The organism is Pantoea sp. EEL5 (assembly GCF_049892805.1).
In the GTDB taxonomy this organism is placed as follows: Bacteria; Pseudomonadota; Gammaproteobacteria; order Enterobacterales; family Enterobacteriaceae; genus Pantoea; species Pantoea ananatis.
In genome coordinates this window covers 2,396,825-2,454,234 of sequence record NZ_JBNDNJ010000001.1, presented here as the reverse complement: position 1 = coordinate 2,454,234, position 57,410 = coordinate 2,396,825, and the positions used below count along the sequence as shown (strand labels likewise).

General features: G+C 54.9%; 50 protein-coding genes, 1 other RNA gene and 1 pseudogene (1 of these 52 cut by a window edge). 36 read left to right on the top strand and 16 right to left on the bottom strand.

From position 1 onward, the window contains the following. Positions 1–426: integrase core domain-containing protein (locus ACPXSQ_RS11510; RefSeq protein WP_426143749.1), on the top strand; the 426-nt coding region annotated here is incomplete at its 5' end. A gap of 30 nt (positions 427–456) precedes the next feature. On the opposite strand, the pseudogene ACPXSQ_RS11505 reads toward ACPXSQ_RS11510, so the two are convergent. The 3 genes and pseudogenes from ACPXSQ_RS11505 to smpB all read right to left on the bottom strand — a co-directional run. Then, positions 457–1,359: pseudogene (locus tag ACPXSQ_RS11505) on the bottom strand (integrase domain-containing protein); the annotation flags it as partial. A 203-nt stretch (positions 1,360–1,562) separates the two neighbouring features. Then, positions 1,563–1,925, bottom strand: a transfer-messenger RNA (tmRNA) gene (gene ssrA / locus ACPXSQ_RS11500). Positions 1,926–1,968: 43 nt separating this feature from the next. Then, positions 1,969–2,451, bottom strand: coding sequence for an SsrA-binding protein SmpB (gene smpB / locus ACPXSQ_RS11495; protein ID WP_013026784.1), 483 nt, complete (start codon positions 2,449–2,451; stop codon positions 1,969–1,971). 158 nt (positions 2,452–2,609) lie between these two features. Between smpB and ACPXSQ_RS11490 the strand changes: the two genes are divergently transcribed. Continuing rightward, on the top strand, positions 2,610–3,044 hold the full coding sequence (locus tag ACPXSQ_RS11490; RefSeq protein ID WP_013026783.1) for a type II toxin-antitoxin system RatA family toxin: 435 nt from the start codon (positions 2,610–2,612) through the stop codon (positions 3,042–3,044). Next, complete coding sequence (locus ACPXSQ_RS11485; protein WP_013026782.1) at positions 3,037–3,330, top strand: RnfH family protein; 294 nt, start codon at positions 3,037–3,039, stop codon at positions 3,328–3,330. Before ACPXSQ_RS11490 ends, ACPXSQ_RS11485 begins: the two co-directional genes overlap by 8 nt. 130 nt (positions 3,331–3,460) lie before the next feature. Here the strand turns inward: ACPXSQ_RS11485 and bamE are convergent, their stop codons facing one another. The 3 genes from bamE to nadK form a co-directional block, all read right to left on the bottom strand. After that, entirely contained in the window at positions 3,461–3,811 is a 351-nt protein-coding gene (bamE, locus tag ACPXSQ_RS11480; RefSeq protein ID WP_014605250.1) for an outer membrane protein assembly factor BamE, read from the bottom strand. Between the two features lie 186 nt (positions 3,812–3,997). Beyond that, complete coding sequence (gene recN / locus ACPXSQ_RS11475) at positions 3,998–5,659, bottom strand: DNA repair protein RecN (protein WP_014605251.1); 1,662 nt, start codon at positions 5,657–5,659, stop codon at positions 3,998–4,000. A gap of 84 nt (positions 5,660–5,743) precedes the next feature. Continuing rightward, the gene (gene nadK / locus ACPXSQ_RS11470) at positions 5,744–6,622 is read right to left on the bottom strand and encodes an NAD(+) kinase (protein WP_014605252.1); all 879 of its coding nucleotides are present in this window, start codon (positions 6,620–6,622) and stop codon (positions 5,744–5,746) included. Positions 6,623–6,744: 122 nt separating this feature from the next. On the opposite strand from nadK, the gene grpE reads away from it, so the two are divergent. Beyond that, entirely contained in the window at positions 6,745–7,326 is a 582-nt protein-coding gene (gene grpE / locus ACPXSQ_RS11465; RefSeq protein WP_015699722.1) for a nucleotide exchange factor GrpE, read from the top strand. Between the two features lie 58 nt (positions 7,327–7,384). Here the strand turns inward: grpE and ung are convergent, their stop codons facing one another. Continuing rightward, entirely contained in the window at positions 7,385–8,065 is a 681-nt protein-coding gene (gene ung / locus ACPXSQ_RS11460) for a uracil-DNA glycosylase (RefSeq protein WP_014594344.1), read from the bottom strand. A gap of 256 nt (positions 8,066–8,321) precedes the next feature. On the opposite strand from ung, the gene grcA reads away from it, so the two are divergent. Beyond that, the gene (gene grcA, locus ACPXSQ_RS11455; protein WP_014605253.1) at positions 8,322–8,705 is read left to right on the top strand and encodes an autonomous glycyl radical cofactor GrcA; all 384 of its coding nucleotides are present in this window, start codon (positions 8,322–8,324) and stop codon (positions 8,703–8,705) included. Positions 8,706–8,913: 208 nt separating this feature from the next. On the opposite strand, the gene srmB is transcribed toward grcA, so the two are convergent. Next, complete coding sequence (srmB, locus tag ACPXSQ_RS11450) at positions 8,914–10,242, bottom strand: ATP-dependent RNA helicase SrmB (RefSeq protein WP_014594342.1); 1,329 nt, start codon at positions 10,240–10,242, stop codon at positions 8,914–8,916. Between the two features lie 167 nt (positions 10,243–10,409). Here srmB and trmN point away from each other — a divergent pair, with 167 nt between their 5' ends. After that, on the top strand, positions 10,410–11,162 hold the full coding sequence (trmN, locus tag ACPXSQ_RS11445; RefSeq protein ID WP_014605254.1) for a tRNA(1)(Val) (adenine(37)-N(6))-methyltransferase TrmN: 753 nt from the start codon (positions 10,410–10,412) through the stop codon (positions 11,160–11,162). On the opposite strand, the gene nadB is transcribed toward trmN, so the two are convergent. Beyond that, a complete protein-coding gene (gene nadB, locus ACPXSQ_RS11440; protein ID WP_426143743.1) occupies positions 11,144–12,805 on the bottom strand; it encodes an L-aspartate oxidase in 1,662 nt (553 codons plus the stop codon). The genes trmN and nadB overlap by 19 nt on opposite strands. A 371-nt stretch (positions 12,806–13,176) precedes the next feature. On the opposite strand from nadB, the gene rpoE reads away from it, so the two are divergent. From rpoE to acpS, 11 genes are all read left to right on the top strand, one after another. Then, positions 13,177–13,755 (top strand): RNA polymerase sigma factor RpoE, encoded by a 579-nt coding sequence (rpoE, locus tag ACPXSQ_RS11435; RefSeq protein WP_006120509.1) that lies wholly within the window; start codon positions 13,177–13,179, stop codon positions 13,753–13,755. Between the two features lie 26 nt (positions 13,756–13,781). Next, the gene (rseA, locus tag ACPXSQ_RS11430) at positions 13,782–14,435 is read left to right on the top strand and encodes an anti-sigma-E factor RseA (protein ID WP_014594339.1); all 654 of its coding nucleotides are present in this window, start codon (positions 13,782–13,784) and stop codon (positions 14,433–14,435) included. Beyond that, positions 14,435–15,391 (top strand): sigma-E factor regulatory protein RseB, encoded by a 957-nt coding sequence (rseB, locus tag ACPXSQ_RS11425; RefSeq protein WP_426143741.1) that lies wholly within the window; start codon positions 14,435–14,437, stop codon positions 15,389–15,391. Before rseA ends, rseB begins: the two co-directional genes overlap by 1 nt. After that, entirely contained in the window at positions 15,388–15,852 is a 465-nt protein-coding gene (rseC, locus tag ACPXSQ_RS11420; RefSeq protein ID WP_013026770.1) for a SoxR-reducing system protein RseC, read from the top strand. The genes rseB and rseC overlap by 4 nt, the downstream gene beginning before the upstream one ends. A gap of 219 nt (positions 15,853–16,071) precedes the next feature. Next, on the top strand, positions 16,072–17,871 hold the full coding sequence (gene lepA / locus ACPXSQ_RS11415; protein WP_013026769.1) for a translation elongation factor 4: 1,800 nt from the start codon (positions 16,072–16,074) through the stop codon (positions 17,869–17,871). A gap of 9 nt (positions 17,872–17,880) precedes the next feature. Then, the gene (lepB, locus tag ACPXSQ_RS11410) at positions 17,881–18,855 is read left to right on the top strand and encodes a signal peptidase I (RefSeq protein ID WP_014594337.1); all 975 of its coding nucleotides are present in this window, start codon (positions 17,881–17,883) and stop codon (positions 18,853–18,855) included. 131 nt (positions 18,856–18,986) lie between these two features. Beyond that, a complete protein-coding gene (gene rnc / locus ACPXSQ_RS11405; RefSeq protein ID WP_426143737.1) occupies positions 18,987–19,667 on the top strand; it encodes a ribonuclease III in 681 nt (226 codons plus the stop codon). A 44-nt stretch (positions 19,668–19,711) separates the two neighbouring features. Beyond that, entirely contained in the window at positions 19,712–20,617 is a 906-nt protein-coding gene (gene era, locus ACPXSQ_RS11400; RefSeq protein ID WP_013026766.1) for a GTPase Era, read from the top strand. A gap of 4 nt (positions 20,618–20,621) precedes the next feature. Then, a complete protein-coding gene (gene recO / locus ACPXSQ_RS11395; protein ID WP_013026765.1) occupies positions 20,622–21,359 on the top strand; it encodes a DNA repair protein RecO in 738 nt (245 codons plus the stop codon). A gap of 66 nt (positions 21,360–21,425) precedes the next feature. Further along, positions 21,426–22,157: a pyridoxine 5'-phosphate synthase gene (gene pdxJ / locus ACPXSQ_RS11390; RefSeq protein ID WP_014605257.1), complete on the top strand. Its 732-nt coding sequence runs from the start codon at positions 21,426–21,428 to the stop codon at positions 22,155–22,157. Beyond that, positions 22,157–22,537, top strand: a complete 381-nt coding sequence (gene acpS / locus ACPXSQ_RS11385; RefSeq protein ID WP_006120525.1) for a holo-ACP synthase — start codon at positions 22,157–22,159, stop codon at positions 22,535–22,537. Before pdxJ ends, acpS begins: the two co-directional genes overlap by 1 nt. Here the strand turns inward: acpS and ACPXSQ_RS11380 are convergent. Both ACPXSQ_RS11380 and ACPXSQ_RS11375 read right to left on the bottom strand, forming a co-directional pair. Next, on the bottom strand, positions 22,534–22,782 hold the full coding sequence (locus tag ACPXSQ_RS11380) for a YfhL family 4Fe-4S dicluster ferredoxin (protein WP_014605258.1): 249 nt from the start codon (positions 22,780–22,782) through the stop codon (positions 22,534–22,536). The genes acpS and ACPXSQ_RS11380 overlap by 4 nt on opposite strands. Positions 22,783–23,112: 330 nt before the next feature. Further along, on the bottom strand, positions 23,113–23,952 hold the full coding sequence (locus tag ACPXSQ_RS11375; RefSeq protein WP_072138963.1) for a MurR/RpiR family transcriptional regulator: 840 nt from the start codon (positions 23,950–23,952) through the stop codon (positions 23,113–23,115). Positions 23,953–24,107: 155 nt separating this feature from the next. On the opposite strand from ACPXSQ_RS11375, the gene yfhb reads away from it, so the two are divergent. Both yfhb and tadA read left to right on the top strand, forming a co-directional pair. Continuing rightward, complete coding sequence (yfhb, locus tag ACPXSQ_RS11370) at positions 24,108–24,746, top strand: phosphatidylglycerophosphatase C (protein WP_013026761.1); 639 nt, start codon at positions 24,108–24,110, stop codon at positions 24,744–24,746. Between the two features lie 73 nt (positions 24,747–24,819). Then, positions 24,820–25,314 carry a tRNA adenosine(34) deaminase TadA gene (gene tadA / locus ACPXSQ_RS11365; protein ID WP_014605260.1) on the top strand — a complete coding sequence of 165 codons (495 nt, stop codon included), beginning with the start codon at positions 24,820–24,822 and terminating at the stop codon, positions 25,312–25,314. Here the strand turns inward: tadA and mltF are convergent. Next, a complete protein-coding gene (gene mltF, locus ACPXSQ_RS11360) occupies positions 25,311–26,768 on the bottom strand; it encodes a membrane-bound lytic murein transglycosylase MltF (protein ID WP_022623512.1) in 1,458 nt (485 codons plus the stop codon). The genes tadA and mltF overlap by 4 nt on opposite strands. Positions 26,769–27,035: 267 nt before the next feature. On the opposite strand from mltF, the gene purL reads away from it, so the two are divergent. The 5 genes from purL (at position 27,036) to glnB (ending at position 35,359) form a co-directional block, all read left to right on the top strand. After that, positions 27,036–30,926, top strand: coding sequence for a phosphoribosylformylglycinamidine synthase (gene purL, locus ACPXSQ_RS11355; RefSeq protein WP_014605262.1), 3,891 nt, complete (start codon positions 27,036–27,038; stop codon positions 30,924–30,926). 568 nt (positions 30,927–31,494) lie between these two features. Beyond that, on the top strand, positions 31,495–32,922 hold the full coding sequence (locus ACPXSQ_RS11350; RefSeq protein WP_110286946.1) for a sensor histidine kinase: 1,428 nt from the start codon (positions 31,495–31,497) through the stop codon (positions 32,920–32,922). 3 nt (positions 32,923–32,925) lie between these two features. After that, entirely contained in the window at positions 32,926–33,597 is a 672-nt protein-coding gene (gene qseG, locus ACPXSQ_RS11345; protein WP_426143730.1) for a two-component system QseEF-associated lipoprotein QseG, read from the top strand. Continuing rightward, complete coding sequence (gene glrR, locus ACPXSQ_RS11340; RefSeq protein ID WP_014594327.1) at positions 33,597–34,931, top strand: two-component system response regulator GlrR; 1,335 nt, start codon at positions 33,597–33,599, stop codon at positions 34,929–34,931. Before qseG ends, glrR begins: the two co-directional genes overlap by 1 nt. A gap of 89 nt (positions 34,932–35,020) precedes the next feature. Next, complete coding sequence (gene glnB, locus ACPXSQ_RS11335; RefSeq protein ID WP_003848647.1) at positions 35,021–35,359, top strand: nitrogen regulatory protein P-II; 339 nt, start codon at positions 35,021–35,023, stop codon at positions 35,357–35,359. Between the two features lie 206 nt (positions 35,360–35,565). Here the strand turns inward: glnB and hmpA are convergent, their stop codons facing one another. Next, the gene (gene hmpA / locus ACPXSQ_RS11330) at positions 35,566–36,750 is read right to left on the bottom strand and encodes an NO-inducible flavohemoprotein (RefSeq protein WP_426143727.1); all 1,185 of its coding nucleotides are present in this window, start codon (positions 36,748–36,750) and stop codon (positions 35,566–35,568) included. 325 nt (positions 36,751–37,075) lie between these two features. On the opposite strand from hmpA, the gene glyA reads away from it, so the two are divergent. Beyond that, positions 37,076–38,329, top strand: coding sequence for a serine hydroxymethyltransferase (gene glyA / locus ACPXSQ_RS11325; RefSeq protein ID WP_015699732.1), 1,254 nt, complete (start codon positions 37,076–37,078; stop codon positions 38,327–38,329). A 130-nt stretch (positions 38,330–38,459) separates the two neighbouring features. Next, the gene (locus ACPXSQ_RS11320) at positions 38,460–39,608 is read left to right on the top strand and encodes a 3-phenylpropionate MFS transporter (RefSeq protein WP_019106084.1); all 1,149 of its coding nucleotides are present in this window, start codon (positions 38,460–38,462) and stop codon (positions 39,606–39,608) included. On the opposite strand, the gene csiE is transcribed toward ACPXSQ_RS11320, so the two are convergent. After that, positions 39,590–40,858: a stationary phase inducible protein CsiE gene (gene csiE, locus ACPXSQ_RS11315; protein ID WP_014605267.1), complete on the bottom strand. Its 1,269-nt coding sequence runs from the start codon at positions 40,856–40,858 to the stop codon at positions 39,590–39,592. The genes ACPXSQ_RS11320 and csiE overlap by 19 nt on opposite strands. A gap of 155 nt (positions 40,859–41,013) precedes the next feature. Here csiE and ACPXSQ_RS11310 point away from each other — a divergent pair, with 155 nt between their 5' ends. The 3 genes from ACPXSQ_RS11310 (at position 41,014) to ACPXSQ_RS11300 (ending at position 43,820) form a co-directional block, all read left to right on the top strand. Continuing rightward, positions 41,014–41,640, top strand: a complete 627-nt coding sequence (locus ACPXSQ_RS11310) for a DUF1007 family protein (protein ID WP_426143724.1) — start codon at positions 41,014–41,016, stop codon at positions 41,638–41,640. Next, positions 41,631–42,611 carry a nickel/cobalt transporter gene (locus ACPXSQ_RS11305; RefSeq protein ID WP_013026748.1) on the top strand — a complete coding sequence of 327 codons (981 nt, stop codon included), beginning with the start codon at positions 41,631–41,633 and terminating at the stop codon, positions 42,609–42,611. Before ACPXSQ_RS11310 ends, ACPXSQ_RS11305 begins: the two co-directional genes overlap by 10 nt. A 195-nt stretch (positions 42,612–42,806) precedes the next feature. Then, positions 42,807–43,820 carry a YrzE family protein gene (locus ACPXSQ_RS11300; RefSeq protein ID WP_014605268.1) on the top strand — a complete coding sequence of 338 codons (1,014 nt, stop codon included), beginning with the start codon at positions 42,807–42,809 and terminating at the stop codon, positions 43,818–43,820. A gap of 47 nt (positions 43,821–43,867) precedes the next feature. On the opposite strand, the gene suhB is transcribed toward ACPXSQ_RS11300, so the two are convergent. Beyond that, the gene (suhB, locus tag ACPXSQ_RS11295) at positions 43,868–44,671 is read right to left on the bottom strand and encodes an inositol-1-monophosphatase (RefSeq protein WP_013026746.1); all 804 of its coding nucleotides are present in this window, start codon (positions 44,669–44,671) and stop codon (positions 43,868–43,870) included. A 122-nt stretch (positions 44,672–44,793) separates the two neighbouring features. Here suhB and trmJ point away from each other — a divergent pair, with 122 nt between their 5' ends. The 5 genes from trmJ to sseB all read left to right on the top strand — a co-directional run bounded on the left by trmJ (position 44,794) and on the right by sseB (position 49,654). Then, complete coding sequence (gene trmJ / locus ACPXSQ_RS11290; protein WP_013026745.1) at positions 44,794–45,540, top strand: tRNA (cytosine(32)/uridine(32)-2'-O)-methyltransferase TrmJ; 747 nt, start codon at positions 44,794–44,796, stop codon at positions 45,538–45,540. 136 nt (positions 45,541–45,676) lie between these two features. Further along, a complete protein-coding gene (iscR, locus tag ACPXSQ_RS11285) occupies positions 45,677–46,174 on the top strand; it encodes a Fe-S cluster assembly transcriptional regulator IscR (protein WP_014594322.1) in 498 nt (165 codons plus the stop codon). A gap of 89 nt (positions 46,175–46,263) precedes the next feature. After that, entirely contained in the window at positions 46,264–47,424 is a 1,161-nt protein-coding gene (locus tag ACPXSQ_RS11280; RefSeq protein ID WP_014594321.1) for an IscS subfamily cysteine desulfurase, read from the top strand. A 127-nt stretch (positions 47,425–47,551) separates the two neighbouring features. Beyond that, a complete protein-coding gene (gene pepB, locus ACPXSQ_RS11275; RefSeq protein ID WP_013026742.1) occupies positions 47,552–48,838 on the top strand; it encodes an aminopeptidase PepB in 1,287 nt (428 codons plus the stop codon). Positions 48,839–48,889: 51 nt separating this feature from the next. Continuing rightward, positions 48,890–49,654 carry an enhanced serine sensitivity protein SseB gene (sseB, locus tag ACPXSQ_RS11270; RefSeq protein ID WP_013026741.1) on the top strand — a complete coding sequence of 255 codons (765 nt, stop codon included), beginning with the start codon at positions 48,890–48,892 and terminating at the stop codon, positions 49,652–49,654. 33 nt (positions 49,655–49,687) lie between these two features. Here sseB and sseA read toward each other — a convergent pair whose 3' ends face one another. After that, the gene (gene sseA, locus ACPXSQ_RS11265; RefSeq protein WP_013026740.1) at positions 49,688–50,530 is read right to left on the bottom strand and encodes a 3-mercaptopyruvate sulfurtransferase; all 843 of its coding nucleotides are present in this window, start codon (positions 50,528–50,530) and stop codon (positions 49,688–49,690) included. A gap of 143 nt (positions 50,531–50,673) precedes the next feature. Between sseA and ACPXSQ_RS11260 the strand changes: the two genes are divergently transcribed. Continuing rightward, positions 50,674–55,572 carry an alpha-2-macroglobulin family protein gene (locus ACPXSQ_RS11260; RefSeq protein WP_426143719.1) on the top strand — a complete coding sequence of 1,633 codons (4,899 nt, stop codon included), beginning with the start codon at positions 50,674–50,676 and terminating at the stop codon, positions 55,570–55,572. Positions 55,573–55,584: 12 nt separating this feature from the next. Further along, on the top strand, positions 55,585–57,410 hold the 5' portion of the coding sequence (gene pbpC, locus ACPXSQ_RS11255; RefSeq protein ID WP_426143717.1) for a peptidoglycan glycosyltransferase PbpC. It continues 502 nt past the right edge of the window; the window shows 1,826 of its 2,328 coding nt (coding positions 1–1,826); it begins with the start codon at positions 55,585–55,587; its stop codon lies beyond the right edge, outside the window.

Here is a 57,410-nt window from a genome sequence, read left to right as displayed (position 1 = left end):
AAGGAGTGCCTGACGATCACCACGGCATTCGGGATTACAGGCGTTCAGGTGACACGTATTCTGGACAGCATTGCGCAGTTTCGTGGCTATCCTGCAACGATAAGAACCGATCAGGGCCCGGAATTTACCTGCCGCGCGCTCGATCAATGGGCCTTTGAACATGGCGTTGAGCTGCGCTTAATCCAGCCGGGCAAGCCAACGCAGAACGGATTTATTGAGAGTTTCAACGGTCGCTTTCGGGATGAATGCCTGAATGAACACTGGTTCAGCGATATTCTTCATGCCCGGAAAATCATTAATGACTGGCGGCAGGACTATAACGAGTCCAGACCTCATTCATCGCTGAATTACCAGACGCCGTGTGAATTTGCAGCATGCTGGCGAAACGGGAAACATGAAGAAAAACCAACCGGCATTACTAACTGAAGGTTGTATCAAATACTGGGGGCAGGTCAGGCCACCACTGAGTGACTTCATCAATTCCAGAATAGTGAGAGCTCCATCAGATAATGGAACTGTATGGTCCCGATTCATCTTCATTCGAGCTGCTGGAATTTTCCATTCGTTAGCATCAAAATCGATCTCATCCCATCGAGCTTCAGCAGCTTCGGCAGGGCGTGTAATGGTGAGAAGCTGCCACATGAACAGGCATCGTGTGGACAGGCTGATACTTGCCGTGCGCATAGTCTGCATTAGTTGTGATAGTTGATCCGGGCGGATACTAGGCATGTTTTTCTTCTGCGGTTTCTCGAACGCTTTCCCTATGTTTACGCTGGGAAGTGCATCAATCAAGCCTGTGTTCTGCGCATAAATCATGACTTCGTTAATACGCTGACAAAGGCGGCGAACAGTCTCTAATGCACCTCTTGCCTGAACCGGCTGAACTGCTTTAACCAGAGTATGAGCCTTAATCTCAGTGACACTGATATCACCGATTGCCGGGAAAACATCTCTCTCAAGCGAGCGCCAGATATCGTCGGCATAGTCCTCTGTTACGCTGGCTTTCTTCACATTCCACCAATGTTCGGCGACTAGCAAGAAAGTGTTGGTTTTGGCCTCTTGTGAATTTCTGACCTGTTCTTTCTGATGCTCCTGCGGATCAATGTCTTTCGCCAATAAAACTTTAGATTCGGCTCTGAGTTTACGTGCATCAGAAAGCGAGACGGCAGGGTAGGCACCGAAGCTCTGTTTGGTTCTCTGCTTGGTTAGAGGCCGATAGTAACGGAATTGCCAGAGCTTACTACCGCTGGACTTGATTAGCAGAGTAAGCACATCACCATCATACAGCTGGTAATCGGTATCTTTAGGTTTGGCGGCTTTAATTTCCGTATCGGTTAACGGCTTGGTTTTTCTTGCCATGGGGAATCTCCATGCGTTTAGGCCCAACGAAAACAGTAGAGCTTTTCGTTGGGCCTATCAATGGGCCTAAAAGGTGCGGATTTAATTAGTTCTCTTCGGACTTCGCGGGACAAATTGAGGGCACAAAAAAGCCCGCAGGGCTTGCGCCGTGCGGGCTCTTAGGACTTCATCGGATGACTCTGGTAATCACCGATGGAGAATTTTGGTGGAGCTGGCGGGAGTTGAACCCGCGTCCGAAATTACTACACCGTCGGCACTACATGCTTAGTACAGTCTTTACATTCGCCGGTCAGCTGCGGACAGACACGCCACTAACAGACTAGCCTGATTCAGTTTAACGCTTCAACCCCAGGCAAGGCATCCACGCGATCTCTTTTGGGTTTGACCTCTCTTGATCCCCGTCCTAAGAGCGGAGGCTAGGGAGAGAGGGCTCTAAGCAGGTTATTAAGCTGCTAGTGCGTAGTTTTCGTCGTTTGCGACTATTTTTTTGCGGCTTTTTACGAGGCCAACCGCCCCTCGGCATGCTCCTAAGGCTTCACAATCCCGTCGAATCCAGAATCAGCCCCAGAACTTCAAATACTAGCAAAAAAGCGTATCGAAATCCAGTGTTTAACGATTGGCGTTCTTCATGATACGCGCTTTATCCATTTGCCATTCGCGATCTTTGATGTCATTGCGCTTGTCGTGCTCTTTCTTACCGCGAGCAACGCCAATCTTTAGCTTACACCAGGCGTTCTTCCAGTAGAGCGACAGCGCCACAACGGTATAGCCTTCGCGGTTCACACGGCCGTAAAGTGAGTCCAGCTCACGCTGCTTCAACAGCAGTTTACGGCTGCGGGTAGGATCGCAGACCACGTGCGATGAGGCCACCGCAAGCGGTTGAAAAGTGGAGCCGAACAGATAAGCTTCACCATCACGCAGCAGAATGTAGCTGTCGCTGATGTTGGCTTTACCTGCACGGAGTGATTTAACTTCCCATCCCTGTAGCGACAGGCCGGCTTCGAACTCTTCTTCAATGAAGTATTCGTGGCGGGCGCGCTTGTTCATGGCAATGGTGGCAGAACCGGGTTTGTGTGCTTTTTTCTTTGTCATAATGCCGCGTATTTTACATCACTTGGTCGGTTATCGCATCCCCAGTCCAGCGGGGCAGCAGGAAACAGGGTATTCTAGCACACCATGGCAATGAGGAATTTTTGTTTAATCGCTGAAAATGCTATTATTTAGCGGTTTTGTGACGAACAGGAACCATTATGGCTCAGATTAGTCGTTCGGCGCTTGTCCCCTTTAGCGCCGGACAAATGTACCAACTTGTAAATGATGTGGATGCGTACCCGCAATTCCTGCCGGGCTGCACCGGAAGCCGCGTACTGGATGCCTCAGAGAATCAAATGACGGCTTCAGTCGATGTGTCGAAAGCGGGCATCAGCAAAACGTTTACCACCCGAAATACGCTGACCGACAACCAGAGCATTCATATGCAACTGGTCGATGGGCCGTTCCGTAAGCTCACCGGCGGCTGGCGCTTTGTCGATCTCGGGGATGATGCCTGTAAGGTCGAGCTGAGTCTGGAGTTTGAGTTCACCAACATGCTGGTCGAAATGGCATTTGGTCGAATCTTCAAAGAGCTGGCCAACAGCATGGTGCAGGCCTTTACCCAGCGCGCCAAAGAGGTTTACAGTGCCTGATATCTCTGTCGAGGTGGTGTACGCCCTGCCTGAAAAACAGTATCAGCATTACGTAAAACTGGAAGAGGGCAGCACGGTTGAGCAGGCTATCCGCAAATCAGGCTTGCTGGAACTGCGGCCTGAAATCGATCTCGCCAGCAACAAGGTGGGGATTTACAGCCATCCGGTAAAACTGAGCGATACCGTGCAGGAAGGCGACCGGGTTGAAATTTATCGTCCGCTGATTGCCGACCCGAAAGAGCTTCGTCGTCAACGAGCAGAGCGCGCGGCAAGCAGTAAAAAATAATCTCTCGGTTCAATTTCTGAGCATGAAAAAGGCGCTGATTAGCGCCTTTTTACGTTCTGTCTTTTACGTTCGCTCTTACTGCGTTCGATGGTGCTAGGTCACTTGTCGGTAACGACCCTGGCGTCCTGGATTAATTATCCTGTGAAGAAGACAGCGCGGGCTTGTTATCGATGTTGGTCAGTACGCCGCTACGGTCAAAGGTCAGGGTCAGCGTTTGCTGTTTCACCTTCTCGTGGCCTGGCTCCTCACGGAAGACGTAGTACCAGACATTGCTGCCAAAGGGATCTTTCATCATTGGCGTACCCAGCGTATAGGCAACCTGCTGCTGAGTCATACCGGTGTGAATCTTGGCAACATCGTTAGCAACCAGATAGTTGCCCTGATTGATATCGGGGCGATAAACAACGCGCTCTAAAGTGGAACATCCGGCGGTCATCATTAACATTACCACTGCCGCGGCAGTCAGCGTTTTACAGCGCATCTATACATTCCTTTTCCGGGGCGAAACGCCTTTTACAGGCTGTTCTTCTGCCATCAAATTCTGAACTCTGCCTGCGGCAGGCTTTATTATTCAGGCGACATTAGCTGTCGATGATAATAAACCTTTTCGCTATTGGAAACCTCTACAGAGCATGCATATGACCACGCTGTGGTAAAAAAGTGCATATCAGGCCGCTAAAAGTTCTTTCGCGTTAGCCAGTGTGTTGCGGGTGACCTCGCTGCCGCCCAGTAACCTCGCCAGTTCCTGCAGGCGTGCGCGCTTATCCAGAGGCTGCATATGCGTTTCTGTCATTTCGCCATCGGTTTCCTTGCTGACAAAGAAATGCTGATGCCCACAGCCCGCAACCTGCGGCAGGTGGGTTACGCACATCACCTGGGTAGATTCGCCCAACTGACGCAACATTTTACCCACTACCGCAGCCGTCGGACCGCTAATCCCCACGTCAACTTCGTCGAAAATCATCGCCGGCGTTTCCATTTTCTTCGCGGTGATAACCTGAATCGCCAGCGCGATACGCGACAGCTCACCACCCGAGGCGACTTTCCCCAGCGGCTGCAACGGCTGTCCGGGGTTGGTTGTTACCTGAAAATCAATGCGGCTGGCGCCGTCGGCGGTGAGTTGCTCCGGGTTAAAAATCAGCTCAATGGCAAAGCGGCCGTGCGGCATCGAAAGCAGATGCATGCTTTGGGTAATCAGCTGCTGTAGCTCGTTGGCATAACGGGTGCGTTGCGCATGCAGTTGCTCCGCGCACGCCAGGGCAGCCTTGTAGTGTTCGGTTACCAACGTCTGCAGGCTTTCCTGATCGCTTTCCTGCTGTGACAGCAGTTCCGCTTCATCGAGTAGTTGCTGGTGCACGGCGGGCAGGCCCTCTGGTGCCACATGGTGCTTGCGGGCCAGGGCGATTTGCCGGGAAATGCGCTGTTCCAGCTCATAGAGGCGGTTCGGATCCAGATCCAGACTGTCGCAGTAGTGACGCAGTTCGTCACTGGCTTCGCTCAGCTGAATGGCGGCTTCTTCCAGCAGGTTATAAACGCCGCTGACCTTGTCATCCATCGCAGTGAGTTCAGAGAGCATCTGACGCGCGCTGTACAGCATGCTGTTCAGATTGGTGTCATCACTGTCGGCTAACAGCTGCAGCGCCTGCTGGCTGGTCGACAGCAACTGGCCGCTGTTGGCCAGGCGTTTGTACTCTTCGTCAATCTGCTCAAATTCCCCCGCTACCGGCGCAAACTCGTTCAGCTCTTTAAGCTGGTACTGCAACAGCTCACGGCGGGATTCCCGCTCCTGCGCCTGTTGCTGATGCTGCGCCAGCGTACGGCAGCTCTGGTGCCATGTCTGATAGGATGCCCGCATCTGAACGAGCAGGTCGTCATGACCGGCGTAGGCATCCAGCAGGTGCTTTTGATGATCGGGTTTGAGCAGCAGCTGATGGGCATGCTGGCCGTGGATTTGGATCAGCAACTGGCCCAGATCGCGTAACTGCGAGAGAGGAACGGCCGTACCATTGATAAAGCCGCGTGAACGACCATCGGCGCTGATGACGCGGCGCAACAGGCACTCGTTGCCGTCGTCGAGATGATTATCGCTCAGCCAGCGCTGGGCAGAAGGCGACGCTTTAATTTGAAAGCGCGCACACAGGTCAGCACGGCTGGCCCCCTGACGCACCATGTCCGCATCGGCGCGACCGCCGAGGCACAACCCAAGCGCATCGATAGCAATAGACTTACCTGCACCGGTCTCACCGGTGATGGCGGTCATACCGCGTTGGAAATCAATGTCGAGCTCACGAACGATAGCGAAATTGCTGATGGTCAGTTGTGCCAGCATAGCGTCACCTGTATGAATAAACACATATGGTTTTTCATACAGTATAAACTGGTTTTTTATCCAGTAAAGAGGGCGCGCTCATTTTCAGAACAATTTTTTTGACCAGCCCAGTTTTGAACTCAGCGTATTGAAATAACTGTAATTTTTAGGATGGATAAGGTTGAGATGATTTTCGCTACGGCGAATCAGCACATCTTCTCCTTCCTGGATAGGCAGCGCAATCTGGCTGTCACAGCTGATCTCAAGGTCGTTACGCCGTGCCGAGAAACGCAGCCGAATCGTACTGCTGCTGTTGATCACCAGCGGGCGCGCCGACAAGGTGTGCGGGAACATGGGCACAATGGTAATGGCGTCGAGCGACGGTGTTAAAATCGGGCCGCCCGCTGAAAGCGAATAGGCGGTGGAACCGGTAGGCGTGGAAATAATCAGGCCATCGGAACGCTGCGAGAAGGCAAAGACTTCGTCGATGTACACTTCAAACTCAATCATGTGCGCGACTTTGCCCGGATGCAGCACCACTTCATTGATGGCGCTGCCAATACGCGGGGAGCAATCCGTCTTGCAGACCTGTGCTTCCAGCAGAAAGCGGCTTTCGACAAAATAGTTGCCGTTCAGCACTTCATCGAGCTGGTGATGGGCGTTATCGGGGTCAAGATCGGTTAAAAACCCTAAATTACCGCGGTTAATGCCAATCACTTTTATGTCATAACGCGCCAGTACTCTGGCGGCACCTAACATATTGCCGTCGCCGCCCACCACGACGGCCAGATCGGCCTGTTGGCCAATCTCAGCCAGCGTACCGGTCTGAACATTCCCCAGCGACAGTTCCTGTGCAATCTGCTGTTCAACGATAACGGGATAGCCTTTGGCAGTCAGCCAGCGACACAGCATCTCATGTGTGGTGAGCGCGGTAGGATGGCGTGGATGGCCCACAATACCAATGCAGTTAAAGTGTTTGTTCATCGAGTGGGTGTTCCTCATAAGCCAAATCGGCACGATGATGTGACGTGTTCCCTTGAATCCGTCAAACCAATCCCCATAATAAGCCAACCAGCGACGTGAATGTGCAAAACGCGGAGAAATTCATGAGTAGTAAAGAACAGAACACCCCAAACGAGCAAGTCTCAGACGAAATTCAACAGGATCAACACCAACCTCAGGACGCGGAGACAGCAGTAGAGGTGGATCCGCGTGATGAGCGCATCGCTCAGCTTGAAGCTGAGTTAGCCCAGTTGCAGACGGGCGTGCGTGATGCGCAGCTGCGTGCGCAGGCAGAAATTGAAAACGTTCGCCGCCGCACCGAGATGGATATTGAAAAAGCGCACAAGTTTGCGCTGGAGAAGTTTGCCAATGAGCTGCTTCCGGTGATCGATAGCCTGGAACGTGCACTGGAACTGGCCAACAAAGAAGACGAGAAGTCTGCCTCTATGGTTGAAGGCATTGAGCTTACGCTGAAATCCCTGCTGGGCGCGGTGCGTAAATTCGGTGTTGAAGTGGTCGGCGAAACCGGTGTGCCCTTTAATCCTGAAGTGCACCAGGCGATGTCGATGATGGAGTCTGAGGATGTCGAGCCTAACCACGTCATGATGGTCATGCAACGCGGTTATACGCTTAACGGCCGCCTGCTGCGTCCGGCCATGGTTGCCGTGGCGAAAGCGAAAGCCTGATTACTGTCTTACCCTGCAAACGGCCGCGCACTGACGCGGCCGTTTGTGTTTATGGCGTTTACTCAGGTAATACCGGCGTCCAGTTAATCGGCGTTTTACCGGCATCGCGTAGCAGCGCATTGGTTTGGGAAAAATGCTGGCAGCCAAAGAAGCCACGATGCGCGGAAAGCGGGGAAGGGTGCGGCGCCTGCAGCACGTGATGGCGCTGGCGATCGATAATGCTGCCTTTCTTCTGGGCGTGCGAGCCCCACAGCAGAAAGATCACGCCTTCACGCTGTTCGTTGATAGCTTTAATCACCGTATCGGTAAAGGTTTCCCATCCCAGTCGGGCGTGAGAGTGCGCTTTACCGGCTTCAACGGTCAGTACGGTGTTCAGTAACATCACGCCCTGTTCCGCCCAGCTTGCCAGATAACCATGGCTGGGCCGCTCAAACCCCGGAATGTCCTGCTGCAGCTCTTTGTACATGTTCTGCAGTGACGGCGGCGTCTGCACGCCCGGTAGCACAGAGAAAGCCAGCCCGTGTGCCTGGTTCGGGCCGTGATAAGGGTCCTGCCCCAGAATCACGACGTTAACGTCACCTAATTCGGTTAAGCGAAACGCGTTAAACACATCTTTCTGAGGCGGATAAACCGTTACGCCTGCGGCCCGCTGATTCGCGACATGCTTCAGGGTTTCGATGAAGTAGGGTTTTTCTTTCTCTTCGGCCAGCACGTCGTGCCAGGTCAGCTTTTCAGCCATGATCAACTCCCTTGTATTTCGAACCCTAAGCTTAGCGGTTCAGTCTTCAGACATGAAGCCCAAAAATTTTTGAAGAATTAAACAAAATTTTCCTAAGGCGGGTTTTTAAAATCAAAAGCTTATCAGGGTGGCGATAAAACGCCCGGCGGTAATTGATGCAGGTCAAAACTATGGCAGACATCGGGTGGTATACCAACAGCTCAAATTGACTGAGTCACGGTGTAGACGAAGGTCGCACCTTGCAGGAGAGATTGAAATGATCACAGGTATTCAGATTACCCAATCGAGTAATCCGGCGTTAATTAACTCTTTCTGGCTGCTGGACGAAGAAAAAGCCGAAGCGCGCTGCCTCTGTGCCGTTGCAGGCTATCAGGAGGATCAGATTGTGAAGATTGGGGAGTTAGGCGACGTGGCTTACCGCGACGTGCCGGTTGAGGTGAAACCTCAGGTTCGCGTAGAGGGCGGTCAGCATCTCAACGTCAATGTATTGCGCCGCGAAACGCTGGAAGATGCCGTGAAACATCCCGAAAAGTATCCCCAACTGACAATCCGTGTTTCGGGCTATGCCGTGCGCTTTAACTCACTGACCGCGGAGCAGCAGCGCGATGTGATTGCCCGTACCTTTACTGAAAGTTTGTAACGGATCGGGCGCTTAAATAAAACGCAGCGCCTGTCTGCAAAATTTATCAATTTTAACAATATGATAAATTTGATTGGGTAAGCGCGCGTTTGGGCTGGCAGGCCAGCGTGGGCTGTTCGATGCTAAAATCACGCTAAACGCGTATTTACAGGCCTTTCAAAAACAAAAATCGCCTCAATGGAGGCGATTTTTTTAAGTCCGTGCTGATTTATTCCGCACTCTCGCTGCCCGGCGTACTGCCGCTCGGCTTGCGACGCTTGCCCACGTTTTTGAGGTCACGGTGACGCTTTTTAACCCGCGGTTTCTCTTCTTCTTTCGCTTTTTTCTCTGCACGCTTGGCAAGCGCCTTTTTCGACGGTTTTCCCGTCGTTTTCGCCGAAGGCGCGCGCGTAACAGGACGCAGCTCGTCAATCACCCGGGCTTTAATCGGTTCATCAACGTAGCGGCTGACTTTACCGAGCAGCAGATGGTCGTGTGCTTCAACCAGCGAAATCGCGATACCTTTACGACCGGCCCGGCCAGTACGGCCAATGCGGTGCAAATAGGTGTCAGCGGTGCGCGGCATATCGAAGTTGATGACGTGGCTGACATCGTCGACGTCAATACCACGTGCGGCAATATCGGTCGCCACCAGCACATTGACGCGCCCCTCGACCAGGCGTTTAATCGCCTCATTGCGCTTAGCCTGCACCATTTCACCTTCAAGGTAGCTGGTGCGGATACCGGCATCATGCAGCCAGCTGACCAGCTCGTGCAGACGTTCACGCTTGCGCACAAACACAATTGAACGGGTCACTTCCGGCTGCTTTAACAGATGAACCAGCAGCTTTGTCTTGTGCTCAAGATCGTCGGCGCGGTGATACCACTGCTGGATCTTCTTACGCTCGCGACGGCTCGGATCGGCTTCCAGTTCAACCGGTTCATTCAGCAGGCGCTCGGCAAAATCCTTGATATGCTCGCCTTCCAGCGTGGCAGAAAACAGCATCGTCTGTTTGCGCCAGCGCGTTTCGCCCGCGATGGTTTCAATATCCTGAGCAAAGCCCATGTCCAGCATGCGGTCGGCTTCATCCAGGATCAGCGTTTCTACGGCGCGGCAGTCAAAGTTTTCTTCTTTAATGTATTGCAGCAGACGACCGGTGGTGGCAACCACGACATCCTGATTTTCGCTAAACACTTCAGCGTGGTTCATGAAGGCCACGCCGCCAGTGATGGTGGCGATATCCAGATGCGTGTGTTTCGCCAGTTCCCGTGCCTGGTCGGCAACCTGCATGGCCAGCTCACGGGTTGGCGTTAAAATTAAAATACGCGGCGGGCCAGACTTCTTGCGCGGAAAATCGAGCAGGTGCTGCAACACCGGTAATAAATACGCGGCGGTTTTCCCGGTCCCGGTAGGTGCCGAACCCAGAACGTCGCGGCCCTCCAGCGCGGGGGGAATGGCAGCAGCCTGAATTGCTGTCGGGCGCGTATAGCCTTTCTCCTGCAGCGCTTCAAGCAGGCTTTCGTCGAGTTCAAGTTCGGAAAATGTGGTTACGGTCATGTTCTACCTCAGTTTGGGGCGCTGATTATAGACAGATCGAACATAATCTTCATCTGTTTATCGGTATTGACTGCGCCAGATTACGTCAACGGCGTGAATTCCCCAACCCACCACGTTACACTTACGCCTTGCCGTACGGCAGGATAAAAGGTGAATGGTCGCTGAGTATGATGCAGGACAAGCCGCAGGCGCGGCCACAATTAAAAAAGAACGGTTTTACCTTCAAGCAGTTTTTTGTTGCACATGACCGCTGTGCGATGAAGGTCGGCACAGATGGTATTTTGCTGGGCGCATGGGCACCGGTCGCCGGGGTGAAGCGGATTCTCGATATCGGCACCGGTTCGGGCCTGATAGCCCTGATGCTGGCCCAGCGTACTCCGTCGAATGTCGACGTGGATGCCGTAGAGTTAGATCCGGACGCCGCACAGCAGGCGCATGAAAACATCCAGCAGTCGCCGTGGGCAGCGCGAATGCAGGTTCATCAACAGGATATCGCCCAGTGGGCTGAAAACTGCGAAGCGCGTTACTCGCTTATCGTCAGTAATCCTCCTTACTTTGATCCCGGTGTGGCCTGCGCAACCCCGGCTAGAGACAGCGCACGTGCCACCGGTTCATTAGATCATCAGACGTTATTGCGCTGTGCGGCCGCGCTGATCGAAGAAGAGGGATTTTTCTGTGTGGTCTTACCCGAAGCGACAGGGCAGCAGGTTATCGCGCTGGCACAGGCTGACGGCTGGCACTTACGCTTTCGTTTTGATGTCGCAGAGTACGCACATCGTCCCCCGCATCGGGTTCTGCTGGGCTTTTCTCCCAGCCCCGGCGAAACCCTGTTTGAGCGGTTGGCTATTCGCGATGCAGACAGACAGTACTCAGACGCCTGGCAAAGCCTGACGCGTGACTTCTATTTGTTTATGTCCTGACCCGGTTGCAGCACGGTAGGCTGGGCCTCAGGGAGCAAATCCGGATAGTCGCGGATAAAATGCAGCCCGCGGCTCTCTTTTCTCTGTAGTGCACAGCGCACCATCAGCTCAGCCACCTGCACCAGGTTACGCAGCTCCAGCAGGTTATTGGACAGGCGGAAATGGTGGTAATACTCGTCTATCTCCTGTTGCAGCAAGGTAATGCGGCGCAGTGCCCGCTCCAGCCGCTTGGTGGTGCGGACAATGCCCACGTAATCCCACATAAACAGCCGCAGCTCATGCCAGTTATGCTGAATCACCACCCGTTCATCGGCATCATCCACCTGGCTGTCGTCCCAGGCCGGCAGGTTATCAACGGCTTCGACCTCCGGTAAAATACGCAGCAGATCCTCTGCTGCCGACCAGCCATATACAAGGCATTCGAGCAGCGAGTTGGAGGCCATGCGATTGGCACCGTGCAGGCCGGTGTAGCTGACTTCACCGATGGCATACAGGCCGTTGATATCCGTACGGCCCTGCGCGTTGACCATGACGCCACCGCAGGTGTAGTGCGCGGCAGGCACCACCGGGATCCTGTCTTTGGTCAGATCGAAACCAAAGGTCAGCAGTTTTTCGTAGATCATCGGGAAGTGTGAACGCACAAAGGCTTCAGGCTGATGGCTGATATCCAGATACATACAGTCAACGCCAAGGCGTTTCATCTCGTGATCGATGGCGCGGGCGACAATATCGCGCGGCGCCAGTTCAGCACGTGCATCGAAGTCGGGCATAAAACGCGAGCCGTCGGGCCGCACCAGCCAGGCTCCTTCGCCGCGCAGCGCTTCAGTGAGCAGAAAGTTTTGTGCCTGGGGATGAAACAGGCAGGTCGGATGAAACTGGTTAAACTCCAGATTAGCCACGCGACATCCTGCCCGCCAGGCCATCGCAATGCCATCACCAGAGGCGATATCGGGGTTGGTCGTGTACTGATACACTTTGGCCGCGCCGCCCGTCGCCAGCACCACGCCACGTGCGCGGCAGGTCTCAACCCGTTCACGATTACGGTTCCAAATCCAGGCGCCGGTCACCCGGCGCGGGCCCGGCAGGCCGAGCTTATCCGAAAGAATCAGATCCACCGCGTTGGTGCGCTCGAGAATGCGGATATTGGGATGATGCAACGCTTTGCCTACCAGCGTGGTTTCCACTTCGCGACCCGTCGCATCCGCGCTGTGCAGGATACGGCGGTGGCTGTGGCCGCCTTCACGCGTCAGGTGATAGCGCATCTCGCCTGCAGCCTGCGGATCGGTATCAAATGCTACGCCGTTATCAATCAGCCATTGCACGCAGTGCCGCGCATTGCTGGCCACAAAGGAGACGGCGGCCCGATCGCATAAACCTGCACCCGCGATCAGCGTGTCTTCCACATGTGAATCAATGCTGTCGGTTTCGTCAAAAACCGCCGCAATCCCGCCTTGCGCATACAGCGTCGAGCCTTCATTGACCTGCGCTTTGCTTAATACGGTGACCTGATAATGCTCTGCCAGACGCAATGCCAGCGACAATCCTGCTGCACCGCTGCCAACGATAAGGACATCACACTGATAATCAGAGGAAGAGAAAGTTGTCATAGTGTTTAATTTACTAAACAAGAATGGACCGAGCATAAGCGTTTGGACATTTTTTGTGAAGTATTTTGAACACAAACGCGGCAATATGCGTGTCTGAAAATTAATTCATTAGTGATATCAAGAGGTTAATGTTTTGCAGGTTTAAATCGGGTTTTTTATACCAAACTTAATCGATTACAAGGATTTAAAGATGAAAAAGCTGTTGTCATAGGTTACTCTGCCTGCGATTTGCGCGCGTTACACTGAACGAAAATGAACAAACTGTGTGATTTTGCCGCAAAGTGGCTTAAAAGAGGCCGAGAGTGAACTTTTTGCCACGCAAAGACTCAAAGCGCATGCTTGCTCAATAGCGGTGTGCTGGCAGTTCCTTAACGCATAAGAAAGTATTTGGGGAGACATTACCTCGGATGAGCGAGCAGTTAGCGGACCAGGTTCTTGTTGAACGGGTTCAGAAGGGGGATCAAAAGGCGTTTAACTTACTGGTAATTCGTTACCAGCATAAAGTGGCGAGCCTGGTCTCACGATATGTCCCTTCAGGCGATGTGCCTGATGTCGTTCAGGAATCATTTATTAAGGCTTATCGTGCGCTGGACTCGTTCCGGGGCGATAGCGCGTTTTACACCTGGCTGTATCGTATAGCAGTGAATACAGCAAAAAATTATTTGGTCGCTCAGGGGCGTCGTCCGCCTTCCAGTGATGTTGATGCAATTGATGCTGAAAACTTCGAAAGTGCGGGCGCATTGAAAGAAATTTCGAACCCTGAGAACTTAATGTTGTCAGATGAACTGAAACAAATCGTCTTTCGTACCATCGAGGCGCTTCCTGAGGACTTGCGAATGGCAATTACCCTCAGGGAACTTGACGGTCTGAGCTATGAAGAGATCGCCGTCATTATGGATTGCCCGGTGGGCACGGTCAGGTCCCGCATCTTCCGTGCACGTGAGGCCATTGATAATAAAGTTCAACCGCTTATCCAACGTCAGTGATAACGGCTACTGGAAGGGTATTAGGCATGCAGAAAGAAAAACTTTCCGCTTTAATGGATGGTGAGGCTTTAGACAGTGAGCTGTTTTCAGCGCTGTCCAAAGACGCAGAATTACAAAAAAGCTGGGAACGCTACCATCTTATCCGCGATACCATGCGCGGTGACGTGGGCGAGCACCTGCATTTTGACATTGCTGCACGCGTCGCTGCTGCGATTGAAAAAGAGCCGCAGCGCAACGTCACAACCTTGATCCCCGAAGCACAGCCCGAACCTTCTCGCTGGGAAAAAATGCCGTTCTGGCATAAAGCTCGCCCGTGGGCGGCACAGATTACCCAGGTTGGTGTCGCCGCCTGTGTTTCCCTGGCTGTTATCGTTGGCGTTCAGCACTATAACCAACCGGGTAGCGGCAGCGTCGAAAGTTCTGATTCGCCGGTCTTCAACACCTTACCTGTCATGGGTAAAGCCTCTCCCGTGAGCCTTGGCGTGCCATCGGATGCCTTTGGCAACGGTAATGCGACTCAGCAGGTGCAGGATCAACGTCGTCGCGTGAATGCCATGCTGCAGGACTATGAACTCCAGCGTCGCCTGCATGCGGATCAGCTGCAGTTCGAAACCAATGCGCCTAAACAAGCGCAGGCCAATGTCCCTGGTAATCAGTCATTAGGAATGCAGCAGCAGTAATGAAGCCGCTATGGTATGCCGTCAGCCTTCTGGCAGGCAGCCTGTTGTGGTCATCTGCCGCCCCAGCGCAGGTTTCTGCGTCTGGGGCGTTATTGCAGCAGATGGAGCAGGCAAGCCAGACCCTCAACTACGAACTCGCCTACATTAACGTTTCCCGCCTTGGCATGGAATCTCTGCGCTATCGTCATGCGGTTATCGACGATCGCGTTTATGCGCAGGTATTGCAGATGGACGGTCCGCGTCGTGAAGTGATTCAACGCGGCAACGACATCAGCTATTTTGAACCTGGCATTGAGCCTTTCTCGCTACCGGGCAACCACATTGTGGATGCGCTACCGTCCATTATTTACGCCGATTTTAGCAAGCTGGATACCGCCTACGATTTTATCACCGTGGGCCGTTCACGCATTGCCGACCAGATGTGCGACGTAGTGCGCATCGTTTCACGCGATGGCACGCGCTACAGCTACGTTGTCTGGCTGGACGTGGATACCAAGCTGCCGCTCCGGGTCGATTTGCTTGACCGGGATGGTGAAACGATGGAGCAGTTTCGCGTTATCAGCTTCGCGGTGGACGATGGCGTTCGCAATCTGATGCAGGGGCTGGAGAAAGCGAATTTGCCGCCGTCGCTGTCGTTAACTAAAACCGATAACGTTTCGTTAGACTGGCAGCCCGCCTGGCTCCCCGCCGGCATGACGCTGGTCTCGCAAAGTCGTCGCACCATTCCCGCGTTAAATAAATCGGTTGAATCACGGCTCTACAGCGATGGCCTGTTTAGCTTTGCGGTCAATGCCACTCCGGCAGATAAAAACAGCACCGCACAGACATTGCGCACGGGACGTCGTACGGTGCAAACCGTAATACGCGATAATAACGAAATTACGGTCGTCGGCGAACTACCGCCCGTGACGGCCAAACGTATCGCAGACAGCGTCGAATTCGGGGCAAAAAAATGATGAGAGAATGGGCCACTGTGGTGGCATGGCAGGATGGCATCGCCACGCTGCACACTGAAGCTAAAACGTCCTGCAACAGCTGTCAGGCACGTAAAGGCTGCGGTAGCCATATGCTGAATAAGCTGGGGCCAAAGAACGCGCACGTGATGCAGATCGCCAGCAGCAAGCCGTTGACGCCGGGCCAGCGTGTTGAACTCGGTATCAAAGAGAGCAGCCTGCTGGGTTCCGCGCTGCTGGTTTATATGACGCCTCTGTTTGGCCTGTTCCTGTTTGCCGGCCTGTTTCAGGCGCTGTTTGGTAGCGATCTCGCTGCGGCCTGCGGCGCGCTGTTAGGCGGCGTGGGGGGCTTCATCGTGGCCAAAGGTATTTCGATGAAATTTGGCGATCGCGAGGCATTCCAGCCCGTTATTTTGAACATCGCTTTGCCGCCGGATGCACTGCGCGTTGAAAGCGAAGCCTGATCCTCACTCAAGCCGCACTTGCTGCGGCTTCTGTCATTATGGCGCCTCGCCAAAAACTGTTTCGCTTCCACAACGTTCCATTCTTTTATGCGCGGCCTTAACAGTGTAATATGCGTCGTCATTAATGAGGCTGACAGGATTGTGGGTTAAGAGCGATCTTCCTGAATGTGTCTGTGCTCAGGTTTCTAACTGATTCTCTACGTGAAGATATTCCTATAAATGAAGCACATAAGAAATTTCTCCATCATCGCCCATATTGACCACGGTAAATCCACGCTCTCTGACCGCTTAATTCAGATTTGCGGGGGATTAACCGATCGCGAGATGGCCGCGCAGGTTCTTGACTCAATGGACCTGGAGCGTGAACGTGGCATTACTATTAAGGCGCAGAGCGTAACGCTCGATTACAAAGCAAAAGACGGCGAAACTTACCAGCTCAATTTCATCGACACGCCGGGACACGTTGACTTCTCGTATGAGGTTTCCCGCTCACTGGCCGCCTGTGAAGGCGCACTGCTGGTGGTTGATGCCGGACAGGGCGTTGAAGCACAAACCCTGGCCAACTGCTACACCGCGATTGAGATGGATCTGGAAGTAGTGCCGGTGCTGAATAAGATCGATTTGCCAGCCGCCGATCCCGATCGTGCCGCGCAGGAAATCGAAGACATCGTAGGCATTGACGCGACCGACGCCGTGCGTTGCTCAGCCAAAACTGGCGTGGGCGTACCTGAAGTGCTGGAGCGTTTAGTTCGCGACATCCCGGCACCAGAGGGCGATCCGGACGCCCCTTTGCAGGCGCTGATTATTGACTCCTGGTTCGATAACTACCTCGGCGTTGTATCGCTGGTGCGCGTGAAAAACGGCACTATGCGCAAAGGCGACAAAATCAAGGTGCTGAGCACCGGGCAGGTCTACAATGCTGACCGTCTGGGTATCTTCACGCCGAAGCAGGTTGACCGTACCGAGCTGAACTGCGGTGAAGTCGGCTGGCTGGTGTGCGCCATTAAAGACATTCTTGGCGCACCCGTGGGCGATACGCTGACCACGGCACGCAACCCTGCGGATAAAGCCTTACCCGGCTTTAAAAAAGTGAAGCCGCAGGTTTATGCCGGTCTGTTCCCCATCAGTTCTGATGATTACGAAGCGTTCCGTGATGCGCTGGGCAAGCTGAGCCTGAACGATGCCTCGCTGTTCTACGAGCCAGAAAGCTCAACGGCGCTGGGCTTTGGTTTCCGCTGTGGCTTCCTTGGGCTGCTGCACATGGAGATCATTCAGGAACGTCTGGAACGCGAATACGATCTGGATCTGATTACGACCGCGCCGACGGTGGTGTACGAAGTGGAAACCACAAGCGGTGAAGTCGTCTACGTGGACAGCCCTTCGAAGCTGCCACCGCTTAATAATATTGAAGAGCTGCGCGAACCGATTGCCGAGTGTCATATGCTGCTGCCGCAGGAATACCTGGGCAACGTCATCACGCTGTGCATCGAGAAACGTGGCGTTCAGACCAACATGGTTTACCACGGCAACCAGGTGGCGCTGACCTATGAGATTCCGATGGCGGAAGTGGTTCTCGACTTCTTTGACCGTCTGAAATCAACGTCTCGGGGTTATGCCTCACTGGACTACAATTTTAAACGTTTTCAGGCCTCTGACATGGTGCGCGTTGACGTTCTGATTAACTCAGAACGTGTTGATGCGCTGGCGCTGATTACCCACCGTGAAAACGCACCTTACCGTGGACGTGATCTGGTTGAGAAAATGAAAGAGCTCATCCCACGTCAGCAGTTTGATATTGCGATTCAGGCGGCAATCGGCAACCACATTATCGCTCGCTCAACCGTTAAACAGCTACGTAAGAACGTACTCGCCAAGTGTTACGGCGGCGACGTCAGTCGTAAGAAAAAGCTGTTGCAGAAGCAGAAAGATGGTAAGAAGCGAATGAAGCAGGTCGGTAACGTTGAGCTGCCGCAGGAAGCATTCCTCGCCATTCTGCATGTCGGAAAAGACAGCAAATAAGGATCTCAAATGGCTAATATGTTCGCCCTGATACTGGCGATAGCGACGTTGATTACCGGCATTCTTTGGGTGATCGATCGTATTAAGTGGGCACCAAAGCGTCGTGCGTTGCAGGCGGCGGCGCAGGCGCAGGCGGGCGGAACACTCGACAGCAAAGCGCTGGCGAAAATGGCCCCTAAACCGGGCTGGATTGAAACCGCCGCATCGGTGTTTCCGGTGCTGGCCGTGGTGTTCTTTGTGCGCTCGTTTGTGTATGAGCCATTCCAGATCCCGTCCGGTTCTATGATGCCAACCCTGCTGATTGGTGACTTTATTCTGGTCGAAAAGTTTGCGTATGGCATTAAAGATCCCATTACGCAAACGACGCTGATCCCTACCGGGCATCCAAAACGGGGCGATATCGCGGTGTTTAAATACCCGAAGGATCCCAGCCTGGATTACATCAAGCGCGTGATCGGTCTGCCGGGCGATCGGGTGACCTACGATCCGTACAGTAAAACGCTGACCATTAATCCGGCCTGCGATAACGGCAAGCCTTGTAGCAAAGCGCTGCCCGTCACCTATAGCAATATTGAACCCAGCAAATTTGTTCAAACGTTTAGCGGGTTTGATGGTAACGAAGCGGGTAACGGTTTCTATCAGCTGCCGCTGAATGACACCATGCGGGGGGGATTACGTCTGGCCACGCGCAAAGAAACCCTGGGCGATGTAACGCATGACATCCTGTTGGTGACAGAAGCACAAAGCCAGGCGAGCATGTACTATCAGCAGCCCGGCCAGCCGCAGGCCAGTTGGGTCGTGCCGCAGGGGCAATATTTCATGATGGGTGATAACCGCGATAACAGCGCCGACAGCCGCTACTGGGGCTTTGTTCCCGAGCGTAACCTGGTGGGTAAAGCGGTCGCCATCTGGATGAGTTTCGAAAAACAAGAAGGTCAGTGGCCAACCGGTGTACGACTCAGTCGTATCGGTGGTATCCACTAACCATAGCCTGACAGTCAGGTGAAAAGGGTGGCCCTCCAGGTGGGGGGCCACTGCACACCAAACAGAATGAGTTGGTTTTCCAGCCCTGTTTGGTATGCAGAGTGACAGACGCAAAACAGAACTGGAATCGCATGAACCCCATCTTGATTAACAAGCTTCAGCGCAAACTGGGCTACACTTTTACACATTCTGAACTTTTACAGCAGGCCCTGACCCATCGAAGCGCCAGCAGTAAACATAACGAACGTCTTGAGTTTTTAGGCGATTCCATTCTCAGCTATGTGATTGCTAACGCGCTCTATCACCGTTTTCCACGCGTGGATGAAGGGGATATGAGCCGTATGCGTGCAACCCTGGTCAGGGGAAATACGCTGGCAGAGATGGCGCGCGAGTTCGATTTGGGAGAATGCCTGCGTTTAGGCCCCGGTGAATTAAAAAGCGGGGGCTTTCGCCGTGAGTCCATTCTGGCGGACACCGTCGAAGCGCTGATTGGCGGCGTTTTCCTCGACAGTGATATTCAGACGGTGGAAAAACTGATCCTCGACTGGTATCAGACGCGCCTGGATGAAATCAGTCCGGGTGACAAACAAAAAGATCCCAAAACGCGCCTGCAGGAGTATCTGCAAGGCCGGCATCTGCCACTACCCAGTTACTTAGTCGTGCAGGTACGTGGCGAAGCCCACGATCAGGAATTCACCATTCACTGTCAGGTGAGTGGCATGGCAGAACCGGTGGTGGGCGTAGGCTCCAGCCGCCGTAAAGCCGAACAAGCAGCCGCCGAACAGGCGCTGATTAAAATTGGTCTGGAATAGTATTATCCCGGCGCTTTAACCGGCGCTAAAACCTCAGGATTCGAATGAGCGAAAACGTTACATACAGCGGCTTTGTCGCGATAGTTGGCCGACCCAACGTCGGTAAATCCACCTTACTGAACCAGCTCCTGGGACAGAAGGTTTCGATTACGTCGCGTAAGCCGCAAACCACTCGTCACCGCATTATGGGTATCCATACGGAAGGCGCCTACCAGGCGATCTATGTGGATACGCCAGGCCTGCACATGGAAGAGAAACGGGCGATTAACCGCCTGATGAACCGTGCTGCCAGCAGTTCTATCGGTGACGTTGAACTCATTATCTTTGTGGTGGACGGCACGCGCTGGACGCCGGATGACGAAATGGTATTAAACAAGCTGCGCGATGGCAAAGTGCCCGTACTGCTGGCGATCAATAAAGTCGACAATATTCAGGACAAAAGTATTCTGCTGCCGCACCTGCAGTTCCTGAGCCAGCAGATGAACTTTATCGATATCGTGCCGATTTCAGCAGAAACCGGCAAAAATGTAGATACCATCGCCGCCATTGCCCGTAAGCATCTGCCGGAATCTGATCATCACTTCCCGGAAGATTACATTACCGACCGTTCGCAGCGCTTTATGGCCTCAGAAATCATCCGTGAAAAGCTGATGCGTTTTCTGGGGGCCGAACTGCCTTACTCGGTCACGGTTGAAATCGAACAGTTCGTGTCGAATGCGCGCGGCGGTTATGACATCAACGGTCTGATTTTGGTCGAGCGTGAAGGGCAGAAGAAAATGGTGATTGGCAACAAAGGCGCCAAAATCAAAACCATCGGTATCGAAGCCCGTAAAGACATGGAAGAGATGTTCGATGCGAAAGTGCATCTCGAACTGTGGGTCAAAGTTAAATCCGGCTGGGCGGACGACGAACGTGCGCTGCGCAGCCTGGGTTACACAGACGATCTCTGATTAAATGGAAGGCTGGCAACGCGCCTTTGTGCTGCATAGTCGTCCTTTCAGCGAGACCAGCCTGCTGCTTGATCTGTTTAGTGAAAGTGAAGGCCGCGTACGTGTTCTGGCAAAAGGGGCACGTTCACGGCGTTCCCAACTGAAAGGCACCTTACAGCCTTTCACGCCTTTACTGGTGCGCTGGAGCGGGCGCGGGGAAGTCAAAACCCTGCGCAACGCTGAAGCGGTCTCCCTGGCATTACCTCTCAGTGGCATCACGCTATACTGCGGCCTGTACGTTAACGAGCTGTTATCTCGGGTACTGGAACAGCACATTCCCTTCTCTGAACTGTTTTTCGACTACCTGCAATGCATTCAGATGCTGGCGGCAGGCGAAGGATCACCAGAGCCTGCGCTGCGCCGTTTTGAGCTGGCGCTGCTGGGGCATTTGGGTTACGGCGTAGACTTCCTGCACTGTGCGGGCAGCGGTGAACCGGTCAGCGAAGCCATGACCTACAGCTACCGTGAAGAGAAAGGCTTTATTGCCAGCCTGGTGCTGAACCAGCGTAGCTTCACCGGGCGTGAACTGCAGGCGCTGTTTACCCGTGAATTCCCGGATGCAGAAACCCTGCGCGCAGCCAAACGTTTCACGCGTATGGCCCTCAAACCCTACCTGGGCGGTAAGCCGCTAAAAAGCCAGGAGCTTTTTCGCCAGTTTACCCCGAAAAAAAAGCCCACTATTTCTGACGAGACAGAGCACTGACCGTAGCCTGGCCTTATCTCTGCGCGGTACACTCAACGCAATGACCATAATGAACCGAGGATTGTCATGGCTGAGTTACTGTTAGGCGTGAATATCGACCACATCGCTACCGTTCGCAATGCGCGTGGAACCCATTATCCCGATCCGGTACAGGCGGCGTTTATCGCCGAACAGGCGGGTGCAGACGGCATTACCGTGCACCTGCGCGAAGATCGTCGCCACATTACCGACAGGGATGTGCGCATCCTGCGCGATACCATTGAAACGCGCATGAATCTCGAAATGGCCGTGACCGAGGAGATGCTGGCTATCGCCTGTGAAATCAAACCGCATTTCTGCTGCCTGGTGCCGGAAAAGCGCGAGGAAGTCACCACCGAAGGCGGACTGGACGTCGCGGGCCAGCAGGAGAAGCTGAACGCCGCGGTGAAACAGCTCAGCGAAGCGGGCATTCTGGTGTCCCTGTTTATCGATCCCGATCACCGCCAAATCGAGGCGGCGGTGACCAGCGGCGCGCCCTATATTGAAATTCATACCGGTGCCTATGCTGAAGCGCCTGAAGGCCCAGCGCGCGACGCTGAGCTGGCACGTATCCGTCAGGCCGCCACCTTTGCTGCCAGCCGTGGGTTAAAAGTTAACGCCGGTCATGGGCTGACTTACCACAACGTACTGCCAATCGCCGCCCTGCCGGAAATGCATGAGCTGAATATCGGTCATGCGATTATTGGACGTGCCGTGATGAGTGGTCTGCCTGAGGCGGTGAAAGCCATGAAAGCACTGCTGCGAGAAGCGCGTCGCTAATGGCTATCCTGGGACTGGGCAGCGATATCGTCGAAATAGAACGCATTGCCGATGTGATTTCACGTTCAGGCGATCGTCTGGCGCGGCGTGTCCTGAGCGAGGCCGAGTGGCAGCAATATCAACAGCACCGTCAGCCGGTTCGTTTCCTGGCCAAACGTTTTGCGGTTAAAGAGGCGGCGGCAAAAGCCTTTGGTACCGGCATTCGGGGCGGGCTGGCTTTTAACCAGTTCGAAGTTTATAACGACGCGCTGGGTAAACCGCTGCTGCGTTTCTTCGATCATGCCGCCGAGGTGGCGCAACGTCTTGGCGTGCAGCATGTGCATGTCACGCTGGCAGATGAGCGTCACTATGCTTGCGCAACGGTGATCATCGAAAGTTAACCGTGCAGCTGCATAAACTTATCCCACAGCGCATCGCGTGATTCGATGTGCTGTGGATCAATGACGATCGTGTTATCAATCGGGCAAACGCGCTGACAGGTTGGAAGATCGTAATGACCCACGCACTCCGTGCAGCGGCTCACATCAATTTCATAGATTGCCTCACCCATCGCAATCGCCTGGTTCGGGCATTCAGGTTCGCACATATCGCAGTTAATGCATCGTTCGGTAATCAGTAGAGACATCGCGGCTTCTTAATCAAGGCATCGTTGTGGTCGTGCTGCTGTATCGGGCAACGTTCATCGCAGAGAACGGGCCAGCACCTTACTTCAGACGTTCGGTCCCAAACAGGGCAGCGAGACGTCCTTACTCTGGCTGTTTTTCACCTGCTGACAGCCGGCAGGACAGTAGCATATTTTGTTTATCACAAAAATGATGCAGGTAAACGAAGTGTTGTTGCCGCCGTGTTTATCTCGCCGCTCAGCGCGTTATTGCAACCGCAATGCGCCATTCAGCACTTGAGCATTGAGGCCAGCCTGGCTGGCCTCTTGTCCGGTTATGTCGATTCGCCCTGCCTAGATCAGTTTCTTAACCAGAGCTTCGCTGTGACGAATATGGCTGGATGCTCGCTCAGGATCGTTCTGCACCAGGGCCATAAACAGCAGGTCCGTCAACGCCAGCTGCGCGGTGGTAGATGAGATGGCGGCGCTGCGCGTGCTCTGCTCTTCTGCCACGGTGTACAGGCAATGGGTGGCGCACTGCTGCAATGTGTTAGGCGTAAAGCCGGTAAAGGCCAGCACATCCGCCCCTACGCGAACGGCTTCCTGAGCGGCAAGGTTGATTTCACGCCGTTCGCCGGTGTAGGAGATCGCCAGCAGCACATCGCCAGATGACATAGCCTGAACACTGGCCAGCAGCGCGTGCATATCCTGTTCCGCCACCGCATTGATACCAATTTTCATCAGCTTCCATGAAAAATCCTTTGCCACCAGGCCGGACGCGCCAATGCCGACCAGCAAAATGCGGCGTGCGCGCTTGAGCAACTGCAGGATGGCGTTTAATTTCTCTTCACTGTTGATATCCAGCGTGGCACGAATCGCAGAGAGCTTCTCCGTGAGTAATTTTTCCCCCACGGCTTTGAGCGGATCGTCGCTCAGGATCTGGTTGTGCACGGTGATGGCATCTTTGTCCGCCAGCGATTCACTCAGCGCCAGCTTAAGTGCCGGAAAGCCTTTGTATCCCAGTTTTTGTGCGAATTTAACCACGCTCGACTGGCTGACCCCGGATTCTTCCGCCAGCTTTTGTGAACTCAGATGCCGTGCCCGATCCGGTTGTGACAGTAAAAAATCCGCCAGCCGACGCTCGTTCAGCGCCAGAGAGGGATAAAGCTGGCGAATGCGCAGCAATGAACTCATGCTCAATCCTCATGATTTAGCGGATGTTCCGCATGGAATAAATGATTCTATGCGCATTGTAGTCACTGGAATAAAAAATGACAGCCATCGCCTCGTTGGACGAAGATGACTACAATAGAGGCTGTTGATGCCAATTAGGTAAAAAGGAGTGTTGTTTGACCAACGATATACAACGTCGCGTGGTGTTTTTCGACCTTGATGGCACATTGCACCAACAGGACATGTTTGGCACCTTCATGCGCTATCTGCTGCGCCGCAAGCCGCTTAATCTGCTGCTGGTGGTGCCGTTGCTGCCGGTTGTGGGCGCGGGTTTATTGTTTAAGGGACGCGCCGCGCGCTGGCCGATGAGTTTGCTGCTGTGGTCGATCACCTTTGGCCGCTCTGAAGCCACACTGCTGCGGCTGGAAGCCGAATTCGCGCAATGGTTTCGACAACGCGTTAAAGCATTTCCCGTGGTGCAGAAACGACTCAGTGAATACCTTAGTAGCGATGATGCCGATGTCTGGCTGATTACGGGCTCACCGCAGTCGCTGGTGGAGCAGGTTTATTACGACTCCGCATTTCTACCGCGGGTGAAGCTCATCGCCAGCCAGATGCAGCCCGGTTTAGGCGGACGCATATTGAAAATGCGCTGTCTCGGCCATGAAAAAGTGGTGCAGCTTGAAGAGCAAATCGGCACGCCTTTACAGCTGTATAGCGGTTACAGCGACAGCAAACAGGATAACCCGCTGCTGTTCTTCTGCCAGCATCGCTGGCGCGTCACCCCGGGTGGCGAATTACAACAGCTGGAATAACCGCTGTCACGCTTCGGTTTTACGGATTCGATGGTTATAATGCGCCGCTTTTTTGCTGCCGGGAGTGGTCTGCGTGACTCAAGAACAAGATGAATACTGGATGCGCCGGGCGCTTACGCTGGCGCAGCGCGCATGGGAGCAGGGCGAAGTGCCGGTCGGTGCGGTGCTGGTTCAGGGCGATCGGGTGATAGGCGAGGGCTGGAACCGGCCTATCGGGCAGCACGATCCCACCGCCCATGCGGAGATCATGGCCTTACGTCAGGGCGGGAAAGTGCTGGAGAATTATCGCCTGCTCAATACCACGCTTTACGTCACGCTGGAGCCCTGCATTATGTGTGCGGGCGCGATGGTGCACAGTCGCATTGGCCGTCTGGTTTATGGCGCGCACGATGTAAAAACCGGCGCAGCTGGCTCACTGATTGATATTCTGGGCCATCCGGGAATGAATCATCAGGTGGCGCTGCATCAGGGAGTGCTGGAAGAGGAGTGCGCGGCAATGCTGAGCGACTTTTTCCGCATGCGCCGCCAGCAACAAAAAGCGCTGCGTCAGGCGCAGCGCGAAAGTTAATTCATTGCCACCTCAGGCGTGACGGCAGGATAACCTTTTCCCAGCTCTGCCTCCAGGGCCGCCTGTTGGGCAATGCGTTTTTCCTGCTCCTGCAAATAACCCACCAGGCTAATTTCATATTTGCGGATATTCTCCACGTAATTATAGGCTTCCTGCCCGCGTGCATAGCCATAGGTGGTTTGTGAGTAGTAGCGCTTCTGGCTCAACATGGGTAGCCGCAGTTTGACATCTGCCCAGCTGTCGGGATTTCCACCCTGTTTAGCCGTGAGCTTACGCACATCCAGCATATGCGCATAGCCCATGTTATAGGCCGCCAGGGCAAACCAGATACGCTCATCTTCCGGAATCGTTTGTGGCACCTTTTCCATCATGTTTTGCAGATACTCGCTGCCGCCACGGATGCTCTGCTCTGGATCGGTACGGTCACCTACGTCAACGCTGTCAGCGGTATTCCGCGTTAACATCATCATGCCGCGGACGCCGGTAGGCGACGTCGCCTGCGGATTCCAGTGCGACTCCTGATAGGAAATCGCCGCCAGCAGCCGCCAGTCGATATTTTTGGCGTACTTTTCAAACAGGGGTTTTATATCGGGCAGCACGTTATCAATGGAGCGCAGGAAGGTGCGGGTATCCACGTAGTCGAAGGTGCCGACGTGACCGAGATATTTCTCTTCAAGTCTTGCCATCGCCCCTTCTTCTCCCATGCGGTTAAAGAAATCCAGCATGGCGGCGTTCAGGCTGTCATCGCTTTCGTGCGGTAAATACCACGTTACCGGTTCTTCATCGGTGACGTCGAAAGCCACGGCCAGTTGGGGATGAATGCGCTGAAGCAGGGAAATCGTCACGGAATCGCCAATCGTATAATCCAGCTTGCCTTCCGCCACGGCTTCCAGCAGGGCTTTCGGACTTTGATCGGTCGAAATGGCCCAGTCGAGATCGGGATAGTGATTCGCCCGGGCGTTTTTAAGCGTCGACAGATAAGCCGATCCAGAGGCAACAACCAGTCGCCCCTTTAAGTCACCCAGGTTTTTTGGCCGCGGTTTGTCCACGCGATAGACCAGCTGCTGCGAAACGCTGTAGTAGCCCGGGCCGATCTGATAACGCGACAAACGCTCATCGTTATAAATCAGACCTGCCGCCAGCAGATCCGCTTTGCCGTCGTCGAGCGCATCGAACAGATCGCTGAGGTTGGCGCGCACCGTTATATCAAGCTTAACGCCCAGATAATCGGCAAAACGCTTCGCCAGCTCGTAGTCCATCCCGGCCGGTGCTTTATTCACGGTGTAGTAAGTCAACGGCGAGTTTACGGTACTGACGCGTAGCACTCCCCGTGATTTAATCTGTGAAATCGTATCTTGTCCTCCCCCGTACCAGGGAATAGACGGCCACAGTGCCAGAGCCAGCAGCACGGTAAGCAGACCGATAACCAGATAATTAAATTTTAGGCGTTTCAAATAGTTATCTCTCGATGGCTCCAAGGCCTCTGTCTTTTAAGGCAGTATTGATCTTGTTTTAACTCCCAGAGCGAGGGGCATTTTGCGCAACAAACACCGGCAGAGCAACTTATAAAGCAATTTTTGCGCAAATTTCAGGCAAATCTTGATGGCCATAAATTTTGCGCAAACGGTTTCGTCGCGGAGTGGGTTTCTTTATAATACGCCCCGTTTTCCCCTGTTGCGCCCAATGAAGCGTCGCCCGGCGCTTCGAAGACGAGAGATCTTATGATGGAAATTCTGCGTGGTTCGCCCGCCCTGTCGGCATTTCGTGTAAACAAATTGCTGGCCCGCTTTCAGGACGCTCATCTGCCGGTGAGTGATATTTACGCTGAGTACGTCCATTTTGCCGATGTCAGCGCGCCGCTGAGTGAGGATGAAAAATCCCGTCTGCAGCGCCTGCTCAAGTACGGTCCTTCTCTCGCTGAACATGCGCCACAAGGGCGTTTAATTCTGGTCACGCCACGTCCTGGTACGATATCGCCGTGGTCATCAAAAGCCACAGACATTGCTCATAACTGCGATCTGTCGCAGGTGCGTCGTCTGGAACGAGGCATGGCCTTTTATGTCCAGGCACCTCAGCTTTCTGAAAGCCAATGGCAAACGCTCTCCGCACTGCTGCACGACCGCATGATGGAAACGGTTTACAGCGATTTCAGCGAGGCTGAGCAGCTGTTTGCTCACCATGAACCTCAGCCGGTCAAAAGCGTTGATGTGCTGGGTGAGGGCCGTCAGGCGCTGGTTCAGGCCAATATGACGCTCGGCCTGGCGCTGGCCGACGACGAAATTGACTACCTGCTGGCGGCCTTTACCCGGCTGGGACGCAATCCGAACGACATTGAACTTTATATGTTTGCCCAGGCGAACTCTGAGCACTGTCGCCACAAAATCTTTAACGCTGACTGGATCATCGACGGCGAAAAACAGCCTAAATCACTGTTTAAAATGATTAAGAACACCTTCGAGCAAACGCCGGATTATGTTCTGTCAGCCTATAAAGATAACGCGGCGGTAATGGAAGGCTCGGAGGTCGGTCGCTTCTTCGCGGACGCAGAAAAGGGTGAGTACGCCTATCACCAGGAAGCCGCGCACATTCTGATGAAGGTTGAAACGCACAACCACCCAACCGCGATTTCGCCCTGGCCTGGCGCGGCAACCGGCTCCGGCGGTGAAATTCGTGATGAAGGCGCCACGGGGCGCGGTGCCAAGCCGAAAGCTGGCCTGGTCGGGTTCTCGGTGTCGAACCTGCGCATCCCCGGCTTCGAACAGCCCTGGGAGGAGGATTTTGGCAAGCCAGCGCGCATCGTCAGCGCGCTGGATATTATGACCGAAGGCCCACTGGGCGGCGCAGCCTTTAACAACGAATTTGGTCGTCCGGCCTTAAACGGCTACTTCCGGACCTATGAAGAGCAGGTTAACAGCCACAACGGGACTGAACTGCGCGGCTACCACAAGCCCATTATGCTGGCTGGCGGCATCGGAAACATTCGTGCGGACCACGTTCAGAAAGGTGAAATCACCGTCGGGGCCAAACTGGTCGTGCTGGGCGGGCCGGCGATGAATATCGGCCTGGGCGGTGGTGCGGCATCATCCATGGCATCAGGCCAGTCCGATGCGGATCTCGACTTTGCATCGGTGCAGCGTGACAACCCTGAAATGGAGCGTCGCTGCCAGGAAGTGATTGACCGTTGCTGGCAACGGGGCGATGACAACCCGATTCTGTTTATCCACGATGTGGGCGCGGGCGGCCTGTCCAACGCCATGCCGGAACTGGTCAGCGACGGTGGACGCGGCGGTCGCTTCAACCTGCGCGACATCCTGAGTGATGAACCGGGAATGAGCCCGCTTGAAGTCTGGTGTAACGAATCACAAGAGCGCTATGTGATGGCCGTGGCCCCTGAAAAGCTGGCCGAGTTTGCTGCCATTTGTCAGCGCGAACGTGCGCCGTATGCGGTGATTGGTGAAGCCACCGAAGAGCAGCACCTGACCCTGAACGACAGCCACTTTGATAACAGCCCGATTGATATGCCGCTGGACGTCCTGCTGGGCAAAACCCCGAAAATGACGCGCGATGTGGTGAAACTGCAGGCGAAGGGCGATGCCCTGCAGCGCGAGGGCATTACGCTGACGGACGCGGTAAATCGCGTGCTGCACTTGCCAACCGTAGCGGAAAAAACCTTCCTGATCACAATCGGCGATCGCAGCGTAACCGGTATGGTGGCGCGCGATCAGATGGTTGGCCCCTGGCAGATCCCGGTTGCCAACTGCGCCGTTACGACGGCCAGCCTCGACAGCTACCATGGCGAAGCCTTCGCGCTGGGCGAGCGTGCGCCTGTCGCACTGCTGGACTTCGCCGCCTCGGCCCGTCTGGCGGTTGGTGAAGCACTGACTAACCTGGCGGCGACGCCGGTCGGTTCGTTGAAGCGGGTGAAACTCTCGGCTAACTGGATGTCTGCAGCAGGCCATCCGGGGGAAGATGCGGGCCTGTATGAAGCCGTAAAAGCCGTTGGCGAGACGCTGTGCCCGGCGCTTGGGATCACTATCCCGGTGGGTAAAGACTCTATGTCGATGAAAACCCGCTGGCAGGAAGGCACCGAACAGCGCGAAATGACCTCGCCGCTGTCGCTGGTGATCACGGCTTTTGCAAGGGTAGAAGACGTACGTCGCAATGTGACGCCACAGCTGGTCGCCGATCGGGACAACCTGCTGCTGTTAATCGACCTTGGCAACGGCGCTAACACCTTAGGCGCGACGGCGTTGGCTCAGGTTTATCGTCAACTGGGCGACAAGCCTGCTGATGTCCGTGATGCAACGCAGCTGGCTGGCTTCTTTAATGCCATCCAGGCCCTGGTCAGCCAGCAAAAACTGCTGGCTTACCATGACCGCTCAGACGGCGGCCTGCTGGTTACCCTGGCGGAAATGGCTTTCACCGGTCACTGTGGCATCGAAGTCGATATCGCGGCGCTGGGCAGCGATGCACTGGCTGCGCTGTTCACCGAAGAGCTGGGGGCGGTGATTCAAATCAACGCGGCGGATCGCGAAGCCGTGGAGCAGATTCTTGCTGAACATGGCCTGGCGCACTGCAGCCATGTGCTGGGCAGCGCACAGTCGGGCGATCGATTTGTGATTCGCTCAGGCGACAGCGCGGTTTACAGCGAAAGCCGCACCACCTTGCGGACCTGGTGGGCAGAAACCACCTGGCAGATGCAGCGTCTGCGTGATAATCCGGCCTGCGCCGATCAGGAACATCAGGCAAAGCAGGATGACGCCGATCCCGGACTGAACGTTAGCCTGACCTTTAAGCCAGACGAAGACGTTGCGGCACCGATGATTGCAACGGGTGCGCGTCCACGCGTTGCCGTGCTGCGCGAGCAGGGCGTTAACTCGCATGTGGAAATGGCGGCCGCCTTTGATCGGGCAGGTTTTACGGCGGTTGACGTGCATATGAGTGACCTGCTGGTGGGCCGGATCGATCTGGAACCTTTCCAGGCGCTGGTGGCCTGTGGCGGTTTCTCCTACGGTGACGTATTGGGCGCGGGTGAAGGTTGGGCGAAATCCATTCTGTTTAACCCGCGCGTACGCGATCAGTTCGAGTCGTTCTTCCATCGCCCACAAACGCTGGCGCTGGGCGTGTGTAACGGCTGCCAGATGATGTCTAACCTGCGTGAATTGATTCCGGGTAGTGAGCTGTGGCCGCGCTTTGTCCGTAACCAGTCTGAACGTTTTGAAGCACGCTTCAGCCTGGTTGAAGTGGCTGCCAGCCCGTCGTTACTGTTGGATGGCATGGCCGGTTCCCGTATGCCGATCGCCGTATCGCACGGCGAGGGCTTCGTGGAGGTGCGTGATGGCGCGCACCTTGCCGCACTGGAATCGAAAGGGCTGGTGGCGCTGCGTTATGTCGATAACACAGGCAAGGTGACGGAAGCCTATCCGGCAAACCCGAATGGCTCGCCAAACGGTATTACTGCGGTGACCAATGAAAGTGGACGCGTCACAATTATGATGCCGCATCCAGAGCGTGTGTTCCGCACGGTCAGCAACTCATGGCACCCGGCTGAATGGGGCGAAGACAGCCCCTGGATGCGCATTTTCCGCAATGCACGGAAACAATTGGGTTAAGAACGGTGAAAAAAGACCGGGAGGCCTGAGTGCCTCCCTTTTTTATTCCCCAGTTGTTGGCAAAAGGAGACATACGTCACCTTTTGTTGTCGCCGATTGGTGACATCTATCTTTATGATTTTTATAGATTGAAAGGGAAAGGCAAAATTGTGTTGGTATCTGGCGACACTTTTAGCGGACCGGACAGTCTGAAATGAGCGAAGTCAGCTGAATGGTTTTTTTCAAGGTGTTGATCATAAAGGTATTTTAAAAACTGGCATGAACCTTGCTATACTATGCCTGTTGCTCATTCATCTGTTTATGATTGCCACCCCACAGCGGGCAGAGCTCATAAAATCCGAATGACGCACCAAACGGAGCCTGTCGTCCACCCAACCGATAATCGTATGTTCTGCATCGTTATCAAGCATCGGACGCAACGTTGAGTTAGGCTCCACCCATTCTCTCGTACTGCTATGGCGGTGCGTCAACGGCAGGCCATCGCGCCTGCCGTTTTCTTTTCTGCCTCTTCCTTCTCTGGGCTGACTCCGCTAGCATCCGGTAAGCGTATCTTTAAGGAAGCCGTCGCGTGAAAAAATGGCGTTTATTTCCCGGGTCCCTGCGCCAGTTGGTGCTGATGGCCTTTTTGCTGGTGCTCCTGCCGCTGTTGGTGCTGGCCTGGCAGGCCTGGGAAAGTCTCTCAGCGTTAAGTAATCAGGCTGCCGACACTAACCGAAATACCTTTACTGACGTCAGGCGCAGCGAGGCGATGGCACGCACCGCTATCGAGCTGGAACGGAGTTATCGCCAGTACTGTGTGCTGGGCGATACGTCTCTGGCAAAGCTCTATCAGACGCAGCGTATCCGCTATGGTCAGATGCTCAGTTCCCATGCCGACAGCCTGCCCGATTTACCGGCGTTTAAAACGTTGCAGGCTATTTTGCCGCAGCTGGAAACCATGCAGTGCGATAATGGTAATCCTGTGACCGGTGCGTCACAGGCGCTGGAAAAATTTTCAGCGACAAACGTGCAACTGGTGCAGGATACGCGAGAAGTGGTGTTTGCACGTGGTCTGCAACTGCAACGTGAAATAGCCGACCGCGGTCAGTTTTTTGGCTGGCAGGCGCTTATCCTGTTTATTATCAGCCTGACGTTAACCCTGCTGTTTACCCGCATGATCATCGGCCCGGTAAAAAGTGTAGAGCGGATGATTAACCGACTTGGCGAAGGACGCGAACTGGGCAGCAGCATGGTGTTTCGCGGTCCGCGCGAGTTACGCTCTTTGGGGCAACGTATTATGTGGTTAAGTGAACGCCTGGCCTGGCTGGAAACCCAGCGACATGAATTTTTACGTCATCTTTCACACGAACTTAAAACGCCGCTTGCCAGCCTGCGTGAAGGTACAGAGCTGCTGGCTGATGAGGTTGCGGGCATACTGAATCCTGAACAGAAAGAAATCGTCTCAATACTGGATAACAGCAGTCGCCACCTGCAACGCCTTATCGAACAGCTACTTGATTACAACCGCAAACTGGCTGATGGCCCGATTACCCTGGAAACGGTGGATCTGAATGACATCGTGTATGACGTTGTTAATGCGCATGCACTCTCAGCCCGAACCAAGCTTATGCATGTCAATATCGATCTGAAAGCCACAGATTGCCTGGCAGAACCTATGCTATTGATGAGCGTGATTGACAACCTCTACTCTAACGCCGTGAACTATGGCAATGAATCCGGTAACATTTGGCTGCAAAGCCAGCGGCAGGGCGATCGGATAATCATCGATGTCGCTAACAGCGGTACGCCCATTCCCGAAAATGAGCAGGAGATGATTTTTGAACCTTTTTTCCAGGGCAGTCATCAGCGTAAAGGGCCGGTCAAAGGCAGCGGACTGGGGTTAAGCATCGCAAAGGATTGTCTGCGCCGCATGCACGGTAGCCTGCAACTGGTTACCCGTGACGACGCTGATGTTTGTTTTCGCATCGAACTGAACACCACAGCCGGGAAAGTCTGAAGCATGAAATTTTTCGCCGCCCTCATGATAAGCGCACTGAGCAGCATGATGCTCAGTGGGTGTGCCTCATCCCCGGTCACCACAACAGCCCAGCCCGCTTCGGGCAGCGTTGTGGTGCCCGAAGCACGGCTGGTCGACTATCTCAGTATGCGCTGCGTCGATATCTGGCGTATTGAGAATAGCGCCGCCATAACGAATCCCCTTTACTGGATGCGCAGTATAGACTGTGCCGAACGACTTTCTCCCGCTGAAGCACGAGCGGAGGCTCACCGCTGGCCGGTGGACAGCTGGTCGCGCGCCTTTAAGCAGGGGGTATTAATGGCAAACGGCAATGTGACGCCACTGGAACGCCGCGACTACATCAACGTGCTTGATGGCTACAGCGAGCAGTTCCCCCCCAATATGCGTGCGTTAATTCAGCTCTGGCGCAGCAATCAGGTCGCCCAGCTTGAACTCAGCGCCATGCGGTCACGCTACGCCCATTTGCAACAGAGCAGCGATGCCCAGTCAGATTCGCTGCGTCAACAACAGATAAAACTGCGTCAGCAGCTCAGTGATACCCAGCGCAAACTGGAGCGGCTAACCGATATTGAGCGCCAGCTTTCGTCGCGCAAAACCTCTGATATGCCTGACGGCAGTCACGGAACGGCACTGCCACAAGAGGAAGATCAGTAATGGTGAAACAAGCGGCCCACCTGCTTTTAGTGGATGATGATCCCAGCCTGCTCAAACTGTTAGGTATGCGCCTGACCAGTGAGGGATATCAGGTGACGACCGCGGCCAGTGGGCCCGATGCGCTTCGGCTGTTGCAGAAAGAGAAGATCGAGCTGGTCATCAGCGATCTGCGCATGGATGAAATGGACGGCCTGGCATTATTTGCTGAAATTCAAAAGCGTCACGCGGGTTTACCGGTCATCATTTTAACGGCGCATGGTTCAATCCCGGAAGCCGTAGCGGCAACGCAGCAGGGCGTGTTCAGCTTCCTTACCAAGCCTGTGGATCGCGATGCACTGTATAAGGCGATAGACGAAGCCCTGGCGCAGCGAGCGCCAGTCAGCGACGACCGCTGGCGTGAAGCAATAGTGACCCGTAGCCCGCAGATGCTGCGCTTACTTGAACAGGCACACATGGTTGCCCAGTCAGACGTCAGCGTGCTGATTAACGGGCAAAGCGGCACGGGTAAAGAAGTCCTGGCACAGGCTATCCATGCCGCCAGCCCGCGCGCGCAAAAGCCGTTTGTGGCCATTAACTGCGGTGCCTTACCAGAGCAGCTTCTGGAATCAGAGTTGTTCGGTCACGCCAAAGGCGCCTTTACCGGCGCGGTCAGCGCGCGTGACGGCCTGTTTAAAGCCGCGGAAGGCGGCACGCTGTTTCTGGACGAAATTGGCGATATGCCGCCTGCACTGCAGGTGAAGTTACTGCGCGTGCTGCAGGAGCGTAAAGTCCGGCCGCTGGGCAGCAATAATGATATCGATATTGATGTCCGGATTATCTCGGCCACGCACCGGGATCTGCCGAAAGCGATGGAAAAGAATGCGTTTCGCGAAGATCTCTTTTACCGCCTGAACGTGGTGAACCTGAAAATCCCCGCGCTGCATCAACGTACCGAAGATATCCCACTGCTGGCTAACCATTTGCTGCGTCAAACGGCAGAACGGCATAAGCCGCAGATCCGCAGCTTCTCCGTCGATGCGATGAAGCGCCTGATGTCTGCCAGCTGGCCAGGTAACGTGCGTCAGTTGGTTAACGTTATTGAGCAGTGTGTCGCACTCAGCTCCTCGCCCGTTATCAGCGATGCGCTGGTAGAGCAGGCGCTGAGTGGCGAAAACAGCGCGCTACCGACCTTTGTTGAAGCACGGAATCAGTTCGAACTTAACTATCTGCGTAAGCTGTTACAGATGACCAAAGGGAATGTCACCAACGCCGCGCGTCTGGCTGGACGTAACCGTACCGAATTCTATAAGCTGCTGTCACGGCATGAACTGGACGCCAGCGACTTTAAAGAGTAATTTTTTGCCCCCATAGTCTGCGGCGCTGCCAGCGACATTTATACTTTAATAACCCTCTAACCATGGAGGGCTCGAGGAAAGGATCTGACATGAAAAAGATCGATGCAATTATTAAACCCTTCAAGCTCGATGACGTGCGTGAGGCACTTGCTGAAGTCGGCATTACCGGCATGACCGTGAGCGAAGTAAAAGGATTTGGTCGCCAGAAAGGCCATACGGAACTCTACCGTGGCGCAGAGTACATGGTGGACTTCCTGCCCAAGGTGAAAATCGAAATGGTTGTCGGAGATGATATCGTTGATACCTGCGTCGAAACCATCATGCGCACCGCACAAACCGGAAAAATCGGCGACGGTAAAATCTTTGTTTTCGATGTTGCCCGCGTAGTGCGCATCCGTACTGGCGAAGAAGACGAAGAAGCGATTTAATTCACTTTAGATGCAAAATCTTTAGCTGAAATCCCGGCGATGTTGGAAAAGTTTCATTCGTCGAGATCTCGCCCCGTCCTGATATGAGGGAGGGGCGAAAAGCTGTCTGTTTCACCACAAAGTGTTACCCCCGCCCGCGTTAACGCAGCACTGCACACCGAACGGCTGGCACCACTGCTTCAAGGGCGTCGTTCGCAGTTGCCGATTCATATCTCTTTATGTGGACCGAACAGCTCATAGTGAATTCTGTCCGCCGTAATGCCGACCGCATGCAACTGCTTAACGATAAATTGCATAAAGCCAAGTGGCCCGCAGAGATAAAAGTGGGTATTCACATCCCGCAGCCGCGCTGACAGGGTCGCCAAATCCATCATACCATGCGCATCGTAGCGGCCTGCATCGGGTTCGTCCGGCTCGCGATACCAGATGTGCTTTGCAAAATCAGGAAGCAGAGCACCGGTGGTGGTCACTTCGTCTGCGAAGGCATGCTGTTTGCCATTTTCGGCGGCGTGAAGCCAGTTGACGGGCGCCAGATGCCGCTGTGCAGCCAGCGCGTGGAGCATTGCCAGCATTGGGGTTTGTCCAACGCCGGCGGAAATGAGCGTGACCGGCGTTGTCGGGCTCACCTGCAGGAAAAAATCGCCGTGCGGGGCGGCCAACTGCACTTCACTGCCGACTTCTGCATGCTGATGTAGCCAGCCGGACAGGATTCCCTGCGGCGCCTGTTTCACCGCAATACGGTACATTTTCTCGTTGCTCCCTGTGGTTAGTGAGTACTGACGAATTTGATGATATTCACAACCTGCGGGCTGCAAGTGAAGCGTCAGATACTGACCGGGTTTAAAGGGGGCAACCGGACCCCCGTCCACAGGCGTAAAAGTAAAGCTTTTGATCACGGCACTCTGCTGCTCAATCGCGCTGATGCGAAACGGTCGCGTTCCGCGCCATCCGCCTTTTTGCTGCTCCGATGCCTGATAAATCGCTTCTTCGCGCTGGATAAACACATCCGCCAGTACGCCGTAAGCACGTCCCCATGCTGCCAGCACGTCATCACCGGGATTCAACAGTGTTTTGATGGTAGCAAGTAAATGCTCACCCACAATTGCATACTGCGCGGGCTGAATATTCAGGCTGGTATGTTTTTGCGCAATTTTTTCAACGGCCGGCAGTATTGCCGTCAGGTTTTCGAGGTTTGCGCCGTAGGCACATATCGCATTGAACAGGGCTTCACGCTGCCCGCCGTTACGTTGATTATTCATGTTAAAGACATTTTTTAGTTCAGGATGCTGAGCAAGCATGCGGTCATAGAAATGAGCAGTCAGATCGGGGCCGCAGGCGGCAAGGGCGGGAAGGGATGATTTCACGGTAGCAATAGTCTGAGCATCAAGCATGGCAACACCTCATTTAAAGTTGCATTTTAAATGCATCTTATGATCGTTTCTTTCATGCTGTAAATCTCATGCTGGGTTTTACTGGCAGCAACTGGCCGGTTTTCGCGACAAAAGTGCAAAAAATCTTTTACAGAGTGAAAAAATGATATTGGCGGGCAATCGTTGCAAAAAAGGGATAAAAAGGCATGGCGTCTCGGTAGCCAAACGTTTGCGTAAAAAGAGGGAATTCACCCTACCTTACCCCGATAAAACGGTTTACACTGTCTGCCTTCGCCCTCAGGGGGCGTAAATTGCCGATTTAAAGATAGCCAGTCAGGAGATGCGGATGTTAAAGCGTGAAATGAACATTGCCGATTATGATGCCGAGTTGTGGCAGGCGATGGAGCAAGAGAAAGTGCGTCAGGAAGAGCACATTGAACTGATTGCTTCTGAAAACTACACCAGCCCGCGTGTTATGCAGGCGCAAGGTTCTCAGCTCACTAACAAATATGCCGAAGGCTATCCGGGCAAGCGCTACTACGGTGGCTGCGAATACGTAGACATTGTTGAACAACTGGCTATCGACCGTGCTAAAGCCCTGTTTGGCGCTGACTATGCGAACGTGCAGCCTCATTCTGGTTCTCAGGCTAACTTTGCCGTTTTCACCGCGCTGCTGCAGCCAGGCGATACCATTCTGGGCATGAACCTGGCACACGGCGGTCACCTGACACACGGTTCACCGGTTAACCTGTCGGGCAAACTGTACAACGTTGTGCCTTACGGCATCGACGAAACCGGTAAAATTGACTATACCGAGCTGGCCGAGCTGGCACAGACTCATAAGCCTAAAATGATCATCGGCGGTTTCTCGGCGTATTCCGGGATTTGCGACTGGGCTAAAATGCGTGAAATCGCTGACAGCGTTGGCGCATGGCTGTTTGTGGATATGGCGCACGTTGCCGGTCTGATTGCTGCGGATGTTTACCCTAACCCGGTTCCACATGCACATATCGTGACCTCCACGACGCACAAAACCCTGGCTGGTCCGCGCGGCGGTATCATCCTGGCGCAGGGCGGCGATGAAGAGCTGTACAAAAAGCTTAACTCAGCCGTCTTCCCTGGTGGACAGGGCGGCCCGCTGATGCACGTGATCGCCGGTAAAGCCGTGGCCTTCAAAGAAGCCATGGAGCCTGAGTTTAAAGCCTACCAGCAGCAGGTCGCCAAAAACGCTAAGGCAATGGTAGAAGTGCTGATCGCGCGTGGCTATAACATCGTATCAGGCGGCACCTATAACCACCTGTTCCTGATCGATCTCGTCAGCAAAAACATGACCGGTAAAGAAGCCGATGCCGCACTGGGCCGCGCGAATATCACCGTAAACAAAAACAGCGTGCCAAACGATCCGAAAAGCCCGTTTGTCACCTCTGGTGTTCGAATTGGTACGCCTGCCGTTACGCGCCGTGGCTTTAAAGAAGCAGACGTACGCGAACTGGCCGGTTGGATCGCGGATGTGTTAGACAACATCAACGATGAAGCCACCATTGAGCGTACCAAGCAGAAAGTACTGGATATCTGTGCGCGCCTGCCGGTTTACGCATAATCCTTTCTGTTGAAAACACAGTCTGACAAGAGGATGGCCATGGCCATCCTTTTTTATTGCCTGCATAACCCGGCTCTGACAAAGTAACGACCACATATCATTGCCTGGACGCATCATTGCTGGAGGGAACATGGCAATCGGCTCCGCCAAGTGGCTTGGACTAAGCTACTTCACCTACTTTTTCTGCTACGGCATTTATCTTCCTTTCTGGGGCGTCTGGCTCAAAGGTGTGGGCCTGAATGCTGAACAAATTGGCCTGCTATTGGGGTGCGGCATGGTGGCGCGCTTTGTGGGCAGTTTATTCATCGCCTCTCAGGTTAAAAATCCCGGACAACTGATTACGGCATTACGCCTGCTGGCCCTGCTGACCTGCTTTATTGCGGCGGGCTATTGGGTTGGGCAGCAGTGGATGTGGCTGCTGTTAGTCATGACCGGTTTTAACCTGTTTTTCTCGCCGCTGGTTCCTTTAAGCGATGCACTGGCCGCCACCTGGACGCAGCAAATTGGCCTTGCCTACGGGCCCGTTCGCTTGTGGGGTTCGCTGGCGTTTGTGATCAGCTCAGCCCTGACCGGTATGCTGGTGAGCGCCTTCTCTTCGCAGGCGATCTTAATGCTGCTGTCGGTTGGGTTGGTCAGTATGCTGGCAGGAATGCTGCTTACCCCGCGTACCCATCCCCAGGGCAGCGAAAGGCAGGGCAGAGTGGGTGGAGGCTGGCAGGCCTGGCGCGATCTAATAAAGGAAAATGCGGTCTGGCGCTTTATGGTGTGCGTGACGTTATTACAGGGCGCACATGCGGCTTATTATGGCTTCAGCGCCATCTGGTGGCAGGAGAGCGGTTATTCTGCATCGGTGGTGGGTTATCTGTGGTCGCTGGGCGTGGTAGCGGAAATCGTGGTGTTTGCCTTAAGCCATCGACTGTTTCACCGCTGGCGCGCACGGGATCTGCTGTTGCTGTCAGGCATCTGTGCGCTGCTTCGCTGGGGACTGCTCGGCGCCAGCACCGCGTTGCCGCTGCTGATTGTGGGGCAACTACTCCACTGCGGTAGCTTTACGGTATGTCACCTGGCCGCAATGCGCTTTATCGCTTCACGGCAGGGGGCGGATGTGATCCGTTTGCAGTCGCTCTATTCGGCGCTGGCAATGGGCGGCGGAATTGCCGTCATGACCATGATTTGTGGCGTACTCTTTACTCACCTGCACGGTCATCTCTTCTGGGTGATGGCGCTGGTGGCACTGCCCGCACTGTTCCTGCGGCCGCGTCAGGACTCCAGCAAATAGCGAATGCGCTGCTGATGGTATTCAGTCAGCGGCAGTTCGGCGTGGATAAGTGGGGGGGAGAAAAGGGGCAGCGAGGTGACATAAGGCGAAATAATGACATCGACTTCGCGCGGTGCACCGTCGCGCTGGAAATCTTCAACGCGCTGATAGGTGATGTTAACAGGCAGCAAGGTAATCTCGCGGATTTGCTGCTCGACATCCTGTTCCAGTTCGGGATCGTCACCGGTGAGCAGCAGCACCTGTTTTTCCTGCAATGCGCTGCTTTGCATCAGCCATGCACCCAAAATCACCGTCACCAGGCTGACCTCTTCCGGCGCGAACTGAACCTGAAACGTCTGCTCGAAAGCGTCAAGTGCCTGCTGTGTGGTGCGCAGCAGGCGCGGATAAAGCCTGGTTACGTCTTGTGCCACACTGTCATCAATAGCCATTGTAAAGTAGGTGCGATCCAGCGCCTGTGCCAGGTGGGTATATAACTGCTGCTGGAGTTCGGTGCGGTCATGAAAAGTGGTGCCGGCGACGTGCTCAAAATCATCAATGAGCCGCTGTGTGGCGCGCATCAGTCGCTGCTCGCTGGGATGGTCGACACGGTTGGCGTCCGGAAAATGGATCAGGCTAAATAACAGCGTCCAGAAATCCGTTTCGCTGGCGTCCGGCGTCAGATGACAGCGCTTTTGCCAGTGATGAATAACATCTTTTGCGGCCTGACGTTCTGCTTTCGCTGACAGCCATGCCTGCTGCTGCGCCGTAAAGATCGCAGGCTGGCGCTGGCACAGGCCGTATTTCATAAATATTTGTAAAAAGAGTTGATCGCGCGTGCTGAACGGGCGATTAAGGCACAGGCTGCAGTGCTGGATTAGCGCCTGTAAATTGGTTTCATCATACAGCGCTTTTTCAATTTTCATCTGCTTGAGACGCAGGCGTAAGGGCGCGGCAAAATGCTCGCAGACAAAGGCCTGCGACAGTCGCAGGCTGCGTCGCAAATTATGGATTAAGCAAATGCGTCGATCCAGCTCTGTACCATGAATGCGCAGGCTGCCATCCACCATCTGATGAAGTTCCAGTCGATGATAGCGCTGTATCTCATCACCCACTTCCGCGATGTCCTGTCTCGCGGTGGCGATGTCCACTCCGTTTAGCAGGCTTAATCTTTTAAGTGTCAGTGCAGGAGCGGGCAGAAACAGCAGTAACAACAGATGACAGCGACGCTGTGAACCGGTGAAGAGTGGTGCTGAAGATGTAGCAGAACTCATCAATCATTATTCCAGCAGGCTATTTTTAGCTAAGAATAGTCAACCTCATGAACCCTTGAACGGTTTACCCGTTTTTTTGTTCAGAGGTTTAAGGCGGGTCACAAAATTTTGTTACTTAAGAAACCTTTTCATCAGGAACGTTACTTTATAACATTATGAGACGCATGTTTTTTGCACTATTTACCCTGGTCAGTTCGTCAGCGCTGGCACATCCACACAGCTTTATTGATATGAAAACCGAGCTGGTCACGAAGGACGATCGTTTTACCGGCCTGAAAATGACGTGGGCCATGGATGAGATTACCTCCGCCGACCTGCTGTATGACGCGAGCGATGCCAAACCGGGAACGGTGGTATGGAAGAAACTGGCGGCGGGTGTGATGGCGAACGTGCTCGGGCAACATTACTTTTCCGAAATCTGGCATAACAAGCAGCGGGTGAAGTTCTTGAATTTACCAACGGAATACAATCTGTCGCGCAGCGGCAATAAGGCGGTACTGGAATTTGTTCTGCCACTGGCCGAGCCGCCTTTACTCAAAAATGAACGCTTTGAGATTTTAACCTTCGATCCGACCTACTTCGTGGATATGTTCTACGACAAACCTGAGGCGTTAACTGTACCGCAAGCTTTACAGTCACGCTGTGCATTCACCTTACATACGCCCAAACCGGATGACTCTTTGAAACAGTATGCGCTCTCGCTCGACAAGGCAGATGCGCCGCCTGAGGATATGGATCTGGGAAGGCAGTTTGCACAAACGGTAATACTGACATGTCACTGACGCTCACGACCCAAGCCAAAAAACGGCTGTGGCCGCTGGCACTGTTTACGGCAGGGTTGGTTACTCTGGGCGCGGCCATCTGGCTGCACTGGCCCCAGATACTTCTGCAAAGCGTGCTCTGGCAAAAAGTGCTGCATCGCCAGATGACTCAGCTCCTGCAGCAGGTTGCCGAGCAGCCTCATCATGCCGGACTGTCGTTACTGGCATTCAGCCTGATCTATGGTGTCCTGCATGCCTTAGGGCCAGGTCACGGTAAAGTCGTGATCACGACCTTTCTGGCAACGCATCCGGCAAAACTAAAAACCAGCATGAAACTCACGCTACTGGCCTCGTTGCTACAGGGCTCAGTGGCTATCATCCTGGTCACGCTGATGCTGGTGGTGCTGAAAACCTCATCGCGGCAGCTGCACCTCAGCAGTTTCTGGCTGGAGAAGAGCAGTTATGTGTTGGTTATTGCCCTGGGTATCTGGATAGGCTACCGGGCGATAAAGGCGCTTTGGCTGCTGTTGCGTCCTCAGCCGACAATGAGGATTCATGCGCTGCGCCCTCATCATCAGCATGATGAACACTGTGGCTGTGGCCATGCGCATTTGCCCAGCGCACAGCAAATGGCGGGCGCCGTTAATGGCAAAACGCAGCTGTTGGTGGTGATCTCCATGGGGCTGCGTCCCTGTTCAGGCGCGATCATGATGCTGCTGTTTTCTAAAGTGATTGGCGTGTATCTGTGGGGCGTCCTTTCTGCCGCCGTTATGGCGGTGGGGACCGCCCTGACCATTTCTGCCATTGGCTTACTGGTGCAGCGTTCCCGCGCGCTGGCGCAACGTCTTGGCGCGGACAGCCAGGTGGGTAAAGGTGCGCGCAGCCTGTTGCCTGTGCTGGCGTTAGTGGGCAGCCTGACGTTGATTGTTGTGGGCTGTGCGCTCTGGCAGTCTGCTCAGCCTGGTTTTACCGGCGGTATCCGACCCTTTTAATTTCTGCGGCGGCGGAAGATATTCCCCGCTGCCGGGATCCTCGCATTTTCGCTTCGCAACTATTTTTATTTTCTCTTGCACGTTGAGTGGTGAAAATAGTTTTCACTGACTACGCTGTTTATAGTTATTGCGAACCCCTGTCTGGGAATGAAAAAAACGACACTCACCTGCTATGTGTTGCGAGGGAAATATCTCATGGCTGATACCCGTATTAATAATGGCTACAACGATCCGCTCGTCACCGGAGCGGCAGGCTTACCCCTTAAACGCATTTCCTGGAGTGCCGTTTTTGCCGGTGTAATTTGTGCTTTGATTATTCACATATTATTAACCTTGCTGGGTACGGCAATTGGTGCTACCACCATTGACCCTTTGCAGGAAGATAATCCATTTAAACATCTTGGAACGGGTGCCCTGGTCTGGACGGCCATTGAAATGCTGATCGCTATTGCCGCCGGTAGCTACGTCGCCGGTCGCCTGGCGCAGCGTGAAGGCGCACTGCACGGCTTGCTGATGTTTGGTATTAGTACCGTCTTAACTATTTACCTGGCCGTGAGCCTTGCCAGTAGCGTATTAGGCGGCGCCATGAATATTCTTGGTACGGGTTTCCAGGCAGTAGGAAGTGGTATTTCAGCCGCTGCGCCATCGGTTACCCAAATGGCTAAAGAAAAACTGCAGCAAAATAATATTAATTTAGACAATATGCAGCAAGAACTGGAAACGACGCTGCGTCAAACGGGTAAGCCTGAATTACAACCGGAAAATCTGAAGCAGGATGCGAATAATGAAGCGCAGAATGCCGAAAATCAGGCAAATAACACGGCTAATCATCCACAAACGGCAGACACAGATTTAGCAAACTGGTTTAAAGGCGTTATTGCTCGTCATTCAGATACTTTACAGGCCGCCGATCGTGATGCTTTAAAAAATATTATTAAAGCGCGGACCGGAAAAAGCGATCAGGAAGCTGAACAGATCGTCAATCAGGCAGAACAAAGCTATCAACAGGCTATGCAGAAATATCAGGAACTGAAAAAACAGGCAGAGCAGAAAGCGCGTGAAGCCGGCGAGCAGGCGGCGAAAGCAACCGCGAAAGCCAGCTGGTATGCTTTCTTTATCCTGATTATTGAAGCGGTACTGGCAGGCGTGATGGGAATGGTAGGACGTCGTACTCAGCCACGTCAGGTGTTAACGCACGAACGTCGTTAATCCCAAGGCAATAAGAAAGGCGGCACGTTATCGTGCCGCCTTTTCTTTTAGCGCTTCAGCGCTTCGCTCAGCTCTTCGCGCATCGCCGATAACAGCGATTTCACCACGCGAGGGTTACCGGCAACGATGTTGCCTGAATGCAGGTAGCCGTGGTTGCCGGTGAAGTCAGTGACCAGTCCGCCCGCTTCGCGCACCAGCAGTTCACCCGCCGCGAAATCCCACGGTTTCAAACCAATTTCAAAGTAGCCATCAACGCGGCCTGCGGCGACGTACGCCAGATCCAGCGCAGCGGAGCCGGTGCGACGGAAATCGGCACACTGCGTAAACAGCTTGGTCATGATGTTCATATAAGCTGGGGCGTGCTGTTTGAGCTTGAAGGGGAAACCGGTGGCAAGAATGGTGCCATCCAGATCGCGAGCGATACTGCCGCGCAGGCGGTAACCATTCAGCTGCGTGCCCTGTCCGCGTACGGCGCTGAACAGTTCATTACGCATAGGATCGTAAACGACAGCCACTTCTGTACGGCCTTTAATACGAACGGCAATAGAAACAGAGAAGTGGGGCAGGCGTTTAATAAAGTTGGTGGTGCCATCCAGCGGATCGATTACCCATTGAATATCCTGATCTTCGCCCTCAAGCTCACCGCTTTCTTCAGTGATGATGGTATGTTTTGGGTAAGATTTACGAATGACTTCGATAATCAGGCGTTCTGCGTCGCGGTCAACATTCGTTACGAAGTCGTTGCTGCCTTTCTGGCTGGCCTCGACAGCGTCCGGGGTTTCATAATTCTTGGCAATTAAATTTCCGGCCTTGCGCGCTGCGCGCACGGCAATGTTGAGCATTGGATGCATCGGTATCTCTCGCTGGATGTTAAAGAACGGGGAAAACGGCGCGGAGTATAGCAGGGTGTTCGGTAAATGTCCTGCTTTATGTTAGAGTACGCGTCATCATTTTCTGACCGATCCCAACTCTTATGCTGCAAAATATTCGTATCGTGCTGGTGGAAACTTCTCATACCGGCAACATGGGCTCCGTAGCGCGCGCCATGAAAACCATGGGGTTAACTAACCTCTATCTGGTGAATCCACTGGTGAAGCCAGATTCCCAGGCTATCTCTCTGGCGGCGGGTGCCAGTGATGTTATCGGTGAGGCAAAGATTGTTGACTCTCTGGATGAAGCCATTGCCGGGTGCAGCCTGGTGGTCGGCACCAGCGCCCGCTCGCGATCTCTGCCGTGGCCGATGCTGGACGCCCGGGAATGCGGCGTGAAAAGTATTGAAGAAGGGCAGCAGGCGCCTGTCGCGCTGGTGTTTGGCCGTGAACGCGTCGGACTGACAAACGACGAATTGCAAAAGTGTCACTACCACGTGGCCATTCAGGCGAATCCGGAATACAGCTCGCTGAATCTCGCGATGGCCGTGCAGATCATTGCTTATGAAGTGCGTATGGCCTGGCTTCAGGCTCAAGAGAACCAAACCCCAAAACCGCAGTACGACGCTTCCCCTTATCCGCTGGTGGACGATCTGGAACGCTTCTATCAGCACATGGAAAACATGATGCTGGAAAGCGGGTTTATCCGTGAAGCCAACCCGGGCCAGGTCATGAGCAAACTGCGTCGTCTGTATACGCGCGCCCGTCCTGAACGCGATGAGCTCAATATTTTGCGCGGTATGCTCTCGTCTTTCGAGAAGCGAAAAGGAACCAGAACGGACGGCGAATAATAGTTGAGTAAATTACCAGGTTAAATACTTGAGTAATTTACTTGGTTAAATAGTTGACCAAATTACTCAGGAATGTCAGACTTGCTGCCATCTTCGCTAATCCTCCGATAACCGGACGCTATTGAGGTTGTATGCTATGAGACTGACATCCAAAGGACGTTATGCTGTTACCGCCATGCTGGACGTTGCCCTTCACTCTCACCAGGGCCCGGTTCCACTGGCAGATATCTCTGAACGCCAGGGCATTTCGCTCTCCTATCTGGAGCAGTTATTCTCGCGTTTACGCAAGCATGGCCTGGTAGCAAGCGTCCGCGGGCCGGGCGGCGGTTATCTGCTAGGTAAAGAAGCCAATGCGATTGCGGTGGGAGAAGTGATCACGGCGGTAGATGAGTCCGTAGACGCCACCAAGTGTCAGGGCAAAGAAGGCTGCCAGGGCGGCGAACGCTGCCTGACTCACGTCCTGTGGCGCGATCTGAGTGTGCGCATTAGTGAGTTCCTGAACAACATTACGCTGGCTGAGCTGGTGAATAATCAGGAAATCCTGGATGTGGCCGACCGTCAGAACGCCAATGACAACCGCCGTTTCCAGAACTCCCGTTCTCAGGAAATCAACGTGAACCTTCGCGCCTCGTAATCCTCCTCTTCTCCGGCCCTTACTGCTAACGCGGTAGGGGCTGAATCTGCTATAAATACGTATGATTTTCTATACGGAGCTGTAGCGCAATGAAATTACCGATTTACCTGGATTACGCCGCTACCACGCCGGCCGATCCGCGTGTGGCCAGCAAAATGATGCAATTCCTGACGCTGGATGGCACGTTTGGTAACCCGGCCTCTCGTTCACACCGTTTTGGCTGGCAGGCCGAAGAAGCGGTAGACGTTGCGCGTAATCAGGTGGCAGAGCTGGTGAATGCTGACCCGCGTGAAATCGTGTTTACCTCCGGTGCCACCGAATCCGACAACCTCGCCATTAAAGGCGCGGCCCAGTTTAATCAGGCGCGCGGCAAGCACATTGTTACCAGCGTAACCGAACATAAAGCGGTGATTGATACCTGCCTGCAACTTGAACGTGAAGGCTTCGAGATCACCTGGCTGACGCCCGCCGCGAATGGTCTGATCGCGATTGAGGATTTGCGTGCTGCACTGCGCGATGACACCGTTCTGGTGTCGATCATGCACGTGAACAATGAAATTGGCGTGATTCAGGATATCGCCGCGATGGGCGCGCTCTGCCGCGAACGTGGCATCCTGTTCCATGTTGATGCCACACAGAGCGTAGGTAAGCTCCCTGTCGATCTGAGTGAACTCCCTGTCGATCTGATGTCCTTTTCCGCCCACAAAGTGTATGGCCCCAAAGGGATCGGCGCGCTGTATGTGCGCCGTAAGCCGCGCGTTCAGATCGATGCACAAATCCATGGTGGCGGCCATGAACGCAATATGCGCTCGGGCACCTTACCTGTGCACCAGATCGTGGGGATGGGTGAAGCCTATCGCATTGCCCGTGAAGTCCGCGAAGAAGAGATGGCCCGCTTGTCTGCCCTTCGGGATCGGCTGTGGCAGGGGCTGCGCCAGACCGGCGGCGTCAGCGTAAATGGCGATTTGCAGCACAGCTGTCCCAACATTCTCAACGTAAGTTTCACTGACGTTGAAGGTGAGTCATTGATCATGGCGTTAAAAGATCTTGCGCTGTCGTCTGGATCGGCCTGTACTTCTGCCAGTCTTGAACCCTCCTATGTCCTGCGTGCGCTTGGCCTGAACGAAGAGCTGGCACACAGCTCGCTTCGCTTCTCGCTGGGCCGTTTTACCACGGAAGACGAGATCGATTATGCCATCGCGCTGGTGCAGAAGTCCGTTACGCGCCTGCGTGAACTCATGAAGTCATGATGCATTTGCCAGCCGAGGCTGACAAACTGTGCGCCGACAACATCTGCGGCGTGCAGCGTAACATCTGAATGAAAAAGCCGTCTTAAAACAGGCTGGATGAAACGAATAACGAATACGGAGCCCTACAATGAATACACAACCGATGAATATTACGCTCAGCAGCCAGCCCGCCGATGCGCGCTGGGGCGAAAAAGCGCTGTTAAGCAGCAATGATAACGGCATGACCCTGCACCTGCGTGAAGCGGATGCCTTGATGACCATTCAACGGGCCGCCCGTAAACTGGATGGCCAGGGCATTCGTCATGTTTCACTGGCTGGCGAAGGCTGGCACCTTGAGCAGTGCTGGGCATTCTGGCAGGGTTATCGCGGGCCTAAGGGCAAAAACCAGGTGGACTGGCCGCAACTGGGTGAACACGAGCAGGCGGAGTTCGATCGCCGCCGCAAAATTGTTGGCTGGGTGCGCGACACCATTAATTTACCAGCCGACGATCTGGGCCCGGAAACGCTGGCGCACAGCGCCATTGACTTACTCAGTGAGCTGGGTGGTGAGGCCGTCAGCTATCGCATCACCAAAGGCGACGACTTACGCGAACAAGGCTACATGGGCCTGCACACCGTGGGTCGCGGCTCTAACCGCCCGCCGGTCTTTCTGGCGCTGGATTTCAACCCAACCGGAGACAGCGAGGCGCCTGTTTACGCCTGTCTGGTGGGCAAAGGCATTACCTTTGATACCGGCGGCTACAGCCTGAAACCGAGCGCTGGCATGGACTCAATGAAGTCGGACATGGGCGGTGCGGCCACCGTCACCGGTGCGCTGGCGCTGGCGATCGCGCGCGGGCTGAATAAGCGGGTTAAACTTTACCTCTGCTGCGCGGATAACATGGTCAGCAGCAATGCCTTCAAACTGGGCGACATCATTCGCTACCGTAACGGCAAGTCGGTAGAGGTGATGAACACCGACGCTGAAGGCCGCCTGGTACTGGCTGATGGCCTGATTGATGCCAGCGAGCAGAACCCGACGCTTCTGATCGATGCGGCAACCCTGACCGGTGCCGCGAAGACGGCGGTCGGCAATGATTATCACGCGCTGTTTACCTTTGACGATGGCCTGGCGCAGTCGGTGATGGGCAGCGCAGTCAGCGAAAACGAACCTTTCTGGCGTTTGCCGCTGGCGGAATTCCATCGCAACCATCTGCCATCGAACTTTGCCGATCTGAACAACATTGCCAGTCCGGCGCATTCGGCAGGTGCCAGCAGCGCTGCCGCGTTCCTGTCGTACTTCGTCAGCCACTATCAGCAGGGCTGGTTACATATTGACTGCTCAGCGACCTATCGCAAAAGCGCGGTCGATCAGTGGGCTGCCGGTGCAACCGGTCTGGGTGTCCGTACCCTCGCCAACCTGTTACTGAAATAAGCGCAATCCAGCGGTGACCTGGTCACCGCTTTCTCAAGGTAGAAGTAAACTATGAACCGTCTTGAAGAGGTGCTGAAGCTGGCCGCGACCGAGCCTGCGCACCGGCCTGAATTTTTCCAGCTGTTGCTGGAAGCTGACGTCTGGGTGCCCGGCGAAAGCACCAGCCAGCAACTGGATGCCAGTACGCCGGTGGATCTCCAGCACTGGGAAAAAGAGGATGGCAGCAGCGTCATACCGTTTTTTACCTCCGAACAGGCGATGAGCGAAGCCGTTGAGAGCGAACAGGCGTATTTACGTTTACCCGTGCGCACCCTGTTTGACATGACGCGTGGCGAAACCCTGTTTTTGAACCCAAAACTGCCGACGGGAAAAGAGTTCTCCGCAGCGGAAATCAGCCATCTGCTGGGCGAAGAGGGCAGTGCACTCACTCAGCAAAGCGTGCTGGAAGGCGGGCAGTCACTGCTGCTGTCGGAAGTGGCAGAACCGCCTGCCCAGATGATTGACTCTCTGACCCAACTGCTCAGCAAATATAAGCAGGTGAAACGCGCCTTTGTTGCCAGCATTCGTGAACGCGCGGATGAGGAACCCAACCTGCTGATTGGGATTGAAGCGGACAGCGATATTGAGGCCATTATCCAGGCCGCTGGCAGCGTCGCCAGCGACACGTTACTGGATGATGCACCCATTGATATCTGCGAGGTCACGGCAGACGATCGCGGCATCAGCCACTTCTTTACCGCCCACATCACGCCCTTTTATGAACGTCGCTGGGGGAGTTTCCTGCGCGAGTTCAAAGGCGGTCAGCGTATTATCTGACAACGCGCGCGGCCTCACCGGCCGCGCGTCTTCTTATTTCGCAATCGGCAAATCGTCCCGGCTTCCCCATTCGCCCCAGGAACCGTCATAGAGCGTAGCCTCCCGAACGCCCAGCGACGTCAGCGCCAGAATCAACACGACCGCCGTAACGCCTGAGCCACAGGTGGCGACAACCGGTTGCGTCAGGTCCACGCCCGCCTGGGCAAACAGGGCGCGCAGTTCGGACGCCGGCTTCAGTTGTCCCTGTTCAACCAACAGGTTCCACGGCAGATTCAGACTGTTGGGAATGTGCCCGCGATGTAAACCAGGACGCGGTTCATCTACCTCGGCATTGAAGCGGTTAGCCGCTCGGGCATCCACAATCTGTGCGCCGCCTTCATGGCTAATCAACAGCACGTCAGTCAGGCGTTTCACCAGCCCGTCATCGAACTCAGCCTCGAATTCGCCCTCAGGCAGGCTCACTTCCCCCTCCGCCAGCGCAAAGCCTGCGGCTTTCCAGCCCTGCAAACCGCCAGCCAGAATGGAAACCTGGGCGACGCCGAAAGCGCGCAGCATCCACCAGGCGCGCGGGGCAGAAAACAGGTTGCCCTCATCATAAACAATCAGATGTTTATCACTGTTGACGCCAAGCTCGCGCATGGCCACGGCAAAGCTTTCAGCGCGCGGGAGCATATGCGGATAGGGGCTGGTGTGATCGGAAAGTGCTTCAATATTAAAGAAAGGTGCCTGGGGCAAATGACCCGCCAGGTATTCAGCCTGGATATTGCGAACCGCATCCATGCCTGGCGGCAGCATACGTGCGTCCAGTACCTGCAGCGTTTCATCGTTGTAGTGTTCTTGTAACCAGTCGGCGGACACAAACAGTGGCGTCGTCATAACAACCTCATCTCAGCAATCTGTCATGCCAGTGTCGGGTAATGTGCACACCATCTCAAGAGAAGCGTTGATTAAATGCGAGCGTTGATGTGAAATTGCCCAGCGTTATAACAATTCCCCTGGGGCCCGGTGAAGGATTTACCATGAAAAAACGCATTAACCGGCTGCTGTTCAGCATGCTGATCGGTGGTTCGCTGCTGTCTGTCGCCACCTTACCTGTTTTTCCTGTCAGTGCAGAAACCCCTGCAGCCAGCGCGCAGGCCAGCAAACCACTCACCATTATCGATCTCTCTGAATTACAGCTTGATGGCGCGGCGGCGCTGGTTTTAACCTTTAATCAGCCGCTGGATGACAAGCAGGATCTGGCGCAAAAGGTCAGGTTGATCGACGATAAACACGGCAAAGTCGATGGTGGTTGGGAGCTTTCCAGCAATCGTAAAGCCCTGCGTTTTCGCCATCCTGAACCCTCTCGTCAGTTCACCGTGACCGTCGATTCGGGCTTGCGCGCCGCCAGCGGTGAGACGCTTACAACGGCCTACAGCAAAAAAATCACTACCCGCGACATTGAGCCGATGGTGGGCTTTGCCAGCCGAGGCTCCCTGTTGCCGTTGCGTATCGCGCAGGGGCTGCCGGTACTGGCGTTGAACGTAGACCAGGTGGATGTGGATTTTTTCCGAATCAAAAATGCGGGCCTGGCGGAATTCCTTTCCCAGTGGAATTACGGTAACAACCTCTCTACCTGGCAATCTCAGGAACTGCTGAAAACCAGCCAACTGGTGTATACCGGCCGCTTTGAACTCAACCCGGCCCGTAACACGCGGGAAAAACTGCAGTTGCCGCTGAAAGACATTAAGCCGCTTCAGCAGCCAGGGGTTTATCTGGCGGTTATGAAGCAGGCGGGCACTTATCACTACAGCATGCCTGCGACGCTGTTTACCCTGAGCGATATCGGCCTGTCGCTGCACCGCTTTCCCACCCAGTTTGAACTCTTCGCACAGAGTCTGGAAAACGGCGCACCGCTTTCCGGCGTCAGTATCAGGCTGTTGAATGATAAAGGCCTGGTGCTGCAAAACGGCACCAGCGACAGCAGCGGTCATTTGCGCCTTAATGCAGACGAAAAAGGCAAGTTCCTGCTGGCCATGAAGGGCGAACAAACTTCGCTGATCGACCTGGCGCGCCCTGCTCTGGATTTAGCCGAATTCCCCGTAGCGGGGCCCGAAGGCTATGACAAACAGCTCTTCGTCTTCGGCCCACGAGATATTTATCGGCCTGGCGAAACAGTGATCGTCAATGCGCTGCTGCGCGATGCGGACGGCAAGCCTTTACCTGCCCAACCGGTTAAGGCTGAGCTGGTACAGCCCGACGGCGAGGTAGTGCGCACGGTGGTCTGGCAGCCGCAGGACGGTTTCTATCAGCAGCGGTTTGCTTTACCGGCTTCGGCGATGACCGGCGGCTGGATGCTGCGGCTGAATACCGGTGATAACCAGCTGCGGCAGTGGCATTTCCGCGTTGAGGATTTTCTGCCTGAGCGCATGGCATTAACGCTGAAAAACGATGAACAACCCCAGCCTGCGGATGCCGATATTACGTTCGACATTGAGGGGCGCTATCTGTATGGCGCGCCTGCGGCAGGGAATCAGCTGCAGGGACAGCTCTATCTGCGTCCGGCCCGTGAGGCGGTTGCTGCGCTGCCGGGCTACCAGTTTGGTGACATCACCGAACAGGGCCTGAAGCGCAGTCTGGACGATGTCGATCTTAAGCTTGACGCCAACGGCAAGGCGCAACTGACCGTGGATAATCAGTGGGATCAGCTTCACTCACCGCTGAACCTGATACTGCAGGCCAGCCTGCTGGAAACCGGCGCTCGTCCGGTCACCCGACGTGCTACTCAGGCCATCTGGCCGGCGGACGCGTTGCCCGGTATCCGTCCGCTGTTTGGCAATAAGGCGATCTACGATTACCGCAGTGACAGCTATCACGATGAGCCGACCGTGCCGGAAAACAGCCTGGCAGAATTCGATATTGTTTATGCCAACAGTCAGGGCGCTAAGCTGGCGGCAGATAAGCTTGACGTACGTTTAATTCGTGAACGGCGTGACTACTACTGGAGCTTCTCGGACAGTGAAGGCTGGCAGTCACGTTACGATGCCAAAGACCTGCAGGAAGATGAGCAATCTGTCAGCATTCCCGCTGACGGCAGCACCAAGGTCAGCTTCCCGGTTGAGTGGGGCAGCTACCGGCTAGAGGTCCAGTCGGGTGAAAAAATCATCAGCAGCGTGCGTTTTCAGGCGGGCTATGACTGGCAGGATAATACCAATGGTACAGGCGCACTGCGTCCGGACCAGGTCAAACTAAAGCTGGATAAAGCGGCATACCAACCGGGTGAAACCGTCCATTTGCAGGTCGAATCGCCCACGGCCGGAAAAGGCTATCTGATGGTGGAATCCAGCAGCGGGACGCTCTGGTGGCAACCCTTAACGGTGCCGCAGGGTGGAACCCAGGTAGACGTGCCGATCGCGGCCAACTGGCAGCGCCACGATCTCTATTTCAGTGCCATTGTGGTGCGGGAAGGGGACAAAACCAGTGGTGCCACGCCGAAACGGGCGGTCGGACTGTTACATCTGCCGATGGCGACCGAGGCGCGACGTTTAACGCTGACGCTGGACGCACCCGATAAAATTCGTCCTGAGCAGAACCTGACGGTGAACGTTCAGGCCAGCCGTGAAGGCGGCCCGCTGCCTGACAAGGTGCACGTCCTGCTGTCAGCGGTAGACAGCGGTGTGTTAAGCGTGACGGATTATAAAACGCCCGATCCCTGGACGGCTTTTTTCGGTCGCAAGCGTTATAACGTCGATCAGTACGATGTGTTTGGTCAACTGATTGAAAGCGGTGGACGGCTGGCTGCTCTGCGCTTTGGCGGAGACGGTGAAGACGAATCCATGACGCGCGGCGGTAAAAAACCGGTCACCCACGTCAATATCGTGGCGCAGCAGTTGCAGGCCGTTACGCTGGATAAAAACGGCAAGGGTGCCATTACGCTGCCCATTCCGGCCTTTAACGGCGAGTTGCGCTTAATGACGCAGGTCTGGAGCGATGACAGCTTTGGCGCTGCCGAACGTAAGCTGGTGGTGGCTGCCCCGCTGGTCAGCGAACTGGCCACGCCGCGTTTTCTGGCCAGCGGCGACAGCGCTTCACTGGCGCTGGATATCACCAATCTGACGGACCTGCCGCAAACGCTGAAGGTCGATTTGACTGCCCAAGGTCTGATAGGACTGTCGGGCGCGGCCACACAAAATGTGACGCTGGCAAAAGGCGAAAGGACCACCCTGCAGGTGCCCGTGACGGCGAAAACCGGGTTTGGTGACGGCGAAGTGCAGGTGCAGATTTCAGGGCTGAACCTGCCCGGTGAGACGGTGCGGCCCAGCCAGCAGACGTGGAAGATTGGCGTCAGGCCGCCTTATCCTGCGCAAACCCTCAATTTTGCCGCTGTGATTGACCACGATCGCCCCTGGCAGGTCACGGCGGCGGCATTTGCGGGTCTGGATGCAGAAACCCTGAGTGGACAACTGACCCTGAGTAATCGTCCGCCTTTAAATATCGCCAGCTACATCAGTGCGCTTTATGCCTATCCCTATGGCTGTCTGGAGCAGACCACCAGCGGTCTCTGGCCGTCGCTCTATACCAGTCAGGCGCAGCTCAGCGCTATGGGGATAAAAACCAGCAGTGATGACGTTCGTCGGGCCGCCGTTGACACCGGCATCGCCCGTCTGGCCGGGATGCAGCGTGCTGACGGCAGCTTTGGGTTGTGGAGTAAGCAGAGTGAAGAGGAGTTCTGGCTCACACCTTACGTTACTGACTTTTTACTGCGCGCCAGCGAAGCGGGCTATGCCTTGCCCCCTGACGTGATTGATCGGGCTAATGCACGGCTGCTGCGTTATTTACAGGACCCTTCACAAATTACCGCTAGTGGCAGTGCCGACATCGATGCATTGCGTTTCAGCGTTCAGGCTTATGCCGGCCTGGTGCTGGCGCGTCAGCAGCGTGCGCCACTGGGCGCGTTGCGTGCGCTTTACGAAAAGCGTGACAAGGCCAAATCGGGGCTGGCGCTGATGCAGTTGGGTGTCGCGCTGAAGCTGATGGGGGATGGACAGCGTTCGCCGCTGGCTGTGATGCAGGGCGCCACGCTGTCACGACCTGAAAGCAGCTGGTTTGGCGACTATGGCAGCACGGTGCGCGATGAGGGGATGATGATCGCCCTGTTAGCGGAATATCAGCTGCAGCCGGAACTGCAAAACAGCCTGCTGCTGTCACTGTCAAAAGAGCTGAACGGCAAGCGCTGGCTCTCTACCCAGGAGAACAATGCGCTTTACCTGGCGGCGCGCACGCTGCAAACCGCACAGGGTAAGGATTGGCAGGCGATACTACAGGGTCATCAATCGCCCGTAAGCAGCAGTGGGCCTGTGAATAAAGGGCTGGATAGTCAACAGCTGACGCAAGGCGTTGACGTGAGCAATCCCGGCACGGCACCGCTGTATGGCAGCCTGAACGTGGTGGGTTATCCGCTGACGCCGCCGCAACCCGTCAGCCATATGCTGTCCGTTAAGCGAGAGTACTTCACCCTGGACGGTAAACCGGCGGATCTCAATAATCTGCGCAGCGGTGAATTGCTGGTGGTCCGTCTTACCGTGGCCGCGAAACGCCGCATCAGCGATGCGCTGGTCGTGGATCTGTTACCGGCCGGACTGGAGCTGGAAAACCAGAATCTGGCAGACAGCAGTGCCAGCCTGGGTGACAGTGCGGATGCGCTAAAAGAGAGCATGATGGATATGCAGCAGGCCAACATCCGGCATATTGAGTTCCGTGACGATCGCTTCGTTGCCGCGCTGGCAGTGGATACGTATCGTCCTGCAACCCTGATGTATCTGGCGCGCGCAGTAACGCCGGGCATCTACCATATGCCGCCACCGCAGGTGGAATCGATGTATGTACCTGAGTGGCGGGCGATTGGTGCGTCGCCGCAACAGCTGCATGTACAACAGTAGCCGGGCCGGGTTGTGATCAAAAACAGGCACATCAAAAAGCGGTGGGTAGCCCTGCCGCTTTTTATTCTGGCCTTGCTGCTTGTCCCGCTGATTCTGGATCGGTTATTCCCCTTGCCCCTTAAAGAGGTTCAGCCCGCACGTGTGGTGGTCGCCGAGGACGGCACACCCCTGTGGCGCTTCGCTGACGACCAGGGCATCTGGCGCTATCCGGTCACTCCCGCTGACGTGTCGCCGACGTACATACAGGCGTTGCTGACCTATGAAGATCGCTGGTTCTGGTACCATCCCGGGATTAATCCGCTCGCCCTGCTTCGCGCGGCCTGGCAGGACCTGCGTCATGGCAGCGTCATTTCGGGTGGCAGCACTTTAACCATGCAGGTGGCCAGAATCATCGACCCACAGCCGCGAACGCTGCGGGGCAAGCTGATTCAGGCTTGGCGCGCTCTGCAACTGGAGTGGCATCTCTCTAAATACGATATCTTAACGCTTTATCTTAATCGTGCGCCCTTTGGCGGCACGCTGGAAGGGATTGGAGCGGCAAGCTGGAGCTGGCTGGGTAAAGCGCCGTCACAGATGACAAGGGGCGAGGCGGCGCTAATGGCCGTATTGCCACAGGCACCCAGTCGTTTGCGGCCCGATCGCTGGCCAGAGCGGGCTGAAGCGGCACGTAATAAGGTGCTGGATCGGCTGGCGCAGTATCATGTCTGGTCGCCCCGACGGGTCGCTGAAATCCGCCAGGAACCGGTCTGGCTCCCGCCGCGCCAGATGCCGCAGATGGCGCCGTTACTGGCGCGGCGACTGTTATCGATGACTACGCACGATAAAATCGTCTCTACGCTGGATCCGTCGCTGCAGCGCGAGCTGGAAAGCATGGCGCTGAATGTGAAAAACCAGCTTCCTCCGCGCACCTCACTGGCGATACTGGTGGTGGATCACACCACTATGGCGGTGCGGGGCTACGTCGGTTCCGCCGATTTCGGCGACGACAGCCGTTTTGGTCATGTGGATATGATTGCCAGCGTTCGTTCGCCGGGATCGGTCCTGAAACCCTTTGTCTATGGCATGGCGCTGGACGAGGGGCTCATCCATGCCGAGTCTTTACTGCAGGATGTTCCACGTCGTTTTGGCGATTACCGTCCGGGTAACTTCGATACCGGTTTTCATGGCCCGGTCAGCGCCAGCGAGGCGCTGGTGCGTTCACTCAATCTTCCCGCCGTGCAGCTGCTTGAGGCGCTGGGGCCGAAAAATGTGGCCGCACGCCTGCGCAATGTGGGGCTAAATCTACGTTTCCCACCGGGTGCAGAGCCTAACCTGTCGTTGATTCTCGGCGGCACCGGAGCGCGCATGGATGATATCGTGGCGGCCTATAGCGCCTTTGCCCGACATGGCAACGCCGGTCAGCTGCGCTGGATGGCAGACCAGCCCTTACAGGAACGCCCACTGCTTTCGCCCGGTGCGGCCTGGATTATCCGCCGTATTCTGGGCGGTGAGGCTCAGCCTGCGGGTAATGGCAGCGCGCCTGCGGTGGTACCGCTGGCATGGAAGACCGGCACCAGCTACGGCTACCGTGACGCCTGGGCCGTGGGAATCAATCCGCGTTATCTGATTGGCGTTTGGGTCGGACGACCCGATGCAACGCCGGTTGCGGGGCAGTTTGGTTTCGCGTCTGCGGTTCCCGTCATGAATCAGGTTAACAACGTACTGATGAACCGCCTGGCCGGGCGGGCAGTCCCCACCGATCCGCGACCGGCGTCGGTCAGCGTGGCAGGCATCTGCTGGCCTGGCGGGCAGCCGCTGCCCGAGGGAGACGAAAACTGCCGACAACGGCGGCAGAGTTG

Bases quoted from the DNA above. Each gene is read 5' to 3' on its own strand.
- smpB (WP_013026784.1), bottom strand. From the start codon at position 2,451: ATGACAAAGAAAAAAGCACACAAACCCGGTTCTGCCACCATTGCCATG.
- ACPXSQ_RS11490 (WP_013026783.1), top strand. From the start codon at position 2,610: ATGGCTCAGATTAGTCGTTCGGCGCTTGTCCCCTTTAGCGCCGGACAA.
- bamE (WP_014605250.1), bottom strand. From the start codon at position 3,811: ATGCGCTGTAAAACGCTGACTGCCGCGGCAGTGGTAATGTTAATGATG.
- recN (WP_014605251.1), bottom strand. From the start codon at position 5,659: ATGCTGGCACAACTGACCATCAGCAATTTCGCTATCGTTCGTGAGCTC.
- nadK (WP_014605252.1), bottom strand. From the start codon at position 6,622: ATGAACAAACACTTTAACTGCATTGGTATTGTGGGCCATCCACGCCAT.
- grpE (WP_015699722.1), top strand. From the start codon at position 6,745: ATGAGTAGTAAAGAACAGAACACCCCAAACGAGCAAGTCTCAGACGAA.
- ung (WP_014594344.1), bottom strand. From the start codon at position 8,065: ATGGCTGAAAAGCTGACCTGGCACGACGTGCTGGCCGAAGAGAAAGAA.
- grcA (WP_014605253.1), top strand. From the start codon at position 8,322: ATGATCACAGGTATTCAGATTACCCAATCGAGTAATCCGGCGTTAATT.
- srmB (WP_014594342.1), bottom strand. From the start codon at position 10,242: ATGACCGTAACCACATTTTCCGAACTTGAACTCGACGAAAGCCTGCTT.
- trmN (WP_014605254.1), top strand. From the start codon at position 10,410: ATGATGCAGGACAAGCCGCAGGCGCGGCCACAATTAAAAAAGAACGGT.
- nadB (WP_426143743.1), bottom strand. From the start codon at position 12,805: ATGCTCGGTCCATTCTTGTTTAGTAAATTAAACACTATGACAACTTTC.
- rpoE (WP_006120509.1), top strand. From the start codon at position 13,177: ATGAGCGAGCAGTTAGCGGACCAGGTTCTTGTTGAACGGGTTCAGAAG.
- rseA (WP_014594339.1), top strand. From the start codon at position 13,782: ATGCAGAAAGAAAAACTTTCCGCTTTAATGGATGGTGAGGCTTTAGAC.
- rseB (WP_426143741.1), top strand. From the start codon at position 14,435: ATGAAGCCGCTATGGTATGCCGTCAGCCTTCTGGCAGGCAGCCTGTTG.
- rseC (WP_013026770.1), top strand. From the start codon at position 15,388: ATGATGAGAGAATGGGCCACTGTGGTGGCATGGCAGGATGGCATCGCC.
- lepA (WP_013026769.1), top strand. From the start codon at position 16,072: ATGAAGCACATAAGAAATTTCTCCATCATCGCCCATATTGACCACGGT.
- lepB (WP_014594337.1), top strand. From the start codon at position 17,881: ATGGCTAATATGTTCGCCCTGATACTGGCGATAGCGACGTTGATTACC.
- rnc (WP_426143737.1), top strand. From the start codon at position 18,987: ATGAACCCCATCTTGATTAACAAGCTTCAGCGCAAACTGGGCTACACT.
- era (WP_013026766.1), top strand. From the start codon at position 19,712: ATGAGCGAAAACGTTACATACAGCGGCTTTGTCGCGATAGTTGGCCGA.
- recO (WP_013026765.1), top strand. From the start codon at position 20,622: ATGGAAGGCTGGCAACGCGCCTTTGTGCTGCATAGTCGTCCTTTCAGC.
- pdxJ (WP_014605257.1), top strand. From the start codon at position 21,426: ATGGCTGAGTTACTGTTAGGCGTGAATATCGACCACATCGCTACCGTT.
- acpS (WP_006120525.1), top strand. From the start codon at position 22,157: ATGGCTATCCTGGGACTGGGCAGCGATATCGTCGAAATAGAACGCATT.
- ACPXSQ_RS11380 (WP_014605258.1), bottom strand. From the start codon at position 22,782: ATGTCTCTACTGATTACCGAACGATGCATTAACTGCGATATGTGCGAA.
- ACPXSQ_RS11375 (WP_072138963.1), bottom strand. From the start codon at position 23,952: ATGAGTTCATTGCTGCGCATTCGCCAGCTTTATCCCTCTCTGGCGCTG.
- purL (WP_014605262.1), top strand. From the start codon at position 27,036: ATGATGGAAATTCTGCGTGGTTCGCCCGCCCTGTCGGCATTTCGTGTA.
- qseG (WP_426143730.1), top strand. From the start codon at position 32,926: ATGAAATTTTTCGCCGCCCTCATGATAAGCGCACTGAGCAGCATGATG.
- glrR (WP_014594327.1), top strand. From the start codon at position 33,597: ATGGTGAAACAAGCGGCCCACCTGCTTTTAGTGGATGATGATCCCAGC.
- glnB (WP_003848647.1), top strand. From the start codon at position 35,021: ATGAAAAAGATCGATGCAATTATTAAACCCTTCAAGCTCGATGACGTG.
- hmpA (WP_426143727.1), bottom strand. From the start codon at position 36,750: ATGCTTGATGCTCAGACTATTGCTACCGTGAAATCATCCCTTCCCGCC.
- glyA (WP_015699732.1), top strand. From the start codon at position 37,076: ATGTTAAAGCGTGAAATGAACATTGCCGATTATGATGCCGAGTTGTGG.
- ACPXSQ_RS11320 (WP_019106084.1), top strand. From the start codon at position 38,460: ATGGCAATCGGCTCCGCCAAGTGGCTTGGACTAAGCTACTTCACCTAC.
- csiE (WP_014605267.1), bottom strand. From the start codon at position 40,858: ATGAGTTCTGCTACATCTTCAGCACCACTCTTCACCGGTTCACAGCGT.
- ACPXSQ_RS11310 (WP_426143724.1), top strand. From the start codon at position 41,014: ATGAGACGCATGTTTTTTGCACTATTTACCCTGGTCAGTTCGTCAGCG.
- ACPXSQ_RS11305 (WP_013026748.1), top strand. From the start codon at position 41,631: ATGTCACTGACGCTCACGACCCAAGCCAAAAAACGGCTGTGGCCGCTG.
- ACPXSQ_RS11300 (WP_014605268.1), top strand. From the start codon at position 42,807: ATGGCTGATACCCGTATTAATAATGGCTACAACGATCCGCTCGTCACC.
- suhB (WP_013026746.1), bottom strand. From the start codon at position 44,671: ATGCATCCAATGCTCAACATTGCCGTGCGCGCAGCGCGCAAGGCCGGA.
- trmJ (WP_013026745.1), top strand. From the start codon at position 44,794: ATGCTGCAAAATATTCGTATCGTGCTGGTGGAAACTTCTCATACCGGC.
- iscR (WP_014594322.1), top strand. From the start codon at position 45,677: ATGAGACTGACATCCAAAGGACGTTATGCTGTTACCGCCATGCTGGAC.
- ACPXSQ_RS11280 (WP_014594321.1), top strand. From the start codon at position 46,264: ATGAAATTACCGATTTACCTGGATTACGCCGCTACCACGCCGGCCGAT.
- pepB (WP_013026742.1), top strand. From the start codon at position 47,552: ATGAATACACAACCGATGAATATTACGCTCAGCAGCCAGCCCGCCGAT.
- sseB (WP_013026741.1), top strand. From the start codon at position 48,890: ATGAACCGTCTTGAAGAGGTGCTGAAGCTGGCCGCGACCGAGCCTGCG.
- sseA (WP_013026740.1), bottom strand. From the start codon at position 50,530: ATGACGACGCCACTGTTTGTGTCCGCCGACTGGTTACAAGAACACTAC.
- ACPXSQ_RS11260 (WP_426143719.1), top strand. From the start codon at position 50,674: ATGAAAAAACGCATTAACCGGCTGCTGTTCAGCATGCTGATCGGTGGT.